Source organism: Streptomyces sp. NPDC104307, assembly GCF_055584045.1.
Map to the genome: position 1 here is coordinate 680,899 of NZ_JBVJMU010000002.1, position 57,671 is coordinate 738,569.

Below are 57,671 nucleotides of genomic sequence, written 5' to 3' on the forward strand. Positions count from 1 at the left end.
CGGTTGCCGAGCGCCTCGTCGCGCGCCGCGGCCGCCTCGTCCGGGTCGGACCAGGAGGACTGCGCCGGGTCCCCGACGATCGTCCAGGTGGCGTGCCGGCCCCGGCGGCCGACCATCCGCCACTGCATGGGCGTGAGGTCCTGCGCCTCGTCGACGATGACGTGCGCGTACTCCGTGCGCTCCGCCGCGAGCCGCTCGGCCCGCTCCCACTGGGTCTCCTCCCGCTGCGGCATCAGCTCCTCCAGACCGGTGAGGTGGTCCAGCGGGTCGGACTCCCGTTTGCGCTTGGGCCGGTTCGGGGTGCCGATCAGGTGCTGCAACTCGTCCAGCATCGCCACGTCGTGGACGGACAGCGGCCCCTGACCCGCGCTGTCGAGACGCTTCAGGGAGCGCGCGAGCCGGCGCACCTCGCCCTGGTTGAGGGTCCGCCGTGCCCAGCGGGCGAGCCGCTTCTCGTCGGACATCGCGGCGAGCACCCCGCGCGGGGTGAGCTCGGGCCACCAGGCGTTCAGGAACGCGATGAACGGCGCCTCGGTGGAGACGTCCTCGTCGAACGAGGAGCGCAGTTCGACGGCCAGCTCCGGATCGGTGTAGCGGCCCCGGCCGGACGACCTGCTCCACAGCGCGTCCAGCAGCAGTTTGCGGGCGCGCGGGCGCAGCAGGTTGACCGGTGCGGTTCCGCTGAGGACGTTGTTCCGGATGCGCCGGAGCTCGTCCTCGTTGAGCTCGACCCGGGCGCCGAAGGCCACCACCCGGAGCCGGGTGGGCGTGACGGCCTCCCGAGGGGTCTCCTGGGCGGCCTCCTCCTCGCCGAACGCCAGCTGGCCGTCGTCCCCGGCGGCCGGCCGGGTCATGGGCTGTTCCAGCGCCCCGCGGGCCGCCTTGCGCAGCACGTGCAGGATGCGGGAGGAGCCCTTGATCCGGGCGACGGCCGGTTCGTCGTAGGTGGTGGCGCCTTCGATGCCCGCCGCCTCGTCCGACAGCGAGCCGACCGCGCGGATCGCGACCTGGCCCTCCTCGCCGAGCGAGGGCAGCACCCCCTCGGTGTACGCGACCAGCAGCGGCGTCGGCGAGACGACGAGGATGCCGCCCGCGTACCGCCGCCGGTCCTGGTAGAGCAGGTAGGCGGCCCGGTGCAGGGCGACCGCGGTCTTGCCGGTGCCGGGGCCGCCGGAGACCTCGGTGACCGAGGCGGCGGGCGCCCGGATCACCATGTCCTGCTCGGCCTGGATGGAGGAGACGATGTCCCGCATGGTGTGGCTGCGGGCCTGCCCGAGCGCCGCCATCAGCGCCCCGTCCCCCACCACGGGGAGCTTCTCGCCCGCCAGGTACCCGGTCAGCTCGGGGCGCATCAGGTCGTCCTCCACGCCGAGGACCCGGCGGCCCTTGGAGCGGATGACGCGGCGGCGGACCACCCGGCCCGGTTCCTTCGGCGTGGACCGGTAGAAGGGCGCGGCGGCCGGCGCCCGCCAGTCGATGACCAGTGGCGCGTAGTCGGAGTCGAGGACCCCGATCCGGCCGATGTGCAGCGTCTCCGCGATGTCTGCGGTGCTGTCCTCCCGTACTGCGTCGTCGGCCGGCTCCACGGAGGTGAACGCGCCGTCGGGGCCGCGCTCGCCGTCCTTGCCGAGCAGCAGGTCGATCCTCCCGAAGAGGAAGTCCTCGAACTCGCTGTTCAGCCGGTTGAGGTGGATTCCGGCGCGGAACACCTGGGCGTCGCGTTCGGCGAGTGCTCCCGGTGTCCCGACCTGGCCGCGTTTGACGGCATCACTCATGAGAAATTCCGCCTCGTGGATCTTCTCCTCAAGGCGGTGGTACACACGGTCGAGATGTTCCTGCTCGACACCGATTTCCCGGTCCCGCAACGAATCGACAGCGGCATCCTGCGCGGCCACCGAGACCCCCTTCTGACGTGCATTGGGCAGCCGTCAACCCTATGCGACGCGGGGCCCGTCGCGCACCTGCCACGAGCATGTGATCTCACCGGTAGCCCCGCGCGGAGTCACGGCGCCGGGGACCGCCCGGCCGGGTCCGCGTTGCGCCGCCGGTGCCGGGCGACCCGTTCGCGGTTCCCGCACACCTCGCTGGAGCACCAGCGCCGGCGCCTGCCGCGCGAGGTGTCCAGGTAGATCCGGCGGCAGCTGTCGCCCTCGCAGCGGCGCAGGCGGCCCAGCGCCACCGGGTCGGTGAGCAGCTCCACCGCGTCGCGGGCCACGGTGGCGAGCAGGGCCCGGCAGTCGGGTTCGGTGCTGAGCCCGCGCACCAGGGCGCCGCTCCCGGTGCGCACGGCGCGCACTCCGGGCGGCGCCCCGGCGGCGAGCGCGTTGACGCGCTCCAGGGCGCCCTCGGCCCCGCGGCCGCCGAGCTGTGCGGTGAGCAGCCGGTCGACGGCGGTCCTCAGCTGGCGGAAGAGCAGCAGCCAGTGGTGGTCCACGGCGGTGAGCCGGGTGCCCTGCGGTACGGCCCCGGAGGCCATCAGCCAGTGGGCGAGCCGCTCGGGCCGGTCCAGCGGGTCCGGGGCGCCGGCGCGGCCGGCCCCGGTCGCCACCAGGTCCAGGCAGAGCCGTCCGGCATCGAACCGCCAGTCGCACGATCCCTTGCGCTTTGCCATGCGCATGTCACCGCCTTGGTCCGGCCCGACGTCCCCACCAGAGTGCCCGTCCGGCACCCATGCCGTAACCCCTGCCGCCGCGCGGACACCGTACGGGCCGTGCGGGGCGGGCGCTCAGGCTCCGGGCGCGGCCGGTGCCCCGGTGACCGGGCCGTCGTGCAGGATGCGCTGGAAGAGCCGGTGATCGCGCCAGTCGCCGTCGATGTGCATATAGCGCGGGACCGTCGCGAACTGCTCGAAGCCGCACTTGGCGAGCACCCGCTGCGAGGCCACGTTGTGCAGCAGCGTTCCCGCCTGGACCCGGTGCAGCCGCAGCTCGTCCCGCGCCAGTTCACAGATGAGCCGCACCGCGCTGGTGGCCAGGCCCCGGCCCGCGCACTCGACGTCCACCCAGTAGCCGAGCGTGGCACTGCGGAACGGCCCGAGCACGATGCCGTCGAGGTTGAATCCGCCGACCGCCCGGTCCTCCTCGTCGGCCAGCACCCAGGGCATCGCGCGCCCCGCCTCGCGGTCGGCCAGGATTCCGGCCAGCCGCTCGCGCTGCCCCTGCTCGGTGTAGAAGGCGTCGGGCCGCCGGGGTTCCCACGGGCTCATGTACGTACGGCTGCGGGTCAGCGCCGCGGCGAGGGAGGCGGCGTCGGACGCGGCGGCGGGACGGAGCCGTATCCCGGGGTCGAGCCGGTGGGTGTCATTGATCATCCCAGCACGGTAACCCGGGCCTGGACGCCCGCGTAGGGAGCTGCGCGCCTGAGCGATGGAGCGGGAGCGGCCGCGCGAATTGACTGGAGCCATGACAACCAGCCAGGCCCACCGGCCGCACCGCGCCCTGCGCCACCTCGTCCTCGGCGGCGCCGCCGTCACCACAGGACTCACCGCGGGCACGTTCTACGTCTTCTCCTGCGCGGTCATGCCCGCGCTCGGCCGCAGCGACGACCGGACCTTCATCGAGGTCATGCAGAACATCAACGACGTCATAGAGAATCCGGTGTTCTTCGCCGCGTTCTTCGGCGCGCTGGTCCTCACCGCGGTGGCCGCCTGGCAGCAGCGCCGCTCCCCCGGACCGCGCGGCTGGCTCTTCGCCGCGTTCGCGGTGTACGCCGTCGCCTTCCTGCTCACCTCCGGCGTCAGCGTCCCGCTCAACGACGAGCTCGCGCGGGCCGGCAGCCCGGCGCGCATCGCAGACCCGGCCGACGTGCGGGACCGGTTCGAGGACGCGTGGGTCGCCTGGAACGCCGTACGGGCACTCCTGTGCACCGCGGCACTGGCCCTCCTGCTGCGGGCCTCGCACCTGACGGCCCGCCACCTCCTTCAGGAGTCCGCGTACTTGGTGTCGGCGACCGGGTCCAGGGCCAGCCGGTAGCCCCGCTTGACGACCGTCTGGACGATCCTGGGCACCCCGAGCGCGGTGCGCAGCCGGGCCATCGCCGTCTCCACCGCGTGCTCGTCCGTGCCGCTGCCGGGCAGCGCGCGCAGCAGCTCCGCGCGGGCCACCACCCAGCCCGGCCTGCGGGCCAGGGTGTGCAGCAGGGCCATCCCGGCGGGCGGCACCGGGCGCAGCTCGTCGTCGACCAGGACGGCGTGGCCCCGGATCTCGACCCGGTGCCCTGCGATGGGCAACGTCCTCGCCCGGGACGGCAGTTCACGGCAGAGGGCCTGGACGAGCGGGCCGAGCCGGAAGCGCTCCGGCTGGACGGTGTCGAGCCCGTGGGCCTGCAACGGCAGGGCGGTGACCGGTCCGACGCAGGCCGGTACGACGTCGTCCCGCAGCGCGCCCAGGAGTTCGGGAAGCATGCCGCGCTCCTGCGCCCGGCGCAGCAGCGAGGCCGCGGCGGGGGCGCTGGTGAAGGTGAGCGCGTCCAGGCCGCGGGTGGTGGTGAGGTCGAGGAGCCGGTCGAGCGGGGTGATGTCCTCGGGCGGCATCCAGCGGTAGACGGGGACGCCGATGACCTCCGCGCCCGCCGCCCGCAGCGACTCGACGAAGCCGGGGAGCGGTTCGCCGTGCAGCTGCAGGGCGATGCGGCGGCCCTCGACGCCCTCCGCGAGCATCCGTTCCAGCACTTCGGCCATGGACTCGGAGGCCGGTGACCACGCCTCGGTCAGCCCGGCGGCCCGGACCGCGCCCTTGACCTTGGGGCCGCGCGCCAGCAGCTCGACACCGCGCAGCCGGTCCAGCAGTTGGTCCCCGATCCCCCAGCCGTCGGCCGCCTCGATCCAGCCCCGGAAGCCGATCGCGGTGGTGGCGATGACCACGTCGGGGACGCTGGCGATGAGCTCCTGGGTGGCGGCGAGGAGTTCGCTGTCGTCGGCGAGCGGCACGATCCGCAGGGCGGGGGCGTGCACCACGGTGGCGCCGCGCCGCCGCAGCAGCGTGGCGAGTTCCTCCGCCCGGCGCGCGGCGGTGACGCCGACCGTGAAGCCCGCGAGGGGCCCGTGCTGTTCGTCGTCGTGCATATGGTCTACCCGGCTCTCGTCCCGCTGCTGCTCGATGGTGCGGAGGACCGAGACTGTCAACGCCGCGTGACAGGCTCGGTTCACCCGTATTTCCCGCCCGTTACGTCACCCGACACCTCAGGGCCATCATCACACCTCGGCGTAGCTGAGCTGCGGCTTCGCCGGCACCGGAGCCGTGCGGCGAAGGTATACCGCCCAGGTGAGTACGGAACACACCCCGTAGAAGGCCAGGAAGGACCAGAAGGCGGCCGTCCCGGTGCCCGCGTTCTGGAAGGACTGCCGGAAGGCCAGGTTGATGCCGAGCCCGCCGAGCGCGCCGACCGCGCCGATGAGCCCCATGGCCGCTCCGGACAGCCGCCGCCCGTGCGCCGCGGCGGCCTCACCGTGCAGTCCGCGCGCGATCGCCTTGGCGTGGAAGATGCCCGGGATCATCTTGTACGTCGATCCGTTGCCGAGGCCGCTCAGTACGAAGAGCGCGGTGAAGCCGGTCAGGAAGACGGTGAGCGATTCGATGCCGGAGGCGTACACGACGACTCCGGTCGCCGCCGCCATCGCGAGGAAGTTCCCCATGGTGATGCGGGCGCCGCCGTACCGGTCGGCCAGCCGGCCGCCGACCGGCCGGATCAGGGAACCCAGCAGCGGGCCGATGAAGGTGAGCGAGGCGGCCTCCAGCGGGGTGCGGCCGAACTGGGTCTGGAGCACCAGGCCGAAGGCGAAGCTGTAACCGATGAAGGAGCCGAAGGTGCCGATGTAGAGCACCGCCATGATCCAGGTGTGCGGGTCGCGGACGGCGTCCCCGGCGGCCCCGGAGTCGTTCCGCACGGGTGCCAGATTGTCCATGAAGTACGCGGCGCAGAGCGCAGCGACGACGATCAGCGGAATGTACGCGCCGAGCACGATCCGAGGATGCGTGGCGCCCGCCGTCCCGATCACCAGCAGCCCGGCGAGCTGCACGACGGGCACCCCCACGTTGCCGCCGCCCGCGTTGAGCCCGAGCGCCCAGCCCTTCTCGCGCAGCGGGAAGAAGGCGTTGATGTTCGTCATGGAGGAGGCGAAGTTGCCGCCGCCGATGCCGGTCAGCGCGGCCACCACCAGGAACGTGGTGTACGAGGTCCCCGGCTCCATCACCACGAAGGCGGCGACGGTCGGCACCAGCAGGGTGAACGCGCTGAACACGGTCCAGTTCCGGCCGCCGAACCGGGCCACCGCGAAGGTGTACGGCACCCGCACGACCGCGCCCACCAGGGTCGCGGTCGAGATCAGGAAGAACTTCCCGGCCGGGTCCACCCCGTACTCCGGTCCCATGAACAGGACCATCACCGACCACAGGGTCCAGATCGAGAAGCCGATGTGCTCGGAGAGGACGGAGAACCACAGATTCCGGCGGGCGATCCGCTCGCCCTTCTCCCGCCAGAACGTCTCGTCCTCCGGTTCCCACTGCTCGATCCAACGGCCAGCCATCACGCGCCTCCACAGGGGGTCGGGGTGTTGTTCCCGAACGTAGGGAGCGCGCGTTTCGGCGTGGTGCCGTGAGGTGACCGGTGCGCAACCTTGCTCTCACCGGGGCGCGGGCGCCCCGGTGAGGGAGGTCCGCTTCGGCTCGCCGTTGGGCCAGAGCCGGGGCCGCCGCTTCGCCGCCACGTCCTCGACCCAGCCGACCGCGACAATCATCACCCCTGTCAGCGGCCAGATCAGGATCAGCATCAGCACGTTGTAGGAGGCGTCGATATACGTGCCGAGGTGGTCACCGACCCACGGGACGTTCCACAGCTGGTCGATGATCGGCATCGTCGCCATGAACAGCAGGTTGTGCCAGAGGTAGATCGTCACGGCCCGGTTGTTGGCCAGGGTGATCGGACTGTCCCAGCCGGCCAGCCGGCCGGGCAGTTGCTTCCACGAGGGCGCGTACTGGAGCAGGATCGCGCAGAAGCCGAGTGACCAGGTGGCCTGGGCGAGCGGGATCTCGTCGAGGTTCCAGCCCTCCTCCGTGAGGTGTCCGGACGCCCACCAGAGACCGAAGGCCATGATGACGGCGGCCGAGGAGACCGAGAGGTAGCGCGGGACCTTCTTCAGCAGCCCGTCGTTGTGGGCGAAGCCCAGGATCCAGCAGGCGCCGAACGTACCGAAGTCGACGAGCGCCTCGCCGGTCGCCCCCTCCACGGTCACCAGGCCGGTGCCGATGACGGCGGTCAGGCCGACCGGCGCGAGCATCGTCGCCCAGGGCAGCCTGCGGAACGCCTTCAGGAGCAGCGGTGAGGCCAGCACGAACCACAGGTAGGCGCGGATGTACCAGAGCGGGCCCGCCGCCTGCTCGGCCCACGACTGCTCCAGGAACCCGCTCTCGGAGCCACTCTCCCAGGGGAACGGCGGCGAGCCGACCGGCAGGATGTAGCAGCCGAGCTTCAGGAACCACCAGATGCCCTCGTCCCGCACCGGTTTGAGGCCCATCACGAACATCATCGGTACGACGAGTGCGGCGAACGCCCACATCGGCGGCAGCAGCCTGCGCAGCCGGCCGCGCAGGACGCTCCAGGCCGGCCGGGCCAGCGACCGGGCCATCAGGGAACCGGCCAGCGCGAACATCACGCCCATGGACGGGAAGAGGATGGTCAGCCAGGCCCAGCCGAAGAGGTGGAAGACGACGACGCGCACGAGCGCGACGGCCCGGAGCAGGTCGAGGTAGCGGTCCCGGCCACCCGCCTTCGCCGGGGGCGGGTGCTCGTCCTGGCCGGGGACGGCGGGCGGGTACGGCGACTGTGCCGGGAGCTGCGGGAACGGCACCGTGTGGAGCTCCCCGGGCGGCTGCTGCGGGTACGCGGAGGGGTAGCTGGGGTGGGTCATGCGACGGGCCTCCGGTCATTGCTGCTGCTGCCGCGCCGCTGGCCGGTCATCGCTCCGGGCGCCTCCACGACACCGGTCCGGCGCAGCTTCTGCCAGCGCAGCCGGCCGCCGGTGAGAGCGGTGATCCAGGACTGGAGCAGCACTACGTACATGAGCTGCCGGTAGAGGATCTGCTGGAGGGGCAGCGAGATCAGATGCGTCATGCGTTCCCGGTCGAGCCGGAAGGCGTAGGCGGCACAGACCGCCTGTACCGCGAGGACGCCGAGCCAGGCGACGATCGTCTTCTGGGTGGGCCCGAACACGATTCCGTACAGCAGGAAGACGTCGATGAGGGGGGCGAGCAGCGGGGCGACGACCATGAACAGGGCGACGAACGGCATCCCGACGCGTCCGAAGCGGCCGGACGGGCCGCGCTCGATCACCGCGCGGCGGTGCTTCCAGATGGCCTGCATCGTGCCGTACGACCACCGGTAGCGCTGCGACCAGAGCTGCTGCACGGACTCCGGCGCCTCGGTCCAGGCGCGGGCGTTCTCCGCGTACACGACGCGCCAGCCGTCCCGGTGCAGGGCCATCGTGACGTCGGTGTCCTCGGCGAGGGTGTCCTCGCTCATGCCGCCGATCCGGTCCAGCGCGTCCCGGCGGAACGCGCCGACCGCGCCGGGGATGGTGGGCATGCAGCGCAGCAGGTCGTACATCCTGCGGTCGAGGTTGAAGCCCATCACGTACTCGATGTGCTGCCAGGCCCCGATCATCGAGTCCCGGTTGCCGACCTTGGCGTTGCCCGCGACGGCCCCGACCCTCGGGTCCGCGAAGGGCTGTACGAGCTCGCGGACGGTGGACGGCTCGAAGACGGTGTCCCCGTCCATCATCACGATGATGTCGTGGCGGGCGTGCGCGATGCCGTTGTTGAGGGCCGCGGGCTTGCCCGCGTTGCGCTGGCGCACCACCCGCACGTCTCGCAGCCACATCGCCTCGACGATGTCCGCGGTGCCGTCCGTGGAACCGTCGTCGATCACGATGACTTCGACCGGATAGTCACTTGCCACCAGGGAGCGCACCGTGTTGGCGATGCACTCGCGTTCGTTGTACGCGGGCACCAGGACGGTCACCGGGCGGATCACCGGTTCGCCCCAGCTGAAGCCCCTTCTGCGGACCCGGCGCGCGTGCGCGAAGGAGAGCAGCAGCATCAGCCCGAAGCGGGAGATGACCAGCACCCCGATGACAGCGAGACCGGCCACCATCACATCGGTGATGTGGTCCGAGACGCCGACGGCGTAGACGAACGCCTTGCCCTGCCACAGTGCGAGACCCGTGACGGGGGTGTGCGCGCTGGGGGCGCCGAGGGCGTCGGTGAGGTTGGTGAACTCGTAGCCCTTGTCCTGCATCCCGGGCAGGAAGCGGTCGAGCGCGGCCACGGTCTGGGAGCGGTTGCCGCCCGAGTCGTGCATCAGGACGATGGCGCCCTTGCCGTGCTTCGGGGTGGCGTTCTCGATGATGGTGCGGACGCCGGGGCGCTTCCAGTCCTCGCTGTCGGTGTTGTTCACGACGGTGAGGTAGCCGAGGCCGCCGATGTACTGGGTGACCGGCCAGGACTTGTCGTCCATGGCGTCGGCGAACGATGAGTACGGCGGCCGGAAGAGCGAGCTGCGGATTCCGGCCGCGCCCGCCAGCACCAGTTGGTTCTGCGAGAGCTCCCAGTCGATGCGGGTGTGCGACTGGTAGGAGAGGTCGGGATGGTTGAAGGTGTGCAGCCCGACCTCGTGCCCCTCGTCGACCATGCGCTTCACCAGCGCGGGGTAGCGCGAGGCCATGGTGCCGGTGACGAAGAAGACGGCGTGCGCGTGGTGCTCCTTGAGCTTGTCGAGCACGCGCGGGGTCCACTCCGGGTCCGGGCCGTCGTCGAAGGTCAGCACGATGCGGTGATCGGGGATGCGCAGGGACTTGGCCGGTTCGCTGGCGCTGCGCGCGTCGATGACGGGTCCGCCTTCGAGGACCTGCTCGGGCACCGTGTCGGTCGCCGCCGGTGGCTGGATCCGGTGGTCGGCAAGGATTTCGCTGTGCACGTAGCCGCGCAGCATCAGCATGGCGAGCAGGGCGACCAGGAGCAGGAACGGCAGCAGGTAGCGCATGGGGAGCCGGCGCCGCCGGGTCTGCTTCTCGCGGTTGTGCCTGCCCCGTGTGACGGGGGTGGTCATTTAGTTGGCGCCTTCTTGCTCTTCCACAGGAGGGTCGGCGGACTCGGCGGGGGGCGGTGTCGTGGTGGTGTCCGACGGCTCCGTCTCCGGCTCCGCGGGCGGCGTCCCGGTGCCGGCGGCGGGCGGCGCGGATGCCGTGGTGCCGGCGGACGACGCGGTGCCGCCACCGATGGTGGTCTCCGAGCGGTCCCCGGCCGGTACGACGGCGGCGGGTGCGGAGGAGCCGGTGCCGGGGGCCGGGGAGCCGGCCGAGGCGGAGCTGCCCGGCCGTACGGGGGCGCTGCTTCCGGCCACTGGTGCGGACGGCGAGGAGCCGGCCGTCGTGCCGGGCGTCGCGGAGACGTCCGCGCTCGCGTCCGGCGCGGTCGGCACCTGGGCCTCGTCGGCGTTCCGGTGCTTCTCCTGGCCGGAGAGCGGCAGGAAAGGGGCGCTGGAGTTGCCGCCGAGGACGGTGCCGACGAGCGTCACCGCGAAGCAGACGCAGACCGCCGCGATCACCCAGCCGAACCGCCGAAACGTTTTGCTCCGGCGTCCGCTCTCGTCGACGAATACGGGGCCGTCGGAGCCTTCCAAAGCGCCGGGTTCCGGCAGCAGTTCGGAGAGCTGACGTCCCAGACCGTCAAGTTGGATGGTGACTTCGTTCGACTCATGTGTGTGCCCCGCACGGGCACCTTCACGCCAAGTTTCCACTGCTGTACGCACTTCCCCCACTCAGGATCGGGTGCGCGCAACTGACCGGTTACATGCCGCCGGACCGGGCCCCCACCCTGTCCACGCGCCCCCTGTCACGGTTCACCCGGGCGATGAACGTAGCCCAGCCCGAGGGGACCGTGACCCCACTCTCCGGTGTCGTTCACCAGGAGGGGTGTACCTGATGCACGCCTGCCTTGCGTACGCCAGAACACGCGCCCCCGCGCGCCCCCTCATGCGGGTCATGGCCTACGGGCCTCTTGGCAGACAAAAAACGAGGACCCCGTTGCCGGTGGCAACGGGGTCCTCGTTCACATGGGAATTGTGGAGATGGCGGGAATCGAACCCGCGTCCAACGGTGCGGAATCAGGGCTTCTCCGAGTGCAGTTCGCTGCGCTTTTCTCGGCCCCGGAGGTCACGCGAACAAGCCTCCGACAGGCCCAGTCACTGTTTGATTTCCTTCAGGGCCCCGTGACCGGGCCTAGAAGTTTAGATCCCTTAATGATGCCAGGATCCGGGTCGGGATCACCCCCGGGCTGACACTCCGCAGAGTCTTCGCTTAGCTGCTAATTAGGCAGCGAGGGCGAAGGCGGAGGAATCGCGCTTGGAATTGGCGATTATTGGTTGCGACATATGGTTAACGAGATCATTGCCGCTTCCTCGACTCGCTTCCCCTGCTTCGACATCCGCTGTCGAAACCGATCATCCCCATGTTGATTTTTCAAAGGTGGTACACACCCCGTGGGGTGCAGTGCCATCGTACGTGACCAACGTGCGCCGATGCCAGCGTATTCCCGGCGACCGGCCGCCGGCCGCCGTGACCGGCCCGGTCAGGCGGCCCGCTGGCGGCGGCGCGCCGCCGAGATCGCCCGGTTCGTCTCCCTGGTGTCCTGCTTCTCGCGCAGCGTCTGCCGCTTGTCGTACTCCTTCTTGCCCTTCGCCAGCGCGATCTCGACCTTGACCCGGCCGCTGCGGAAGTACAGGGCGAGCGGCACGATCGTGTGCCCGGTCTCCTGCGCCTTCGACTCCAGCTTGTCGATCTCGGCCCGGTGCATCAGCAGCTTGCGCTTGCGCTTGGCGGAGTGGTTGGTCCAGGTGCCCTGGACGTACTCGGGGACGTGGATGTTGTGCAGCCACGCCTCGCCGCCGTCGATCTGCACGAAGCCGTCCACCAGGGAGGCCCGGCCCATGCGCAGCGATTTGACCTCGGTTCCCATGAGCACGAGGCCGCACTCGTAGGTGTCGAGGATGGTGTAGTCGTGGCGCGCCTTCTTGTTCTGCGCGATGATCTTGCGCTCTGGGTCCTTTTCCTTAGCCATAGTGCGGCCATTTTCGCACTAAGACCCACCCCCGAGGCCACTCAATACCGTCTCGGCTCTCTGCTGGGCCCCCGAGCTCACCGCGAGGTCCGGTGTGATGCCACGGTCGTCGACGCTGCGGCCCGCCGGGGTGCGGTAGTGGCCCACGGTCAGCTCGGCCACCGCACCGCCCGCGAGCTTGCTCGGCATCTGGACGGAGCCCTTGCCGAAGGTGCGCGAGCCGACCGTGACCGCGCGCCCCCGGTCCTGCAGCGCGCCGGTCAGCAGCTCGGCCGCGCTCATCGTGCCGCCGTCGATGAGGACGACGACGGGGCGCTCGGTGTCGCCCCCCGCGTCCGCGTACAGGGCGCGCTGCTCCCCGTGCACGTCGTAGGTGGCGACCAGGCCGCCGTCCAGGAAGGCGGAGGCGGCGGTGACGGCCTCCGTGACCAGCCCGCCGGAGTTGCCGCGCAGGTCCAGCAGCACCCCGGCGCCCGCGGGTGCCTCCCGGACGGCGTCACGGACCTGGGTACCGGAGCCCTTGGTGAACGCGCCGACCTCGATCAGTACGGCCGCGCCCGCATCGGGCCGCTCCGGCCCGAGCCGCCGTACGGTGACCGCCTCCGTGGTGAGCCGGGCCCGGCGCAGCGTCTCGGTCCGGCTGACGGAACCCCGCTGCACCCCCAGCACCACGGCGCTCCCTTCGGCCGCGCCCTCGCGGTCACCGCGCAGCAGGGCCACCACGTCGGAGACCGGGCGCCGGTCGACCCGGCTGCCGTCGACCGTGCGGATCAGGTCGCCCGCGCGGACACCGGCCCGGTCCGCGGGGCTGCCCGGCTGGACCCGGGCGACCGCGACCAGCCCGTCGGCGGAGCGTCTGGCGGCGATCCCGACGCCCGTGTACGAGCCGTCGAGAGCCCGCTCGAACTCCTGGTACTCCCGCTCGTCGTAGACCGCGCCCCAGCGGTCCCCGCTGCGGCTGACGACCCCTTCGGCCGCCTCCGTACCGGACTTGCCGTCCGCCACCGCGTCGGCCGCGGCATCGGCCACCGCGTCGCGGTCCGCGACGGAGGCGACGGACCGGGTCTCCGCGTCCCGGGTCCGCCCGTCGCCTCGGGGCAGCGAACCGGTGGCGGCGCCGGTGGCGAGCACACTCGCGAAAACCAATGTCAGGGCGGCCCCGCGGCAGAGGCCGCGGGGCCCTGCGCGGTGCACGGGGCCGGACATGCCGCCTAGCCTAGGACAAGGCTCCGGGGCGCACGGGCTGTTGGCCGCGCGCCCCGGGAGGCGATCGTCATACCTTGAGGTACTTGCGCAGCGCGAAGAGTGCGGCAACCGCGGGCATCAGCAGGCCGATCGCCAGTACCAGCGGAAGCTTGGTGAGCACCGCGTCCCAGCCGATGAAGTCGATCAGGTTCAGCTTGTCCTGGAGCGCGAGCCCGCCGTCGATCAGGAAGTAACGCCCGGCCAGCAGCATGACGCAGGCCAGCACGCCGCCGATCAGGCCGGCGAACGCGGCCTCCATGATGAACGGCATCTGGATGTAGAAGCCGGAGGCCCCGACGAGCCGCATGATGCCCGTCTCCCGCCGTCGGCTGAACGCGGACACCCGGACGGTGTTCACGATCAGCATCAGCGCGATGACCAGCATCAGCGCCATCACGAACAGCGCGGCGACGTTCATGCCGTTCATCAGCCCGAAGAGGTTGTCCAGGATGCTTCTCTGGTCCTGGACGGACTGCACCCCGTTGCGTCCGGCGAACGCGGTGGCGACGACCTTGTACTTCGTCGGGTCGTGCAGCTTGACGCGGAAGGACTCCGGCATCTGGTCCGGCGTGATGTTGCCGGCCATCGGGGAGTCGCCGAACTCCTCCTGGTAGTGCTTGTACGCCTCGTCGGACGACTCGTAGGTCACCGTCTCGACGACGTCCATCTTCTTGAGATCGCCCTCGATCTCCTTCTTCTGCTGCGCGGTGACAGCACCCTTGGCGCACTGGACCACCGTCTCCGCGTCACCCTTGCCGCAGAGGTAGATGGAGACGTTGACCTTGTCGTACCAGTAGTCCTTCATCGTGCTGACCTGCTCGCGCATGAGCAGCGCGCCACCGAACAGGGCAAGCGAGAGGGCGACGGAGACGACGACGGCGAAGGTCATCGTGAGGTTGCGACGGAGGCCGACGCCGATCTCCGACAGGACGAACTGGGCGCGCATGGCGTCCTTTCAGTGCTGGGTGCTCAGTGCTGGTAGCCGTAGACGCCGCGCGCCTGGTCGCGTACGAGACGGCCCTGCTCAAGCTCGATGACGCGTTTGCGCATCTGGTCGACGATGTTCTGGTCGTGGGTCGCCATGATCACGGTGGTGCCGGTCCGGTTGATCCGGTCCAGCAGCTTCATGATGCCGACGGAGGTCTGCGGGTCGAGGTTGCCGGTCGGCTCGTCCGCGATCAGCATCATGGGCCGGTTCACGAAGGCCCGCGCGATCGCCACGCGCTGCTGCTCACCACCGGAGAGCTCACCGGGCATCCGCTCCTCCTTCCCGCCGAGACCGACGAGATCGAGGACCTGCGGGACCGCCTTGCGGATCTCGCCGCGCGGTTTACCGATCACTTCCTGGGCGAACGCCACGTTCTCCGCGACGGTCTTGTTGGGAAGGAGCCGGAAGTCCTGGAAGACGGTGCCCAGCTGGCGCCGCATGTGCGGCACCTTCCAGTTGGACATGCGCGCGAGGTCCTTGCCCAGGACGTGGACCATGCCCTGGCTGGCGCGCTCCTCACGGAGGATGAGTCGCATGAAGGTGGACTTGCCGGAGCCGGAGGAGCCCACCAGGAAGACGAACTCGCCCTTCTCGATATCGAGAGACACATCCCGTAGAGCGGGACGGCTCTGCTTGGGGTAGGTCTTGGAGACGTTGTCGAATCGGATCACGGATGCACCACGGTCGGCCGGGAGTAGGTGAGCGTGACCATACGCGAACCGGACTGACGCGTGCAGGCGCGCGTACCGGGATGGGTGATTTATGCCGGAACGCAGGCGAACGCGAACCGGGAGCTTTCGTTACCTGTCCGGCGGGCCGCGCCGAAATCCTCGCGAGCTGGCACAGTGGCAGGGGGAACGGTCGCGTTTCCGTGAGCGTTGTGCGGAGAGACGGCTTGTGCGGCTCCGCCGCGCGGGAGGAGGAAAGCGCATGACCTATGACCGATTGGTGTGCGCGAACTGTGCGGCGCCCGTGGCCGAGGGCCGCTGCCCCGTCTGCCGGGCAAGCCGGGCGCGGCTTGAGCAGCAGGGACAGGGCCAGGGCCCCTTCGGCGGGATGAACCCCATGATGCTGATCGCCCTGCTGGCGGTGCTGCTGTGCGCGCTGGCGCTGCTCGCGCACCAGGCGGCGTGACCGAGAGCGACCACCTCGTCAGCTGAGCTCCCCCGTCCCGGTCGAGCCGGAACGGGCGGCCGGGAGGCCCTCTGCGACCCGTTGACGCACGGCAGGGCGGCCGGTGGTCCGATTCCGTGGACACCCGCGCCGAAGGGGCCCTCAGGGGCACGGAAGGGCCGTAGACGCACTGGGACCCGGACCGCAGAGGCGGTCCGGGTCCCAGTCGTCTTACAAGTACCGCTCGTGGGCCGTCAGGCGGCCGTGCGGCCGTTCACCAGGCGCGGGAGGATCCGGAAGCCGATGCCTCCGGCAATCATCGTCGCGGCACCGACGAGCAGGAACGTGGTCTCGGCCGCACCGGTCTCGGCGAGCTCGTCCTTGCCCTTGCCCTGCTCGGCCGGCTGGTTGCCGACCGAGTCGGTGTCGGTGTTGTCGGCGCACTCGGCACCGTTCAGGTCGACGGTGCAGTCACTGCCGCTGCCGCCGTCGGTGCCGGAGCCCGAGCCGCCGGTGGTGTCGCCGCCACCGGCCGCGACACCGCCGCCCGAGGCGTTGCCGCCACCGTTGGAGTCGCCACCGCCGACAGCCGCGTCGCCACCACCAGCGGCAGCGTCACCGCCACCAGCCGCGTCGTCACCACCAGCAGCAGCGTCACCGCCACCAGCGGCATCGTCACCACCAGCAGCAGCGTCACCGCCACCAGCGGCATCGTCACCACCAGCAGCAGCATCGCCACCACCAGCCGCGTCGTCACCACCAGCAGCAGCGTCACCGCCACCAGCGGCATCGTCACCACCTGCGGCAGCATCGCCACCACCAGCCGCGTCGTCACCACCAGCAGCAGCGTCACCGCCACCAGCGGCATCGTCACCACCTGCGGCAGCATCGCCGCCACCAGCCGCGTCGTCACCACCGGCGGCGGCGTCACCGCCACCGGCCACGTCGGCGCCACCCGCGACATCCGCGCCACCCGCGACATCGGCGCCACCGGCCGCGTCGCCACCACCAGCGGCAGCGTCACCGCCGCCCGCGTCTTCCTGGCCGTCGACACCGATGTGCACACCGATCCCGACGGCCTGCGCCGCACCTGCGGCGGTGAGCGAGGCGCCTGCGGCGATGACCGCACCCGCGGCTATCCGCGCGACGCGTACTCGCGTCTTCTTCGTCATGTGCTGCTACCCCCAGTAGCTGTTCTCGTCAATGGAGCAGCCATATGCGGGGCCACGGCCCTGCGGGGTTTGCTCCGAACGCCGGCCGACGTTGTGCCGCGGCCATACCGCCCGCCCCCGATCACACCCGTCCCAGACATACGCATGCTGCTCCAGCAGCCTGTCCAGAGTTAAGGACTACGTCAAGGCCGATCCATGCAATGTGCGGCGTTTTGGAGCCAATTGACCTTCATTCGGCATCAGGACTGTGACGCACTCGCCACGCCGTCCCCCCAACTGCCGGGCCGGAACGCGAAGGAGCCCGGACGGCGGTCGCCGTCCGGGCTCAACTGCTTCACAGGCGCTGGCTACTTCTCGTTCTGCTTGCGCCAGCGGATGCCGGCCTCGACGAAACCGTCGATCTCGCCGTTGAAGACCGCCTCGGGGTTGCCCATCTCGAACTCCGTACGCAGGTCCTTGACCATCTGGTACGGGTGCAGGACGTACGAGCGCATCTGGTTGCCCCAGGAGTTGCCGCCATCGCCCTTGAGGGCGTTCATCTTCGCCTGCTCCTCCTGGCGGCGGCGCTCAAGGAGCTTCGCCTGGAGGACGTTCATCGCGGACGCCTTGTTCTGGATCTGCGAGCGCTCGTTCTGGCAGGAGACGACGATGCCGGTCGGCAGGTGGGTCAGCCGGACGGCGGAGTCCGTGGTGTTGACGCCCTGGCCGCCGGGGCCGGAGGAGCGGTACACGTCGATGCGGAGCTCGGACTCGTCGATCTCGACGTGGTCCGTCTGCTCGACGACCGGCAGCACCTCGACGCCCGCGAAGGACGTCTGGCGGCGGCCCTGGTTGTCGAAGGGCGAGATCCGGACGAGCCGGTGGGTGCCCTGCTCGACGGAGAGCGTGCCGTAGGCGTACGGCACCTCCACCGCGAAGGTGGTCGACTTGATGCCGGCCTCTTCGGCGTACGCCGTCTCGTAGACCTCGGTCTTGTAGTTGTGCCGCTCGGCCCAGCGCAGGTACATGCGCTGGAGCTTCTCCGCGAAGTCCGCCGCGTCGACGCCGCCGGCCTCGGCCCGGATGGTGACCAGGGCCTCGCGCGCGTCGTACTCGCCGGACAGGAGGGTACGGACCTCCATCTCGTCGAGCGCCTTCTTCACGGAGGTCAGCTCGGACTCGGCCTCCGCGAGCGCGTCGGCGTCGCCCTCGTCCTCGGCGAGCTCGAAGAGCACTTCGAGATCGTCGATGCGGCCGCGCAGGGCCTCCGTCTTTCGGACCTCGGCCTGCATGTGCGAAAGCTTGCTGGTGATCTTCTGCGCCGCCTCCGGGTCATCCCACAGGGACGGAGCGGCAGCCTGCTCCTCAAGGACGGCGATGTCACCCCTCAGCGCATCCAGGTCCAGGACGGCCTCGATCGACCCCATGGTCGAGGAGAGGGACTTCAGCTCTTCGGAAATATCGACGACTGCCACGGGTCCAGCGTAACGGCTGTCGGCGCGGACGTTCCTCGGGCCGCGTGATCGCGGCTCGCCGCCCCTTCTTTCTCAGGGGGTGCCGGGGGCTCTCAGGGGGTGCCGGGGGCGGAGCTGCCGGTGTCCTGGGGGGTCGCGCCCGCGTCGTCACCGCTCATCGCCAGCCAGCCGCCGACCCCGAGTCCGGCGACGAGTATCAGTGCCGCCGCGCCCAGGGTGAGACGGCGCTTGCGGATGGCCGCCGACTTGTTGCGGGCCGAGCCGGGCCGGGGCCGGCCGGGGGCGCGCGGGGCGCGGGCGGTGCCCCGGGGACCGCCGGACAGCTCGTCGGGGGCGGGGACGCGCATGCTCGTGTGGGTGTCCCGGTTGGAGTCGGGGGACGAGCCGGGGACCAGCGGCACCGCGCCCCGGCGGCGGGGCTCCTCGGCCGCCGGGGTGTACTGCTGCTCGTCGTAGCCCTGCCCGTGCGGCTGGGGCTCCGGTTCCTCGTCCGGCTCGTCCACGTCCAGCGGCGGGATGCCGGCGAGCTGCGGGAGCTGTTCGCGCAGCCGGGCCGCCAGCTCGGAGGCGCGCAGCCGGGAGGCGGGTGCCTTGGCCAGGCACTGGACCAGCAGCTGCCAGAGCTCGTCGGGGATGCCGGGGAGCGGGACGACGGTCTCGGTGACATGGCGGCGCAGTACGGCGCCGGGGTGGCCGCCGCCGAAGGGCGTGAAGCCCGCGAGGAGCTCGTACAGCACCGTCGCGAGGGCGTAGATGTCGACGGCGGCGCGCGGCGGGAGGCCCTCGACGATCTCGGGGGCCAGGTAGTCGGGCGTCCCGATGATCTTGGTGGCCTTGGTGCGGCGCGGGGTGTCGATCAGCTTGGCCACGCCGAAGTCGGTGAGCAGCGCGGGGTGGGAGTTGCCGGGTCCGAGCGGGCCCTCCATGTCGAGCAGGATGTTCTCCGGCTTGACATCGCGGTGGACCACCCCGGCGGCGTGCGCGGCGGCGAGGCCGTCCGCGACGTCCGCGACGATCGCGACGGCGGCCTCCGGGGCCAGCCTGCGCTCGCGGTCGAGCCGGGTGCGCAGATCCGTGCCGCGCACCAGGTCCATGACCAGCGCCAGGTCGTTGCCGTCCACCACGAGGTCGCGGACGGCGACGATGTGCGGATGGTCGAGGCCCAGCAGGGCGGTGCGCTCCTGGACAAACCGGCCGACGAGTTCCTGGTCGGACGCGAGGTCCTCGCGGAGCAGTTTGATGGCGACGGGCCCCTCGGGGCCGTCGCCGAGCCACACCGTGCCGGCGCTGCCGCGCCCCAGGATCTGGTGGGCGGTGTACCGGCTGCCGATATTCCGTGCCAAGACTGCTCCCTCAGCGGCTGGCGATTGGGCCCTCGCGCAACAACCCCCGGTCGACAAAGTTACGCGGCGATCGGGGGGTCGCGTGCCCTGGATGGCGCCAACCTTCACTTCTGCGTACGAATTGCCAGGGAATTGGTTCGCAGAAGTCGATATAGCTACAGAATTGACGGGGCGTCCAGCCGGACCGGCGGCGCCCCGCCCCGTCAGTTACCGCTGTCGCCGCCCAGCGCCGAGACCCAGTCGCTGATCTTGCCGGCGGCGTCACTGATCGCGTGCCAGTAGCTCTGACCCTGCCCGATCCAGTCCTTCAGCGGCGTGAGTTCCCAGATCAGCCAGCTCGCGACGACGAGAAGGACCAGCGTGAACAGGCAGCCCTTGAGGCAGCCGAGGCCGGGGATCTTCATCGGGTTGGCGCTGCGCTGCCTGGGCTCGCGGGGCGCGCGCTGAGCGGGCTGCTGGGGTTGCTGCGGCTGCTGAGGCGGCGCGTACTGCTGACGCTGCTGCTGGTACTGCTGCTGGGACTGGGGCTGGTACTGCTGCTGCGGGGGGTACTGCTGCTGCTGAGGCTGCTGCCGGTTCTGCGGCGGGTACTGCTGCTGGCGCGGCTGCTGTTGCTGCTGCTGGCGCTGGGGGCGGCGGCGCAGTGGGTCCTGGCTCGGGTCGAGGTACTGGACCTGCGTCTGGTCGTTGCGGTCGCGGGCGGCCTGGAGCTGGGACTGCCAGGGGTGCGGCCCGTCGGACCGCGGGGCGCCCTCGGGCTGCGCCGGGACGGGCGGCATGACCGCGGTCGGGTCTGCGTGGCCGCCGCCCTGGCCGGCGTTCTGCTGCATGACGCTGGTGGCCGCGTTCGGGTCGTACGAGCCGGCGTTGCTCGGCAGCACCTGCGTCGGGTCCGCCGCTCCGGGCGTCTCCGGGACGGCGGTGGGCGCCGGGTCGGGCGCCAGCAGGACGGCCACTCCGTCGGCGGCGGCGATCTGCGCCGAGTTCGCGTGCACGCCGATGCCGGCGGCGACGGTGCGCAGCGCGCGGGCCAGGTTCTCGGCACTGGGCCGCCGGTCCGGGTCCTTGCTCAGGCAGCGCTCTATGACGGTCCACAGGGGCGCGGGGACCGTGCTGGGGCGGCGGGGCTCCTCGCTGAGGTGGCGCTGCAGGACTTCGAGCGCGGTGCCCCCGGCGAACGGCGGACGGCCGGTGAGCAGCTCGTACAGCAGGATTCCGGCGCCGTAGATGTCGACGGCGGAGGTCTGCGGGCGGCCCTCGGCCGACTCGGGCGCCACATAGGCCGGCGTGCCGACGAACTCGTGGGTCCGGGTCAGCCCCGGGGAGTCCGCGAGCCGGGCGATGCCGAAGTCGGTGAGCATCGGGTGCATCTGGCCGTCGCGCTCGGAGACCAGCACGTTGGCGGGCTTCAGGTCGCGGTGGACGACGCCGTCGGCGTGGCTGGCGGCGAGCGCGTCCGCGATCTGCGCGGTGAGCAGCGAGGCGGCGACCGGGGTGAGCGGGCCGTTGTCGCGCAGGTAGTGGTGCAGGTCGGGGCCGTCGACCAGGTCCATCACCAGGGCGAGGAGGTCTCCCTCCACGACCAGGTCCCGGGTGCGCACGATGTTCTCGTGGGTGAGCCGCAGCAGCACGGAGCGCTCGCGCAGGAACCGCATCACGACGTCCGCGTCGTTGGCGAGCTCCTCCTTGAGGACCTTGATCGCGACGAGCTCGCCGGGCTGGCCGGTGACGGCCGCCTCCGCGCCCGCGGCCTCGCGCTGGCGGGCACGCCAGACGGTGCCCGTGGCGCCGCGTCCCAGCGGCTCTTCGAGCAGGTACTTGCTGCCTACCGGCCGCACGTCATGCGCTCCCTGCTGATCGTGGTGCTTGCGGTCCCCCGGATTCCCTCCAGGAGTTTCCGGCCCACTCTAGAGCCTGTCCGGGGGTGGGTGACCGGCTCCGTCCGGTTGCCGCTTTGTCCGGAATTCCTTGAGGGGGCGGGTCTCGGCGCCCCGGGGTGCACCGGTTGCGGAGGAAGACGCCCACTTCGTACGGATGGTTGCCGCACCGGGGGGCGCGCGATGTCTCCGGGCGCCGGAGCGGGCCGTATCGGCCGCGCCGGGAACGGGCCAAGCAGCACTTTTGTGCGCACAGCAGACGTTTCAAGATCACTTAGCGGTGACCCCCGGGCGTGTTGTCAGTGGCAGGTGCGAGGATGCCTCCAGCACGGAACTGTGGGGTCGCGAACCCTGCGGTACGTGACGAACCTGTACCGGACGACGCGTCCGTGCCGGGTGGGGGGAATCACAGGGCGTTTCCCCTGCCGGGCACCCCGCGCAGAAGGGACCGCTGACGGCGATGCAGATCCGGCTGACCGTCCTCGCGCCGCGCAGCGGCCAGACCCCGGCGCGCGCCTGCGATGTGCTGGTCACCGCCCCCGTGGGGACGGCGCTGGCCACCGTGGCGTCCGGCCTGGCCGCGGCCGTCTCCGGGCCCGACGGCTCCCTCGGCAGCGGAGCGGTGGTGCTGTTCGCCGGGCGGGAGCGGCTCGACGCGCAGCGCAGCGCCCTCGGTGAGCCGCCCCTGGTCGACGGGGCGGTGCTCTCGCTCCAGGTCCCGGGCGAGGACGAGTCGACGGACGAGACCGTTCCGGCGCGGCTGCACGTGGTCGCCGGGCCGGACGCGGGCGGGGTCCACCTGCTGCACGGCGGGCAGATCCGGATCGGGCGCTCGGCCGAGGCCGATGTGCCGCTCGACGACCCGGACGTCTCGCGGCTGCACTGCGCGGTGACCGTCTCGGAGGGCGGCCGGGTCTCGGTGGCCGACCTGGGCTCCACCAACGGCACCTCGCTGGACGGCGCGGAGGTCCGCGACCGGCCGGTCCTGCTGCAGCCCGGTGCGCTGCTGCGGCTGGGCGAGTCGACGCTCCGGCTGACCTCGGGGGCGCGTACGCCGACGCTGGCGACGGCGCCGGACGGCGAGGGACATCTGCGGGTGGCCGTTGCCCCGGCCGACCCCGGCCCCGGTCATGCCGCCCCCGGCGACGGCCCCGGTCACGGGGACGGCTCCGCCCACGCGTACAGCACGCCCCCCGGGCCCGGCGCCGACGACGAAGCCGCCTTCCCCGGACACGAGCGCGAGCATGAACACGGCCACGGCCACGGGTCCGGCCACGAACACAGCGCGGACGATGACGGGCGCGGACGGTCCCAGGCCCGGCCCCGGCCCGCCTCAGGGCTCCCGGGCCGCCATCCGGACGAGGAGGCTCCCCGGCGCGGCATAGGCGCCTGGGCCCGCCGGCTCGCGGGCGGCAAGGGCGATCCGGTGCACGAGAGCGCGCCCGACGAGACGCCCGCACCGGTCCCGGCCCCCGCCACCTTCACCGCGCTGCCCACCGCTCCGGAGGGCACCTGGCCCGATCCGGCCGCCGTACTGCTGACCGCCCTCGGCCCCGGCCCCCGGCTGTGGGAGCGCGACACGGCGCATCCGGAGGCGCTGGTGGTCCGGCTGGGCACCACAGAGCGGGCCGAGCTGCCGGCCGTGCCGGTGACCGTGGGGCTGCGGGAGGCGGGCTCACTGGGGCTCGCCGGACCACGGGACCGGCTGTCCGGGCTCGCCCGCTCGGCCGTCGCGCAGCTCGCCGCCCTGCACTCCCCCGCCGATCTGGAGATCGTGCTGATCAGCACGGACCGGGCGCGCGGGCTCGACGAGCGCAGGCGCGAGTGGTCCTGGCTCGGCTGGCTGCCGCATCTGCGCCCGATGCACGGCCAGGACTGCCGGCTGCTGCTCGCGTACGACCGTGAGCAGGCCGACGCCCGGACCACGGAGCTGGTGCGCCGGCTGGACGACGGGCCGCTGGGCCCCGGCTGGGCGAGCCTGGACCGCGCGACGGTCGCCGAGGCCGCCCGGCACTACGAGGGTCCGCTCACCGTGGTGATCGTGGACGGCGACCCCGGCTCCTCCGCACTGCGTGAGAGCACCGCCCGGCTGGCCTCCGCGGGCGCGGCGGCGGGCATCCACCTGATCTGCCTGGCCGAGACCCCGGCCGCCACCCCCACCTCCCCGGTCGCGGCGACGTACGAAGCGGCGTGCCACGCCTCCATAGCGTTCCGGGAGTGCGGGGCCGTGGCGATGCTCAGCGGTGACGTGGCGACGGCCCTGCGGCTGCTGCGCACGGCGGGCGGCCGGGCGGCGGGCCACGGCACGGTCGCCACGGTGGACGCGGTCTCCGCGCACTGGGCGCAACGATTCGGCCGCGCGCTGGCCCCGCTGCGCGCGGAGGGCCTGTCGGGGCTGCCGGGCCGGCCCGCCGCGGTGGCGCTCCCGCCCTCCGCCCGCCTCCTGGACGAACTGGGCCTGGCCCGCGCCACCCCGGCCTCCCTGATGGCCCGCTGGGCCTCGACGGCGGACGACCAGCCGGGCGCGACGGTGCGCGGCTCCGGAAACTGGACGGGCGCCCGCGTGGGCGCCCAGCGCACGAGCCCCGAATCAGCCCGCACGGACGGCCCCGGCTCGGGCCGCACCCCGTACCCGGACCGGTCCGGCGCGTACGAGAGCAGCACCTCGGGCCGCACCCCGTACCCGGACCGCTCCGGCACGTACGGCACCAGCACCTCCGGCCGCACGCCGTACCCCCGGACCGGGGCCGGGGAGTCGCAGAGTTCCCGCACCCTGCCCGGCTCCGACACGCGCGGCTCCGACACCCGAGGCTGGGACGGGTCCGCGGATGTGCGGGACAGCGACAGCCTGCGGTCCGCCGGTTCCGGGCGCTCCTCCGGCCGGGTCTGCGGGCCGCGTCAAGGCGACACCCCCCGGATCGCCGGCCCGGACACCGGTTCGCGCCCGGCGGCCCGTTCCGACGAGGGCGCCGCGTTCGCCGGGCGCCCCGTCGTGGTGCTCGGGGCCGGTCCCCGGGGCCCGGTGAGCGTGGATCTCGCCGACGAGGGGCCGCACCTCCTCATCGAGGGGCCCGGCGGCAGCGGGCGCACCGAGCTGCTGAGAGCCGTCGCCGCGTCGCTGGCGGCCGCCGCCCGGCCCGACCGGCTCGGCATCCTGCTGGTCGACGGCGCCGGCGGCGAGCGCGGCGAGAGCCTGCGCCCCTGCACCGAACTCCCGCACGCGTTCACGCACTTGGTGGCTTCGGATCCGGTCAGGATGCGGGAGTTCGCGCAGGCGCTGGGCGCCGAGGTGAAGCGGCGGGCCGAGCTGCTCGGCGGGCTCGACTTCACCGAGTGGCACAGCCGGTCGGACGCGGCACGGCGTACGGGCCAGCGGCCGCCCGGCATGCCCGGCGGAGGGCACGGCGACGTCGACTCCCAGATGAGCGGCACCCTGCAGCTGCGGCCGATGGCCCGGCCGCCGGAGCCGGGTCCGTCACCGCTGCCCAGGCTCGTCGTGCTGGTGGACGACTTCGACGCGCTGATCGCCCCCGCCCTCGGCAGTCCGGGCCGGCCGGCCGCCGGTTCGGTCGTCAGGGCGCTGGAGACCGTGGCCAGGGAGGGCGGCCGGCTCGGCGTCCACCTGGTCGCGACGTCCGCACGGCCGGACCGTACACAGGACACCGACCTGGCGCACGGGGCCCGGCTGCGGGTCGTGCTCGATCCGCCCGTCGTGCCGCCGTCGCCGGACGGTCCGGCGCCGGGCCGGGGCCGGCTGGGGCATCCGGACGGGCGGGTGACGCCGTTCCAGGGCGGCCGGGTCACGGGCCGCATTCCGCGTACGGCGACGCTGCGGCCCACGGTCGTACCGCTGGAGTGGGAGCGGATGGGCGACCCGCCGACCCGCCGCCCGGTGCGCGAACTGGGCAACGGGCCGACCGACCTGGCGCTGCTGGCCAGCGCGCTGGAGCGGGCCGCGCGTTCGGTCAACGCCGAGCCGCTGGCACCGCTCGCGCCCGCTCACCCCTGAGGGCGACCGGCCCTCGGTACGGCCCGGTCGTCCCCAATCTCCGTATACCGTCACTGACTTGACGTCACGAGCCCACAACGATCATCGAGTTGGGCCCGATTCCGGTATTGCGGCACCCGGGTGCCGGGCGTAGGACTGTGCGCACACGACCAAGTGAAGAATGACCGGAACCGTCGGAGTCCGGCGGTTCCGATCGGTGCACGCGCACAGGAGAGACGGGGCAGGGATGCGCACAACGCTTCGGATTCGCAGGGCCGCCATGGTCTTCACAGCCATCGGAGCACTGGCCCTCACCGGCTGCGGCGACGACGGTGACGGCGGAAAGGGCAAGGCCGACGGGGGCGGCTCCGAAGGGGGCAAGGACAGCGCGTCGAGCGTCGCCCTGCCGAAACTGGACGGCGAGAAGATCTCCGTAGCGGCGGTCTGGACCGGCCCGGAACAGGCCAACTTCGTCAAGGTCCTGAAGGAGTTCGAGAAGCGCACGGGGGCGACGGTCACCTTCGTCCCGGCGCAGGACCCGATCGTCAACTTCCTCGGTACGAAGATCGCGGGCGGCCAGCCGCCGGACGTCGCGATGATCCCGCAGGTCGGCGCGATCCAGCAGGCCGTCGCGAAGAAGTGGGCGAAGCCCGCCGGGGACGCGGCGAAGGCCCAGCTGACCAAGAACTACTCCAAGGTCTGGCAGGACCTGGGCTCCGTGGACGGCACCCAGTACGGGGTGTACTTCAAGGCCGCCAACAAGTCGCTGATCTGGTACAACGCCAAGGCGTTCGAGAACGCCGGGGCGACGGAGGCGAAGACCTGGAAGGACTTCCTGGCCACCGCGGAGACGGTGTCAGCCTCGGGTGTCACCCCGGTCTCGGTCGCCGGTGCGGACGGCTGGACGCTCACCGACTGGTTCGAGAACATCTACCTCTCCCAGGCCGGCCCGGAGAAGTACGACCAGCTGGCCCAGCACAAGATCAAGTGGACGGACCCGTCCGTCAAGGACGCGCTGACCACCCTCGGGCAGCTCTTCGGCAAGCCCTCCCTGATCGCGGGCGGCGCCGACGGCGCGCTCCAGACGGAGTTCCCGGCGTCGGTCACCCAGACCTTCACCGGCGGTGACCAGCCCAAGGGCGCGATGGTCTTCGAGGCCGACTTCGTCGGCGTCAACATCCAGCAGACCAAGGCCAAGATCGGTACGGATGCCAAGGTGTTCCCGTTCCCCGCGGTCGGCGCCGAGTCGCCCGTGGTGACCGGCGGGGACGCGGCGGTGGCGCTGAAGGACACCAAGGGCGCCCAGGCCCTGCTGACCTGGCTGGCCTCCGCCGATGCCGCGAAGATCGCGGCCGAGCAGGGCGGGTTCATCTCGCCCAACAAGTCCATGGACGTGGCCGCCTACCCCAACGAGGTGCAGCGCACGATCGCGAAGGCGCTGATCGCGGCCGGTGACGCCGTCCGGTTCGACATGTCCGACCAGGCCCCGCAGTCGTTCGGCGGGACGCCCGGCAAGGGTGAGTGGAAGAGCCTCCAGGACTTCCTCAAGAACCCGAAGGACATCGCGGGGACCCAGGCCAAACTGGAGTCCGACGCGGCCAAGGCGTACAAGAGCTGACGGGATGACGACAGCCGCAGCGGGGGGCGCCGACGAGGCGCCCTCCGCCGACACCGGATCCCGCGGCGGGACCTCGGTACCCGCCCCCAGAAGGCCCGGGGACGGGCAGCCGCCCCTCCGCCGGGTGCCCAGCCGCAAGAGCGTGACCGGTACCCGCAGGGTCATCGCGGCGCTCTTTCTGCTGCCCGCTCTGGTCCTGCTCGGCGCGCTCGTGGTCTACCCGATCGGGTACTCCGTCTACCGGTCGTTCTTCGACCAGTCGGGGACCGGATTCGCCGGGCTCGACAACTACAAGGCGCTGTTCTCCGACGACACCATCCGTACCGCGATCAAGAACAACGCGATCTGGGTCGTCCTCGCACCGACCGTCTCCACCGTGCTCGGCCTGATCTTCGCCGTGCTGACCGAACGGATCCGCTGGGGAACGGCGTTCAAGCTGATCGTCTTCATGCCGATGGCGATCTCGATGCTCGCCGCGGGCATCATCTTCCGGCTGGTGTACGACCAGGCGCCGGAGCGCGGCATCGCCAACGCCGTGGCAGTGGGCGTGCACGACACGTTCTCCGGCTCGACCGGGTTCCCCAAGGCGCATCCGCTGCCCGTCCACCCGCTCAAGGCGGCCGACGGCGGGTCCTTCGTGACCAAGGCGCCGGTCCGGGCCGGGGAACCGGTCCAGCTGCCCCTGGTCGGGGTGGCGCCCGCGAAGATGCCCGGCGACGCGAAGCCCGCGCGGACCCCCGCGAAGGCTGACGGCGGGCAGATCACCGGCACCGCCTGGCTGGACTTCACCAAGGGCGGCGGCGGAAAGCCCAACGTCATCGACCCCTCGGAGCTCGGTCTCAAGGGCATCAAGGTCGAGGCCGTCAAGGGCGGCGAGGTGGTCGCCTCTGCCACCGCGGCCGCCGACGGCACGTTCACCCTGCCCGCGGCGGCGGACGGCGCCGAACTCCGGCTCCCCGCCTCCAACTTCAGGGAGCCGTACAACGGCGTCGACTGGCTCGGGCCGAGCCTCGTGACGCCCGGCATCATCGGCAGCTACGTATGGATGTGGGCGGGCTTCGCCATGGTGCTGATCGCGGCAGGCCTGGCGGGTCTGCCGCGCGAACTCCTCGAAGCGGCCCGGGTCGACGGGGCGAACGAGTGGCAGGTGTTCCGCCGGATCACGGTGCCGATGCTCGCCCCGGTCCTCGCGGTGGTCCTGGTGACGCTGATGATCAACGTCCTGAAGGTCTTCGACCTGGTCTTCATCATCGCGCCGGGCTCCTCCCAGGACGACGCGAACGTGCTGGCGCTCCAGCTCTACCGGTCCTCGTTCGGCACGGACGCGGACCTGGGGATCGGCAGCGCCATCGCCGTGCTCCTGCTGCTGCTGGTGGTTCCGGTGATGCTCTTCAACATCAGGCGGATACGTAAGGAGGGGCGCCGATGACGGCACCCACGGCCACGGCCGCCGGGGCAGGCGGGGCCCCGGACACCGGCACGGCGAAGGCCGGGCGGTCGCTCGCCGCCCGGATCGCGGCACGGGCCGGCGGCGGCGTCATGCGGGTCGTCCTGATCCTGGTGGCCCTGTTCTGGCTGATGCCCACCATCGGGCTGTTCCTGTCCTCGCTGCGCAGTGCGGACAAGATCGCGGCCACCGGCTGGTGGAAGATCTTCACCACCCCGTCCGAGCTGACCTTCGACAACTACTCGCGGCTGCTGGACAATTCGACGATCACCGACTCGCTGTTCAGTACGGTGATGATCACCGTCCCGTCGACCGTTCTGGTCGTGGTGATCGGCTCGCTCGCCGGATACGCCTTCGCCTGGATGGAGTTCCCGGGCCGCGACTGGTGGTTCCTGGTCGTGGTGGGGCTGTTGGTGGTCCCGGTACAGGTGGCGCTGATCCCGGTCTCCAAGCTCTTCGGCACGGTCGGCATCTTCGAGACGACCTTCGGCGTGATCATCTTCCACACCGCCTTCGGACTGCCGTTCGCCATCTTCCTGTTGCGTAACTTCTTCGCGGAGATCCCGCGAGAACTGCTGGAGGCGGCACGGCTCGACGGGGCGGGCGAGATCCGGCTCTTCACCCGGGTCGTGATGCCGCTGGGCGGTCCGGCGATCGCCTCGCTCGGAATCTTCCAGTTCCTCTGGGTGTGGAACGACATGCTGGTCGCGCTGATCTTCGCGGACTCCGACTCGCCGCCGATCACGGTCGCACTCCAGCAGCAGGTACGGCAGTTCGGCAACAACATCGATGTGCTGGCGCCCGGCGCCTTCGTCTCGATGGTGATTCCGCTCGCGGTGTTCTTCGCCTTCCAGCGCCAGTTCGTCTCCGGCGTCATGGCGGGCGCGGTCAAGTAGCCACCGGCGCGAACCACGCCCTGGCGGGGCGTGCACGTCGTCAACGCGGGGCAGTCCGATAGTCACCATGGGCTGCCCCGTACGCGTGTCCGGGAGCCTCGCCTCCCCGGGGCGCGCGGACCGGGAACAGCACGCCCCGCGCGCCCCGCGATGTCCAAGGTTCACTCAAGGGTGTGCGTAGTATGACAAGTGGGGCCTTCATCAGCCGCGCGGCCGACCTCCGCGGCCGCCCCCGCGGGGCCCCACCCTTCCCCTCCCCCGCTGTCGCACGTTGCCAGTCCCCTGCCCGTTCTGCTGGGCACTCCGCAGTAATCTGTCTGCGCCCCAGTACGCACAGTCCGAGAAAGAGTCTGTATGCCCCGGCTGAGTGTCATCATCCCCGTCCGCCGCGCCCGAGGAAGCCTGCGCGAGTGCCTGGAATCGGTGCTCTCGCAGTCCTTCACGGACATCGAGGTGATCGGCGTGGAAGACGGCGCTCCGGACGGCTCCGGGCTCGTGCTGGACGAGTTCGCCGCGCTCGACAGCCGGGTCCGGGCCATCCACCTGCCTGCGGGCGTGGGAGCCCACGGCCGGCGCGACGCCGGTGCCGGGCAGGCCACCGGGGACTACCTCCTGTTCCTGGAGGGTCACTACATCTACCTGCCGAACGCGCTGCGGGAGATCGTGGACCGGCTGGACGCCACCGGCGACCCCGATGTGCTGGTCTTCGGCCACCGCAAGCGCCCGTTCCGGGGCAAGACCCGGACGACCCGGTCGCTGGAGCTGCTGAGCGGCATGCCGGCGGGCCCGCACACCCTGGCCGAGCGCAAGGACCTCCTGGACATCGCGCCCGTCTCCTGGAACCGGGCGGTCCGCCGCACCGTCGCCGAGCGCGAGAGCCTGTCCTTCGGCCCCGGCCCGCACGGTGAGCGCATGTACGCGCTCCTGACGCTCGCCGTCGCCGGCTCCGTCGCCACCCTGGGCACCGCCTGCGTCGAGCACCGCCAGCAGCGCTACCTGCCCGGCCTGGCGGATGAGGCGGAGCCCACCGCCGGCACGACGCCGCTGGAGCTGATCGACGCGTACGGGGAGCTGATGACCTCCGTCGAGGCGCGCCCGGCCCTGAGCCCCGTACGCGGACTGCTCTTCGACCGCGCCGTCCAGGAGCTGCTGTCCGCGTACCCGACGGTGACCAAGCGCCGCAGGCAGTACGTGAGCGCCGTCGCCGCGTTCCACAGCGCCCACCGCCCCGACGGCTTCACGTTCCCGGGCGGCGCGAAGGGGCTCCGGCCGCAGCTGATGAGCGGCGGGAAGTACGCCGCGCTCGGCGCCCTGGACACGGCCCTGGCCACCCGCCGCGGCCTGCGCTCGGCGCCCTCCACGGCACGGGCCAAGGCGAAGAAGTCGTTCACCGCGCGCTACTACAAGGCGCAGCGCAGGCTTCCGCTGGACCCGAAGCTCGCCGTCTACGCGGCCTACTGGAACCGCGGCGTGAGCTGCAACCCCGAGGCGATCTACCGCAAGGCCCAGGAGCTGGCCCCCGATGTGCACGGGGTCTGGGTGGTGTCGAAGAACCAGGTGGACTCGCTGCCGAAGGGCATCGACTACGTGGTGCCCGGCACCCGCCGCTACTGGTCGGTGCTGGCCCGTGCCACGTACTTCTTCAACAACGTCAACTTCGCGGACCACCTGGTCAAGCGCCCGGGTCAGATCCACGTGATGACCCACCACGGCACCCCGCTCAAGATCATGGGGATGGACCAGCAGAACTATCCGGCGGCCGCCCAGGGGCTCAACTTCGACCGGCTGCTCAAGCGGGTCGACCGCTGGGACTGGAGCGTCTCCGCCAACCCGCACTCGACCGAGGTGTGGTCCCGCGCCTACCCGAGCGCCGCGCGTTCGCTGGAGACCGGCTACCCGCGCAACGACGTCTTCGCGACGGCGACGCGGGAGCAGATCGAGACGATCCGCGAGGGCCTCGGCATCCGCCCGGGGCAGCGCGCCCTGCTGTACGCGCCCACCCACCGCGACTACGAGGCGGGCTTCACCAGCCGTCTCGACCTGGCGCGGTTCTGCGCGGCCGTGGGCCCGGACACCGTGGTGATGGTGCGCGCGCACTACTTCTACGGCGGCGCCGGCCTCCCGGAGATGCCGCAGATCATCGACGTCAGCGACCACCCCCGGATCGAGGACCTCTGCCTCGCCGCCGACGCGCTGATCACGGACTACTCGTCGGTGATGTTCGACTACGCGCACCTGAACCGCCCGATCGTGGTGCACGCCCCGGACTGGGAGACGTACCGCACAGTCCGCGGTGTCGTCTTCGACCTGCTGTCCGGCAAGCCCGGCGAGACCCCGGGCGCCGTCGCGACGACCACGGACGAGCTGGCGCGGGCGTTCACCGACGGCGGCTGGAACAGCCCGGCGAACGAGGCGCTGCTGAAGGCGTTCCGCGAGCGGTTCTGCCCGTACGACGACGGCCGCGCCGCCGAGCGCGTGGTGCGCCGCGTCATCCTGGGCGAGGAGCCCGCGCCCGGCACGGCCTGACCCGCCCCGGATCGTAAGGGCCCGCCACCGGAGCGTTCCGGTGGCGGGCCCTTCGGCATGCACGGGCGGGCTCAGCGCTGCTGGCCCGCCATGACCGTGGCGAGGCCGACGACCACGAGCGCGGAGCCGCCCCAGGTCCACACCGAGGTCCGCTCGTGCAGCACGGTCGCCCCGGCGCCCACGATCAGGAGGTAGCCGAGCGCGTTGAACGGGTACGCGATGGAGAGCGGCACCTTGGCCAGGGTGGACATCCAGGCGAGGGCGGAGACCGCGAAGATCACCAGGCCGACGACCACCCAGGGGCTGGTGGCGGCCCGCAGGGCGACGGAGCCACCGTGCTCCCCGGCGGCGGCCGCGGCGCCCTTCATCCCGTGTTTGAGCATGATCTGGCCGCCCGCCGACGAGAACACGGCGAACAGCAGCAGCATCAGACTGGGAAGGGACAAGACCTTGCTCCTGACGGCGGCGGCCGGGTTCTCGGACGCGTGGGCTGCGGTGGGCGGGGGGATGGTCGCCTCAGACGCCGACCCGGTCGGCGGGGACGTACTGTCGGTTGAGGATGTCCTGAACATCGACGTGCTCTCCAGCGATGATCGTCTCGGCCGCATGCGGGGTGAGCAGTGCGACGTGCTGATAGCCGAACAGCGTCGGCCGGATCCGGGTCAGCAGCCTCGAAAGACCGCCGAGTACCGCCGCGAGCGGGCCGCGCCCGAGCAGTGACCAGAACGGCGCCCCCGTAGAGGCGATGTCCAGGACGTCATAGCCCGCGGCGCGTACCGTGCGGCGCAGGCTGGCCCGGGTGAAGAAGCGCAGATGCGTTTCGTCGAGGATGCCCCGGCGGTCGTAGTCGAAGGCGCCGATCGCGACCCGCATCCGTGAGTACCAGTGGCTGAAGTTCGGCACGGACAGCAGCACCTGGCCGCCGGGCCTGAGCACGGTGGCGACCTCGGTGAGCACTCGTTCCGGGCGGGAGAGGTGCTCGATGACGTCTCCGGCGACGACGTAGTCGAAGTCGGTGCCGACCTCGGGCGGCAGCCCCTCCTCCAGGTTGGCGAGGTGGAAGTACGTGCACTTCTCGCGCACTCCGGGCACCTCGACGAAGTCCACCCCGGTCACCTCGTGGCCGAGTGCCTCAAGGCGCTGTGCGAACAGGCCGCCGGAGCAGCCGAGGTCCAGGACCCGGCCGGGGGGCAGCTTGCGCATCTTCTCCAGGATGACCGCGTGCGAGGAGCCGTCGCCCTCCTTGAAGGCGTACTCGACGGGCTTCGGGATCCAGGCGCAGGTGCCGAACCCCTTGACCGCCAGGCGGTATTCGAGAACGTCCTTGACGACGTCCTTGGCGTACTTCATGCCGTTGACGTAGCAGATCTCGTCGCCGTAGTACGTGGGCACGGGGATCTCCTTGATCCGCATTCCCGCGTCGAACAGCTGGACGATGATCTGGGTGTCGAAGTCGAAGGCGTCGGTGTTCCGGTCGACCGGCAGCTTCTTGAGGGCCTCGACGCTGTAGGCGCGGTATCCGGAGTGGAATTCGGTCAGCCGCGATCCGAGGAGGCCGTTCTCCAGCCGGGTGAGAATGCGGTTGCCGAGCCATTTGTAGAGCGGCATACCGCCCTTGAGTGCGTTCCCGGACTTCATCATCCGGGACCCGAACACCGCCTCGCACTCGCCGCGTTCGATGGGTGCGACCATTTCGGGGAGCAGTTCCGGGGCGTACTGTCCGTCGCCGTGCAGGAGCACGATGATGTCCAGTCCGTGTGCGGCCGCCAGTGCGTATCCGGCTTTCTGGTTTCCGCCGTATCCGAGGTTCTTGGTGTGCCGCATCACCACGGTGCGCGGCATTCCCTCCGCCTGCGACCAGCGGCAGCCTGCGGTGAAGGTCGCGTCGTGACTGGCATCGTCGAGAATGAGAATCTCGTCGACCCTGGACCGGAAATCCTCCGGAATTCGGTCGAGGGTCTTCTCCAGCGTTGTCTCCGCGTTGTACGCGACCACCAGGATGCCGATCCTGGGACTCGGGCTTTCCTTCACGGGGCGTTCTCCAGTTGCGCTCGGTGCTCGTTGCTGGGGTAGGGAACAGGTCGGTGAGGGGGCTGTGGCCCCGGTGTGCGCGGTCAGTTGACGGCGGTACCGGAACGCTGCGACGTACGGGGGCCGGCGAGCGGCGGGCAGGCGACGGGGGGTGTGTCCGGCCTAGGGCCTGTCGTCGAACTGCCGTCGTTGCCCGAAGGGCGGCCGGGCGGCGTCAGGTGCGTGCTCTCGGCGTGCCGGCCCCAGGCCCCTGTACTGGACGTACTGGGGGTCTGGGGCCGGTGCGGTGAGAGTGCGTGCATGGCGTCGCGCGGCAGACGGCAGTTTGACGACAGGCCCTAGTGGCGAGGATGTGGCGGACGCCGGTGGCCAGGCCGGCCGCGAGGACGATCCATCCGGCGGCGCCCAGCTCCAGCACCGGCTCGCTCCAGCGCACCGCGGAGCGCCCGCTGTAGCCGAGGACGGCCGTCAGCCCGGCCACACAGCTGTACGCGAGCCCTTCCCACCACCCGAGAACGAACGTTCCGGCGGCCGCCCAGGTCAGGTACTGGAGGCCGGAGGCGGTGGACAGGAGCAGCAGCAGGCCCAGCGTGACGGCGACGACCCCGGGCAGCTGCGCGGGCCGCAGCCACGCCAGCCAGACCCCGGCGGCCACGCAGACCAGCACGAAGAGGAAGTGGCCGCCGCCCTGCATGAAGGTGATGACGGACTCCGGCAGCCCGAGTACGTCGGCGAACCGGACGAGCCCCCAGAGCCGGTAGCCGCTGCCCGCGTACTCCAGGACGTTCTCCTTGAGTTGCAGCGGCACGGTCACCAGGACCGGCCCCCAGACCAGCGCGAACAGTGCGCCGAATCCGGCGGCGAAGCGGAGCAGCACCGGCCGGCCGCCGCGCAGCGCGGCGACGAACAGCGCCGGGATCACCACCACCGGGACGAACTTGACGCTGATCGAGAGCGCCGCGGCCACCCCGGCGGCCAGTGGTGACTTCCGGTCGGCCAGCAGATGGGCCGCGGCCAGCGCGAACGCGATGGCGACGGCGTCGGTATTGCCGTGATAGCCGGAGGTGGCGATCAGTACCGGGCTGAGGGCTACTCCGATACCGCACAGCACCGCCGTCTTCTGCGCGGCCCGCCGCCGGACGATCTCGAACACGAGAATCGCGCAGCAGAAATCCGCGAGGGAGGCGGGTGAACGGATGAGCGTGGCGAACGACATTCCGAGTTCGGAAAGACCGTTCAGACCGAGCAGCATCCAGCCGGCCAGGGGCGGGTGGTTGTAGACGGGCAGTCCGGGCAGCGGGTGCTCGTAGATCCGGATGGGGCCGTACACGGTGACCGCCTTGGCGAATCCCGCGAAGATGCGCACGTCGGCCGGGCCCGGCGAATTCGCCGCGATGACCATGCGAGTCAGCAGGCCGACGGCCGCGGCAATGAGCACTACGGCTCTTGCGCGTCGCACGTCCCAGGATTCGCACCGCATTCGGATACCCATGAAAACAGAACGTAGCAACCCGGCGACGCTATGCAACGCACCGATGAGCACACTATTACGGCGCACGGCTCGAATGCACCGCGCGCCGGTGCAAACACCGGAAACGCCGAATCACCCGAACGGTTCAATCAGTTCGCACGGTCCGTACGCCGAATTCCGTTCGCCGTGGCACCTCCCGGGGGTTCACCACATGCCTGTGCCCGGCCGGTACGGGTACCGGCCGGGCGCAGGGGCCGACCATGACATACGGTCGGCGGCGTTTCGCGCGGACTACAACTACAGCATCCGGTCGACCACCCGGGCGGTCGCGCGGCCGTCGTCGAGGTCGCAGAAGTCCCGCTTGAATGCCTCGTACGCTTCCGCGTGTCCCGCGATGGCCCGGACCGGGTCGCGCAGGGCCTCGATCAGCTCTTCGGAGCCCGGGATCAGCGGGCCGGGGGCACGCTCCTCGAATTCGAAGCTGAATCCGCGCAGCGTGTCGCGGTAGTGCTCCAGGTCGTAGGTGTGGAACAGCATCGGACGGCCGGTCTGGGCGAAGTCGAACATCAGTGAGGAGTAGTCGGTGACCAGCGCGTCGCTGATCAGCATCAGCTCGCCGACGTCCGGGTAGCGCGAGACGTCCCGGACGAATCCGGTGCCGCTGTCCGGGAGCCGGTCGGTGACCATGTAGTGACGGCGCACCAGCAGCACGGTGTCCGCGCCCAGTTCGCGCTCCGCGGCGGCCAGGTCGAGCTGGAGGCCCAGCGAGTAGCGTCCGCCGCCCAGCTGCTGGTCCTCGCGCCAGGTCGGTGCGTACAGCACGACCCGCTTGCCCTTGGGGATCCCGAGCCGCTCCCGTACCGCCTCCGCGACCTTCGTCCGGTCGGCGGCGTGGAAGAGGTCGTTGCGGGGATAGCCGCACTCCAGGACCTCGCCCTCGAAGCCGAACGAGCGGCGCAGGACGGGGGTGGAGAAGGTGTTCGGGGAGACCAGGAAACTCCACTGCCGGGCGCGCTGCTTGAGCGTGTCGATGTAGGCGGCGTTCGCCTGGACCGTGCCCGCGAGCTCCAGGCCGATCCGCTTGAGCGGGGTGCCGTGCCAGGTCTGGACGACGGTCTGGTCCTCGCGGCGCAGGAACCACTCGGGCAGCTGGGTGTTGGTGACGACGTACCGGCTGCGGGCCAGCGCCTCGTGCCAGGCGGCCGAGCCGTGCTCCACGGCGACGGCGCCCGCGGGGATGATGGCCTGCTGGTCGCGCACCACCCACAGGTGCTCCAACTCGGCTCCCCTGGAGACCAGTTCCTCGTAGACCGACCGGGGCGAGTCGGAGAACTGACGGCCGTCGAAGGTGCTGTACAGGGCGGCCTCGCGCAGCGGCGCGGTGCGCTGCGCGGCATAGGCGTCGCTGAGCAGCTTCTTGGCGCGCGGGCCGCGCTCGGAGGCGTCGAGCACCGGGGCGGAGACCACCAGGAGCTGGTCGCCGTAGCGCCGCGCGATGGTGTAGTCGCGGCCGGTGAGGGTGCGGGTGGCGGGCAGGGTACGGAAGGCGGCGGCGGGGATGCGCAGCGCGATGTCGCCGCTCTCGTCGGCCGCGCCCTTCTCGCGGAAGAAGAAGTACCAGTTGCCCTCGCTCAGCGGGAGCTGGCCGCCGGGTCCCTCGACGGCGTCGGGGCGCAGTTCGGCACGGAAGCGCCGGGCGTCCTCGTCTCCGGAGAACTCGACCGGGAAGGTCGTCTCCTCGCGGTGAGCGCTGTTCTGGACCACCAGCTCGACGGGGTGTGCGCGGTCCTCGGGGAACGTGCCCTCCAGGAGGAGCCGCCCGTCGTCGGTCCAGCCGGCCAGCTCGACGTGGGGCTGCACGGTCCGGTCGCTGATCAGCAGGTTCCCGCGCGAGCTCGTGACGAGGGCGAGCTCGCGGCGTGCGCCGTCCTCGCCGTCGTCGAGCGGGTAGCGACCGGGCAGCACCGGTCCGGGCACGTCGATCGGCGTCCGCCGGTCCTCGGGGCCGACGAGGTGGACGCTGTAGCCGAGGTTGTTCGGCGTGTCGTCCGCTGCGGGGCGGGCCTCCGTGAGGGCCGCGAGCGGGAGTTCGGCGGTGAAGCGGCGCCAGCCGGCAGCCGAGGACTCGGCGCCCTCGCCCACCGTGACCGGGAAGTCGCAGGCGGCGCCGGTGGCCTTGTGGGTGAGGCCGAGCCGCAGCTCGCCCCTGGCGAGGCGGTCGCGGACCATGCCGGACACCAGGACGGTGGAGGCGGTGTCGCCCGCGTGGTGAGTCTCGAACCGGGCGTCGATGCGCTCCGCGTGCAGGACCAGCTTGTCGCCGTCGAAGGCCGGGGCGATGCGGTGGTCACCGTCCGGACGGTAGACGGGCGGTGCCACGGTGGCCTCGCGGACGGAGGGGAAGGCGCGGCGCAGCAGTCCGTTCCTGGCGACGCCGATCTCCAGGTTCCAGCTGCGCTGCCTGGGCTTGCCGTCGGCGGCGATGCGGAGCTTCGCCGGGTCGATGACCGCCTCGAAGCCCGCGCGCTCGTAGTCGTGCAGGCTCTGCCGGGAGCGGGCGGTGGCCTCCGGCTCCGCTGTCCTGCGCAGCCGCAGCGGCACCACGTTGCGCCGGCCGGCCCGCAGCCAGCCGATCCGGAACTCGCCGGGGCCCGAACCCGCGGGCAGGTTGCGGACGTAGGCGTACCCCGTGAGGTGCAGCTTGCCGTCGCGCCACTGGGCGTCCCTCAGCCGGGCGGCGAGCGGGAGGTCGCGGTCGGCCACGCGCAGCACCGGGGCCGGCACCGGCTGCTTCAGTACGGGGTACGCGGCCTGCCGGCGGCGCACGCCGCGTACGGCGAAGGCACCGGGCTCGCGCTTGTCGTAGGTGAGCAGCGCGAGAAGCTCTTCCATGCGGTGCTCGCGCACCAGGTACCACATCACGCGCAGCCGCAGCGGGAGTCCGTCCAGGACCTTCGGGTCGACCTGGTCGATGAACGCGTTGCAGTGCGTCAGGAAGGCCTCGCGGTAGTCCGCGTCGCCGTCGGGGAGGACCTCCATGAAGTACCAGAGGTCGTTGGCGAAGGCGTGTGCCTCGTAGTGGTTCTTGTCGGCGGCCGGGCGGTTCTCCGCCAGGAAGGTGGAGACCCCCTGCACGTGCGCGACCCGGTCGCGGACGCCTCGGACGACGGCCCGGCTGGTGGTGATCGAGCCCGGCCGGTCCCGCCAGTGGTAGACGGGGTCCTTCACGATGTCGACGGAGCCGGCCAGGAAGTGGGCCGGCAGCACGACGGGGATGTCCTCGTAGAGCGCGCCGACCGGGAAGGCGAACTCGTGCTTGTCCCAGAAGGAGCGGCGGAAGACCTTGTTGCAGGCGATCCGGTCCCCGAGGAGATCCAGGTCGCGGGAGACGTGGGTGCGCATCCGCGTCATCGCCATCGGCTTGCGGAACATCGGCGACTGCTGGAGCTTGCCGTTGGCGCGCAGCCGCAGCACGTTGCCGGACGCGAGGTCGGAGCCGGTCTCCTCCAGCGCCCCGACGAGCAGTTCGTACGCATTCGGCGGGATGATGTCGTCACTGTCGACGAAGGCCAGGTAGCGGCTCTCCGGGTCGCAGTTGCGGACACCGGTGTTACGGGCGTGCCCCAGCCCGCCGTTCTGCTGGCTCACCAGCCGGAAGCGGTCGTCCCGCGCGGCGAACTCGGCGGCCAGTGCCGCACTGCCGTCGGTGGACCCGTCGTCGACCATCACCACCTCAAGGTCTGCCATGGTCTGCTCCGCGAGGGACCGCAGGCAGTCCGTCAGGAAGAGCTCCACGTTATAGACGGGGACAACGACACTGAGCCGTGGCGGCATGTTGAGCACGTCCGTTCATCGGGGGCCTGGCTGTCCGTATGGCTCAACCGTGAATACGGTCGGGGGTCACCGGTTACGGTCCCGAACGAGTGACTACGCCTGCCCCGCGCTCGCCCCGTGAGCAAGGCCGCTCGGGGTGTGACGGCCGTGCCTGGGGCTTTGCCCGGACGGTCCTGGAGCACGCTCCGCATGCTCCGGAAGGCACGGTGGGGCGGCCCGCCAACCACACTAGCGGATGGCCGGGGGCCCCCGAAAAACGCGCTGGGACGCCCGTACGGGACTTCGCCCGGGTGTGCGGGTACCGCCCTTGGGCCCGCGCTCAGCGGGTGAGCGCGGCCACGGCCGAAGTCGCCAGATCGTCCAGGTACCCGGCGGGCAGCTCGCCCCTGACCACCGCGAGGCGCCAGTAGAGCGGGCCGACGATCAGGTCGAGGGCGCGGTCGGGGTCGGTGTCCTCCGGCAGTTCCCCGCGCGCCACCGCGTCCCGTACGACGACGGCGGCGATGCCCTGCTGCGGGTCGAGCAGGGCGGCCTTGATGGTGGCGGAGATCTCCGGGTTCCGGGCCGCCTCGACGAGCAGGTCCGGGATGACCTGGGAGGCGAGCGGGTGGCGCAGGGCGTAGGCGGCCAGTTCGAGCACGGCGCGCACGTCCCCGTACAGCGAGCCGGTGGCCGGGGCGGGCATGCCCTGCACCGCGACGGCGGAGACCAGGTCCAGGACCAGGTGCAGCTTGGACTTCCAGCGGCGGTAGACCGCGGTCTTGCCGACGCCCGCGCGCCGGGCGATGCCCTCGATGGACATCCGGGCGAACCCGACCGCGGCCAGCTCCTCGAAGACCGCGCTGCGGATCGCGTCGGTCACGTCCTCGCGCAGCACGGCGGCTCCGGCGGGGGCACGGCGGCGGCTTCCCGGGGCGGTGGTCATGGCCCGAATCATAGTCCGTCACGACGAAACGGTTGCGTTGCGACGTCGTGGCGTCCTACCCTCGGCGTTGCGACGATACGGTTGCGTCCCGTCGCTCGTGTGTTCCTGCCCCTCGACGAAAGCGATCGTGGTGAGCCAGACAACAGCCCCGGCGGCCCCGGCGACCCCAGCAGTCCCGGCGACCCCGGTGGTCACCCCGCCGGCCGCGTCCCTTCCCGTGTACGCGCCGGGAGAGCTCGCCGCCCTCGCCGCCCGGCACGGACTGACCGTGAGCGGCGCCCGGCCTTCCCTTCCCGCGTACGTACGGGAGCTGTGGGGGCGGCGGCACTTCATCACGGCGTTCGCCACCGCCAAGCTGACCGCCCAGTACAGCCAGGCGAAGCTCGGCCAGATCTGGCAGATCATGACCCCGCTGCTCAACGCGACGGTCTACTACTTCATCTTCGGCGTCCTGATGAAGACGAAGCACGGCGTCCCCGACTACGTGCCCTTCCTGGTCACCGGCGTCTTCATCTGGACCTTCACCAGCAGCTCGATCACCGCGGGCACCCGCGCGATCAGCGGCAACATCGGGCTCGTCAGGGCCCTGCACTTCCCGCGCGCCTCACTGCCGGTCGCGCTCGCCCTGCAACAGCTCCAGCAGCTGATCTTCTCGCTGGGCGCGCTGGTGCTGATCCTGCTGGTGTTCGGCCAGTACCCGCAGCCCTCCTGGCTGCTGGCGCTGCCGGCCCTCGCCCTCCAGGCCGTCTTCAACACCGGCATCTCGATGGTCATGGCCCGGCTCGCCGCACGCACCCCGGACATCGCCCAGCTGACACCGTTCATCCTGCGCACCTGGATGTACGCCTCGGGCGTCATGTGGAGCATCGGCACGATGCTCCAGGGCGACCGGGTACCGCACGCGGTGAAGCTGGCCCTTGAGGTCAATCCGGCCGCTGTCTTCATCGACCTGATGCGGTTCGCGCTCATCGACAGCTTCGACGGCGGTCAGCTGCCCCCGCACGTGTGGCTCATCGCCACGGGCTGGGCGCTGGTCTGCGGCGTGGGCGGATTCATCTACTTCTGGCAGGCAGAGGAGAGTTACGGACGTGGCTGACAGCACTTCGCCCGGAGTACCGACGGTCGTCGTCGACGACGTCCACATCACGTACAAGGTCAACGGCGCCCGCACCGGCAAGGGCAGCGCCACCTCCGCCCTCAGCCGGCTCGCCTCACGCCGGCAGTCCCCCGGGGTGCGCGAGGTGCACGCCGTGAAGGGGGTCAGCTTCGCCGCCTACAAGGGGGAGGCGATCGGCCTGATCGGCTCCAACGGCTCGGGGAAGTCGACGCTGCTGAAGGCCATCGCCGGACTGCTGCCCGCCACCAGGGGCCGCGTCCACACCCAGGGCCAGCCCTCGCTGCTCGGGGTGAACGCGGCGCTCATGAGCGATCTGACGGGCGAGCGCAACGTCGTACTCGGCGGACTGGCGATGGGCATGACCCGCGCCGAGATCCGCGAGCGCTACGAGGAGATCGTGGAGTTCTCCGGCATCAACGAGAAGGGCGACTTCATCACCCTGCCGATGCGCACGTACTCCTCCGGCATGGGCGCCCGGCTGCGCTTCTCGATCGCCGCCGCCAAGAACCACGACGTCCTGCTGATCGACGAGGCGCTGTCCACGGGCGACGCGAAGTTCCAGCGCCGCAGCAAGGACCGGATCATCGAGCTGCGCCAGCAGGCCGGCACGGTCTTCCTGGTGAGCCACAACAACAAGTCGATCACCGAGACGTGCGACCGGGCGATCTGGCTGGAGGCGGGAACGCTGCGGATGGACGGCCCGGCGAAGGAAGTGGTCGCCGCCTACGAGAAGTTCACCAAGAAGAAGTAACCCCCGCCCCAAGCCCGTCCGAGCCCCCAGCCCGTCCCGGCCCTCTCACCCCACCCGAGCTCCCAAGCCCGTCCCGGCCCTCTCACCCCACCCGGGCTCCCAAGCCCGCCCCGGCCCCCTCACCCCACCCGGGCTCCCAAGCCCGCCCGAGCCCTCTCAAGCCCGTCCGGCGATTGAGGACATCTTTTCAGCCCGTCCGGCGCTTGAGGACACCCCAAGCCCGTCCGGCGATTGAGGACGAGGCGGCCACCGGGTCCGCCCCGGCAACCGCCTCGCCTCACCCCCGCACCGCTACACGTGCGTACGCAGCAACGTCCGCATCGTCCGCATCGCCACCGACAGGTTCGCCAGGTCGAACGCGTCCGACCCCTGGATCTCCTCCAGCGTGGAGCGCGACCGCGTCAGGATCGCCGCGTTCTTCTCCTCCCACGCCTCGAACCGCTCCTGCGGCGTCGCCGAGTCGGAACCGACGCTCAGCACGTCACCCGTGAGCGCCGCGTGCGCCGCGTACAGGTCCTCGCGGATGGAGGCACGGGCCATCGACTGCCAGCGGTCGGCCCGCGGCAGCTCGATGATCCGGTCCATCAGCTGGGTGATGGACAGCCGGTCCGCGAGGTCGTAGTACACCTCGGCGACGGACAGCGGGTCCGTCCCCGTCCGGTCCGCGATCGCCACGATGTCGAGCGCTGGGAAGGCGGACGAGAATCCGGCGACGCGCTGCGCCAGCTCGTCCGGGACACCCGCCTCCGTGAGCTCGTCCAGGATCGACCGGTACCACTCCTGGTCGGCGCCCATCAGCATCTTGGGCAGCTCGGCCCAGACCTGCTCGACCCCGGCCCGGAAGAAGTCGATCGTCCCGGCGATCTCCAGCGGCTGCGGCCGGTTGCCGAGCAGCCAGCGCGAACCGCGCTCGACGAGCCGCCGCGAGTGCAGCCTGATCCGGGTCTGCACATCGGCGTGCACCCGGTTGTCGAGCGCCTCCACGGCGTCCCACACCCGGCCGAGCCCGAAGATCTCGCGGGCCGCGACCTGCGCCCGCACGATCTCCTCGATCGAGGCGCCGGTCTCCTCCCGGAGGCGGTGCAGGAACGTCGATCCGCCGCTGTTCACCGTGTCGTTGACCAGCACCGTGGTGATGATCTCGCGCCGCAGCGCGTGCCCGTCGACCGCCTCGGGGAACTGCTCGCGCAGCTGCCGGGGGAAGTAGGCGTGCAGCAGCTTCTGCAGGTACGCGTCGTCCGGCAGGCTGGTTCCGATGAGCTCCTGCGCCGCGGTGATCTTCGTGTAGGCGAGCAGCACGGCCAGCTCGGGCTGGCTGAGCCCCTTGCCGGCGCTGAGCAGCTCGCGGATCTGCCGGTCGGCGGGCAGGAATTCGAGGGCCCGGTCGAGATGTCCGTCGCGGCCCAGCCGGCGCATGAAGCGCTGGTGGGCGTGGAGCAGCGAGGGCGCCTGGGCGACCGCGTTGGCGAGCGCCGTGTTCTGCGCGTAGTTGTTGCGCAGCACCAGGTGGCCGATCTCCTCGGTCATCTCGGCCAGCAGCTTGTTGCGCTGCTTGACGGTCATGTCGCCGTCCCGCACCAGACCGTTGAGCAGGATCTTGATGTTCACCTCGTGGTCGGAGGTGTCGACGCCGGCGCTGTTGTCGATCGCGTCGGTGTTGATCCGGCCGCCGGTACGGGCGAACTCGATCCGGCCGAGCTGGGTGGCGCCGAGGTTGCCGCCCTCACCGACGACCCTGGCCCGCAGGTCCTCGCCGTTGACGCGGATCGCGTCGTTGGCCTTGTCACCGACGTCCGCGTTCGACTCGGCGGAGGACTTGATGTACGTACCGATGCCGCCGTTCCACAGCAGGTCGACGCGCGCCTTGAGGATCGCCTGCATCAGGTCGGCGGGCGTCATCTTGGTGACTCCCGACTCGATGCCGAGGGCCTCGCGGATGTGCGCGTTGACCGGGATCGACTTGGCGCTGCGCGGGTGGATGCCACCGCCCGCGGAGATCAGCTCCTTCTTGTAGTCGGCCCAGGAGCTGCGCGGCAGGTCGAAGAGACGGCGCCGCTCCGCGTACGAGACGGCGGCGTCCGGCTTCGGGTCGATGAAGATGTGCCGGTGGTCGAAGGCCGCGACGAGCCGGATGTGCTCGGAGAGCAGCATCCCGTTGCCGAACACGTCACCCGACATGTCACCGACGCCGACGACGGTGAAGTCCTCGGTCTGGGTGTCGTGGCCGAGCTCCCGGAAGTGCCGCTCGACGGAGACCCAGGCGCCCCGGGCGGTGATGCCCATGCCCTTGTGGTCGTAGCCGGCCGAGCCGCCGGAGGCGAACGCGTCACCCAGCCAGAAGCCGTACGCGACGGCGACCTCGTTGGCGATGTCGGAGAACTTCGCGGTGCCCTTGTCGGCCGCGACGACGAGGTAGGTGTCGTCCTCGTCGTGCCGGACGACGCCCTTGGGGTGCACGACCTCGCCGGCCACCATGTTGTCGGTGATGTCGAGCAGCGCCGAGATGAAGGTGCGGTACGAGGCGATGCCCTCGGCAAGCCAGGCGTCGCGGTCGACGGCCGGGTCGGGGAGCTGCTTGGCGACGAAGCCGCCCTTGGCGCCGACCGGCACGATGACGGTGTTCTTCACCATCTGTGCCTTGACCAGTCCGAGGATCTCCGTACGGAAGTCCTCGCGCCGGTCCGACCAGCGCAGACCACCGCGGGCGACCTTGCCGAACCGCAGGTGGACGCCCTCGACCCGGGGCGAGTAGACCCAGATCTCGAACGCCGGGCGCGGGGCCGGGAGGTCCGGGATGGACTGCGGGTCGAACTTCATCGACACGTAGTTGTGCGGCTTGCCGCTGTCCGCGCGCTGGAAGAAGTTGGTGCGCAGGGTGGCCTTGATGACGGTGAGGAAGGACCGCAGGATCCGGTCCTCGTCCAGCGAGGCGACCTGGTCCAGGGCCCCGTCGAGCTCTTCGAGGAGCCCGTCGGTCAGCTCGGTGCCCGCGCTCTGGCGCTCCGGCGACATCCGGGCCTCGAAGAGCGAGACCAGCAGCCGGGTGGTGTGGACGTTGTTCTGGAGAGTGCTCTCCATGTAGTCCTGGCTGAAGGTCGATCCGGCCTGGCGCAGGTACTTCGCGTAGGCGCGCAGCACCATCGCCTGCCGCCAGTTCAGACCGGCGCTCAGCACCAGCGCGTTGAAGCCGTCGTTCTCGGCCTCGCCGGTCCACACGGCGGCGAAGGTCTCCTGGAACCGCTCCCGGGCGTCGTCGGCCAGGTAACCGCCGTTGCCGGTGGCCTGCGGCATCCGCAGCCCGAAGTCGTAGATCCAGGCGTGCGTGCGGTCCGCGCAGCGCAGCTCGTACGGGCGCTCGTCGACGACCTCGACGCCGAGGCGCTGGAGGGCCGGGAGGACGGCGGACAGGGAGACCTGCTCACCGGTCCGGTAGATCTTGAAGCGGCGCTCGCCAGGGGCGGAGCCGACCGGCTCGTACAGGCTGAGGGCGAAGTCCCGCTCGTTCTCCTTGAGGGCTTCGAGGCGGACCAGGTCGGCCACGGCGGCGCGCGCCGAGTGGTCGGCCTTGTAGCCCTCGGGGAACGAGTGCCCGTACTGGCGCAGCAGCTCGGCGGCGCGCTCCTCGCCGCACTCGGCGTTCAGCGCCTCCTGGAACCCGTCGGCCCAGGAGCGGGCGGCCTCGACGAGCCGGGCCTCGATGCGGTCGGCCTCGGCATCGGTGAGGGTGGCCAGCTCGCTGCCGGGGGCGACCCGGACGACGAAGTGCAGCCTGGAGAGGATCGATTCGGTGTTCCAGGCGGTGAAGTCGACGCTGGTGCCGTTCAACTCCTCCTTGAGGATGTCGATCAGCCGGAGGCGTACGCCGGTGGTGTACCGGTCGCGCGGCAGGTAGACGATCGCGGAGTAGTAGCGCCCGTACTCGTCCTGGCGCAGGTAGAGCCGGAGCCGGCGCCGCTCCTGGAGGTAGAGCACCGAGGTGACGATGGAGCGCAGCTGGTCGGGCGGCGTCTGGAACAGCTCGTCGCGCGGGTACGTCTCCAGGATCTGGAGCAGGTCGCGGCCGTCGTGGCTGTTGTACGAGAAGCCCGCGCCCTCCAGCACCTCCGCGACCTTGCGGCGGACGACGGGCACCCGGCGCACGGACTCGGTGTAGGCGGCGGACGAGAACAGTCCGAGGAAGCGGCGCTCACCGATGACGTTGCCCTCGGCGTCGAACTTCTTCACGCCGACGTAGTCGAGGTAGCTGGGGCGGTGCACGGTCGCCCGGCTGTTCGCCTTGGTCAGGATGAGGAGCTTGTGCTCCCGGGCCTTGGCGCGGGCGTCGGCGGGCAGCCGGTCGAAGGAGGGGCTGACCGGGTGCGCCTCGTCCTCGGTGTGGTGCGGGTCGGAGCGCAGGATGCCGAGGCCGGTGCCGGGTACGGCGGCCAGCGCGTCGGAGTCCTTCAGCTCGTACTCGCGGTAGCCCAGGAAGGTGAAGTGGTCGGCGGCGAGCCAGCGCAGCAGCTCCCTGGCCTCGTTCACCTCGTCGTCGGCGAGGTCGTCGAGCGGTTCGCCGGGCAGGTCGTCGGCGATGCGCAGCGCGGCGTCCCGCATCTTCTCCCAGTCCTCGACGGTCTCCCGTACGTCGGACAGCACGCGCAGCAGGTCGGACTGGATCTGCTGGAGGTCGGCGCGGTCGGACTCGCGGTCGATCTCGACGTGGATCCAGGACTCGACGAGCGCGTCGTGCGGGAGCTCGGCCTTGGCGTCCTTGGCCCCCTTGGCGTTCTTGCGCCCGTTCTGGGGACCGGTCGAGACGCCGGCGCCGTGGGTGAGGACCTCGATCAGCTTGCCGGCCACATCTCGGCGGACGATGACCTGCGGGTGGATCACGACGTGGATGCCGCGCCCCTGGCGGGACAGCTCATTGGTGACGGAGTCGACCAGGAACGGCATGTCGTCCGTGACGACCTCGACGACCGTGTGCGTGCACGTCCAGCCGTTCTCCTCGACGGTCGGGGTGTGCACCCGGACGTTCGCCGTGCCCTGCGGGCGGTCCTCCGCCAGCCGGTAGTGCGAGGAGGCGGCGCCGAAGACGTCGACCGGGTCCCGGCCGCCGATGTCCTCCGGAGCGGTGTGGAGGTAGTAGCGCTGGAGGTAGGCGAGCAGTACGTCCCGGCCGGAACGCTCCTGCCCGGCCCCGTCGCCGTTGTCGGCCCCGGTGGCCGCAACGTGCACCCGGGGGGTACCCCCCGGGCCATCGACACCACCGCCCGGGCTGTTGTCAGCTACCTTGGCGGCCCGTGCGAGCAGCTCGGCCTTGGCTTCGTCCAGCTTGGTCTGCATGTCCTCTGGCTCCTGTCGCGCGCCGTTGCGTGACGTAGGTGAAAAAGACGACGTACCGCCACGACACGGGGTTTCCGGTCTGAGTCGACGCTATGCCGCTATGAGAGACGCCCGGGACCTTATTGGCCATTTTTGGCAGTCGGGCCGGGCTGAGGGGATCAGTCGGGGCCCGGGTGCTGTGGCACTCCGGGCGAAGGCCGGGGGCTTCACTGCCCCCGAGGGCTATCGCGCTGATCACGGGGTCCAGGCTATCTCCCCCGCCCCGGTAACCGTCACGAGCCGGATGTGTACAAAAGAAAGCCCCAGACTTTGACACTCTGGACAGCGCATCGCGCCGGTGTGTCGCACTCTGGTAACCGGAACCGGTACCCGGAAGAGGCGTCCGGCACCGGCATCCGGCACCGGCATCCGGCACCGGCATCCGGAACAGGCATCCGGCACCGGCCGACGAACCGTGGGAGTCCCGCCATGGCACCGAAGATCCTCATCGTCACCGGCGACGCCGCCGAGTCCCTCGAAGTCCTCTACCCGTACCAGCGGCTGCGCGAGGAGGGGTACGAGGTCCACATCGCCGCCCCCACCCGCAAGACGCTCCGCTTCGTGGTGCACGACTTCGAGCCGGGTTTCGACACTTACACGGAGAAGCCCGGCTACACCTGGCCCGCCGACCTGGCCTTCGCGGACGTCGACCCGGACGACTACGTGGCCGTGGTCGTCCCGGGCGGGCGCGCTCCCGAGTACCTCCGCAACGACGCCCGGCTGCGCGAGATCCTCAAGGCCTTCTTCGACACGGACCGCCCGGTGGCCCAGATCTGCCACGGCCCGCTGATGACGGCCGCGGCGGGCGCGCTCAAGGACCGCCGGGTCACGGCCTATCCCGCGCTGGAACCGGACATGGAGTCGGCCGGAGCCGCCTTCCAGGACACCGAGGTCGTGGTGGACGGCACTCTGGTCTCGTCGCGCGCCTGGCCGGACCACTCGGCCTGGATGCGTGAGTTCCTCACCGTGCTCCGCGCGAAGGCCCCGATCGCCTGACGACGACCACGCGGGCGTCGCCGCGACTCCCCCACCACTCCTGCCGCTGCTGCTCCCGTCTGCTCCCGTCTGCTCCCGCAGGCTCCTACGCGACGAGCTGCTCGGCCAGGGCCGCCGCTTCGGCCAGGGTGTCCACGACGGGCACCCCGGCCGCCTCCAGGCTGGTCCGGCTGTGCGAACCGCCGGTGTAGAGCACCGCTCTCGCACCGACGTGGGCGGCGGCCACCGCGTCGTCCACCGCGTCACCGATGATCACCGCGTGCTCCGGAGATATCCCGCCCAACGCCGCGAAATGCCGCTCCATGTGCTGCGCCTTGCTGCCGCCGGAGCGCCCGGTACGGCCGTCGACGCGCACGAAACGGGGCTCGATGCCGTATCCCCGCACCACGGGGACCAGCTCGTCGTGCCCGTACATGCTCAGCAGGGACTGGCTCCGGCCGGCCTGCTGCCACTGCGAGAGCAGCTCCGCGGCCCCCGCCGTCAGCCCGCAGCCGCCGCGCTGCTCGGTGTAGTGGCGGTGGAAGACCAGATCCATCCGGTCCCACTCGGTCTCGGTGGGCAGCCGGCCCATCAGCCGTTCGTAGAACCGGGGTATCGGTATGCAGTACATCTCCCGGTACTGCTCCAGGGTGATCGGCGCCACGCCGACCTCCCCGAAGGCGGCGTTGGTCGCGCCGACGACCGCGAGGTTGTCGTCGAGCAGTGTGCCGTTCCAGTCCCAGACCAGATGTGTGCGGTATTTCCCCTGCGTCCCCATGCCAAGAAAAATACCCGCAGCCACCGACAACCGGCGAAGCAGTGGCCCGCCGGCCTCCCCTCAGCCGATCAGGTTGGGAATCTCCTGGATCCCGAACCACAGCAGCTCGTGGTCCTCCGCGCCGTCCACCGTGAACTGGGCGTCGTCGTCACCGAGGTCCGCCGCTCCCAGCGCGGCCGCGGCCGCCGTGACGTCCTTGTCGGCCTCGTCCGAGTCGACGTGCACCGCGGCCGCCTTCGCCAGCGCCACCGCGGAGGCGATCGTGACCTCACCGAGCGAGGAGGCGTCCAGGATGTGATCCGGGTCGGCGACCGCGTCCCCGTCCGGTACATCGACCGCGACGACGACACGGCGGCGGGCGGCGCCGGGGTCCCCGGCGATCAGCCGCAGCGAGGCGGACGCGGCCCGGTTGAGCGCCGCGTACTCCAGCTCCTCGATGTCGTCGGAGACGTACCACTCGCGCAGCCCGGGGGTCACCGCGTAGGCGGTGAGCGGGCCGGGGCCCAGTTCGCCCGCCCGGTGCGCCGCTGCGAGACCGGAGAGGGTCAGGGGGACGTACACGCGCATGGCTTGGCCGCTTTCGTAGTCGGAGACGCCCTCAGGATACGTGCGGCGTCCCCCTTTGGGGTTACCTGTACGGGCCCCGTCCCGTCCACCCGGCAACCGCCACTCACCCTGCCCGCCCCGTCCCCGCTCCCCGCTCCGTACCGGGTCCACCACTCGGATAGGTGAATTCCGGGCCCACTCTTCCGCGCCCTCGGACGCTTGCGGCCGGTCCGCCGCCCCCGTAGAAGGTCCACAGCAGAAGTTACCGCCCGGTATTTGCCGGGCCTCTGAAGCACGGGGGCGATGAGCAGTGACCATGAACAGGACCCGGCCCGCCGGACGGCACGACGCACGCAGGCCCGAGACCGTCCCCTCGCAACGCCTCCGGACACCCCGGCGCGTCCGCCCCCACCAGTGGTTCGCGGAACGTCTCCTGGCCGTCCTCAGCGGCCAGCGCCCCGTCCACTGGATGCTCGGCCACACCATCGGCGAGGCCTACGACCAGCTGGCCGAACTGGCCCCCGCCACACCACTCAGGAGCCATGGTGCCCGCCCGGTGATCCGCATGTGCCGGGGCGCCCAGCCGGCCCCCGGGGTGGTGGAGGCGTGCGCGAGCATCGCGGCGGGCGAACAGGTCCGGGCCATGGCCTTCCGCCTGGAACAGGGCCCCGACCTCCGCTGGCGCTGCGCCGCAGTAGAGCTGGGCAGCACCCCGGCCCGCCACCCCTGACGAGAGGAGTCCACCACCGACCCGCGCGCACCGGAGAAGCCCGCCACCGGCCCGTGCGGGCCCGATCGCTGACCTCACCATCAATCCATACCCACAGACCGCCACAGAGCCCTCACGGCCCCGCACAGGCCCACACACCCACCATCCGAACCCTTCACCTCCACCTCTCCTACCCGCTTCCATCCCCTCCGGCCCCCTCCCAGCCCCTCCGGCGCTTGAGGAGCGGAGCCCGGGACAGAAACCCCCTCCCAGCCCCTCCGGCGATTGAGGAGCGGGGTCCGGGGCGGAGCCCCGGTTACGGGAAGGGGCGGGGAGGGGACAAGGCCCGCCGCAGGCGCGCCCCACCGCCACCCCGCCACAACAGAACGGCCGGGGCCGGACACCCAATCGGTGCCCGGCCCCGGCCGTAGTCAGATCCAGCGATCAGCGCACGCTACTTCTTGCGGCGCCGCCCACCGCCCCCACTCTTCTGCGCCTTGCGCCGCTCAGCCCGAGTAAGCCCGTCGGACTCACCCCCGGCCCCCGCACCCGCACCCGCACCAACCGCGTCACCGTCGACATTGGAGAAGTCGCCCTCGACGACACCGCCCTCCCCGTCCACCGTGGGAGCGGAGAAGTGCAGCCGGTCGGGACGCTGCGGAGCGTCGAGCCCCTTCGCCCGGATCTCCGGACGCGCCGCCGGAACGGCGTCCTCCTTGGTCAGCGAGGTCGCCGCCGAGTCCTCCACCGGCACCTCCTCGACCTGCTGCTCGACCTGGACCTCCAGGTTGAACAGGTAGCCGACGGACTCCTCCTTGATGCCCTCCATCATGGCGTTGAACATGTCGAAGCCCTCGCGCTGGTACTCGACCAGCGGGTCCTTCTGCGCCATGGCCCGCAGGCCGATGCCCTCCTGGAGATAGTCCATCTCGTAGAGGTGCTCACGCCACTTGCGGTCCAGCACGGACAGCACCACACGCCGCTCCAGCTCGCGCATGATGTCGGAGCCGAGCGTCTTCTCACGCTCGTCGTACTGCTCGTGGATGTCGTCCTTGACGGACTCCGCGATGAACTCGGCGGTGACCCCGGCGAGATCCCCGGCGGCCTCCTCCAGCTCGACGACCGTGACCTTCACCGGGTAGAGCTGCTTGAACGCGCCCCACAGCCGGTCCAGGTCCCACTCCTCGGCGAACCCCTCCGCCGTCTCCTGGCGGATGTAGTCGTCGATCGTGTCGTCCATGAAGTGACGGATCTGGTCCTGGAGGTCCTCGCCCTCAAGCACCCGGCGCCGCTCGCCGTAGATGACCTCACGCTGCCGGTTGAGCACCTCGTCGTACTTCAGGACGTTCTTACGCGTCTCGAAGTTCTGCTGCTCGACCTGCGACTGGGCCGACGCGATCGCCCGCGTCACCATCTTGTTCTCGATCGGGACGTCGTCCGGCACATTGGCCATCGACATCACGCGCTCGACCATCTGCGCCTTGAACAGGCGCATCAGGTCGTCGCCCAGCGACAGGTAGAAGCGGGACTCGCCCGGGTCGCCCTGACGGCCGGAACGACCGCGCAGCTGGTTGTCGATACGACGCGACTCGTGCCGCTCGGTGCCCAGGACGTAGAGCCCGCCGAGGTCCTTGACCTCGTCGTGCTCGGCCTTCACCGCCTGCTCGGCCTTCTCCAGCGCCGCCGGCAGCGCGGCCGCCCACTCCTCGACGTGCTCGACCGGGTCGAGTCCGCGCTGACGCAGATCGGCCTCGGCCAGGTCGTCGGGGTTGCCGCCCAGCTTGATGTCCGTACCGCGGCCGGCCATGTTCGTCGCGACCGTGACGGCGCCCTTGCGGCCGGCCTGCGCGATGATCGGCGCCTCCCGGTCGTGCTGCTTGGCGTTGAGGACCTCGTGCTGCACACCGCGCTTGGAGAGCTGCTGCGAGAGGTACTCGGACTTCTCGACCGAGGTGGTGCCGACCAGGATCGGCTGGCCCTTCTCGTGCTTCTCCGCGATGTCGTCGACGACGGCGGCGAACTTCGCGACCTCGGTGCGGTAGATCAGGTCCGACTGGTCGGCCCGGACCATCGGCCGGTTGGTCGGGATCGGCACCACGCCGAGCTTGTAGATCTGGTGGAACTCGGCGGCCTCGGTCATCGCCGTACCGGTCATGCCGGAGAGCTTGCCGTAAAGGCGGAAGAAGTTCTGCAGGGTGATCGTGGCAAGGGTCTGGTTCTCGTCCTTGATGTCCACCCCTTCCTTCGCCTCGATCGCCTGGTGCATGCCCTCGTTGTAGCGGCGGCCGGCGAGGATACGGCCGGTGTGCTCGTCGACGATCATGACTTCGCCGTCGATGACGACGTAGTCCTTGTCCTTCTTGAAGAGTTCCTTGGCCTTGATCGCGTTGTTGAGGTACCCGACGAGGGGGGTGTTCACCGACTCGTAGAGGTTCTCGATGCCGAGCCAGTCCTCCACCTTCGCGACACCGGGCTCGTGGATCGCGACGGTCCGCTTCTTCTCGTCGACCTCGTAGTCGCCGGTCTCCTCGATGCCCTTGAGCGGGTTGCCCGCCTCGCCCTTGGTCAGCCGGGTGACCAGCTTGGCGAAGTCGCCGTACCACTTGGTGGCCTGGTCGGCGGGACCGGAGATGATCAGCGGCGTACGGGCCTCGTCGACCAGGATCGAGTCGACCTCGTCGACGATCGCGAAGTTGTGACCGCGCTGCACGAGCTCGTCCTGCGACCACGCCATGTTGTCGCGGAGGTAGTCGAAGCCGAACTCGTTGTTCGTGCCGTACGTGATGTCGTTGCCGTACTGCTCGCGGCGCTGGGCCGGAGTCATGTTGGCGATGATGCAGCCGACACTCAGTCCGAGGAACTTGTGGACCCGGCCCATCATCTCCGAGTCACGCTCGGCCAGATAGTCGTTGACCGTGATCAGGTGCACGCCCTTGCCGGAGAGCGCGTTGAGATACGCGGGCAGCGTGCCGACCAGGGTCTTGCCCTCACCGGTCTTCATCTCGGCCACATAGCCGAGGTGCAGGGCTGCGCCGCCCATCATCTGAACGTCGTAATGGCGCTGTCCGAGGACTCGCTTGGCGGCCTCACGGACGGTCGCGAATGCTTCGGGAAGCAGGTCGTCCAGGCTCTCGCCGTCCGCGTACCGTTCCTTGTACTCGTCGGTGAGCGCCCGCAGCTCGGCGTCGGAGAGGTTGACGAAGTCCTCTTCGATGGAGCTGACCTGGTCCGCGATGCGGTGCAGTTTGCGCAGGATCTTGCCTTCGCCTGCACGCATGAGCTTGTTGAAGACGGACACTGAGGCTGGTCTCCTTGCCGGTCGGGCCTGGCACTGGGTCGTGTTATGGACTCTGGCGCGGGCACGGCAGGTGGGCCCCACCGCAACGGCCATCGTAAGCGAGGACCCCGCCGCGCCGGGAGGGCTGCCACCGCCTTGAGCTCGCAGTGCCCTCCCGGATCAACGGACGAAGGGCTCCGAAGGTGCCGGGAAGGGCGAAAAGTGCTCGCCCTCCGCCCCGGCCGGTCAGCAGAATCCGTACATGGAACCGATCACCCTCACCACCGACCGTCTGCTGCTGCGCCCCTTCACCCCGGACGACGCGGCCGAGGTGTACGCCGCCTGTCAGGACCCTGACATTCAACGCTGGACGGTCGTCCCCTCGCCGTACAGCCGCACCGACGCGGAGCTCTTCACCGGCCAGTTCTCGCCCACCGGCTGGCAAAACGACTCCATGTACAACTTCGCCGTCGTACTGCGTGACGGCGGGGCGCTGACCGGTGCGCTCGGCATCAACCGCGGCAGCCAGCCGGGCACCTACGAGGTGGGTTTCTGGGCCGCCGGGGAGCATCGCGGCCGCGGCTACATGACGGAAGCGGTCCGCCGCGCCGCCCACTGGACCTTCACCTCGCTCGGCGGGGACCGGCTGGAGTGGCGGGCCGAGACGGGCAACGTCCCCTCACGGGCCGTGGCGCTGCGGGCCGGCTTCCTCATGGAGGGCGATCAGCGCTCCGGGCTGCTCAACAAGGGGGTGCGACGCGATACGTGGACCGGCGCGCTGCTCCCGTCCGACCTCGGGCTGCCGGGGACCTGCGCCTACCTTCCGGCGAGCGCCCCCGCCCGCCCGTGAGTACCGCGAGGGCCGGACCGGAGTGTCAGTGCCGCCCTCTAGGGTTCGAGGCATGACGCCCGTGCAGCCTCCCGCAGTCGAACTCTCCGCCGATCAGGCCCGCAGGATCGCCCTGCGCGCCCAGGGCTTCCTGGGCGCCCCGGACCGCCGGGCCGGGGTGCCGGGCGTGCTGCGGCATCTCGGCGCCGTCCAGCTCGACACGATCTCGGTGCTCGCGCGGTCGCACGAGCTGATCCCGTACGCGCGCCTCGGCGCGGTCGGCCGGCGCCCGGTCGAGGAGGCGTACTGGTCGGGCGGCCGCGCCTTCGAGTACTGGTCGCACGCGGCGTGCGTCCTGCCGGTCGAGGAGTGGCCGCACTTCGCCTTCCGCCGCCGCGCCTACCGCGCCCGCCCGCAGTGGCACCACGACCTGCCGGACGGCGCGTACGACACGGTCATCAAGCAGCTGCGCGCCGAGGGACCGCTGACGGCCACGGAGCTGGGCGGTGCGAACAACGGCGGGGAGTGGTGGGACTGGTCCGCCTCGAAGGTCGCCGTCGAGCGGGCCCTGATGTACGGCGAGGTGGTGTGCACGGAGCGGCGCGGCTGGAAGCGGGTCTACGACCTCGCGGAGCGCGCCCTGCCCGCCTCCGTGCTCCACGACGATCTGGACGACGCGGAGTGCGTGCGCCGGCTGGTGGCGCTCGCCGGGCAGTCGCTGGGCGTGGGCACCCGCGCGGACATCGCCGACTACCACCGGCTCAAGGCGGAGCAGTTCGACGCGGTGGTCGCGGACTCCGGACTGGTGCCGGTGGCGGTGCGGGGCTGGACGAAGCCGGCCTGGGCCGATCCGGCGGCGCTGGCCTCCGAGCCGCGCGGCCGGCACCGTACGACGCTGCTGTCGCCGTTCGACTCGCTGGTCTGGGAGCGAGCGCGCACCGAGCGGATCTTCGCCTTCACCCACCGGCTGGAGGCCTACGTCCCCAAGCCCAAGCGGGTCCACGGCTACTTCGCGATGCCCCTGCTGGCGGGCGGCAGGCTCCAGGGCCGGGTCGACCCGGCGCGCGAGGGGACGACGCTGGTCGCCCGGCAGGTGTCCCTGGCGGGACCGAAGGCCGTGCCGCCGATGGCGGAGGCGCTGGTCGAGGCGGCCTCCTGGGTCGACTGCACGGATGTCCGGCTGGAGCGGGTCGACGCACCGGAGCTGCGCGGACCGCTCACCCGGGAAATCGCTCGCCTTCTGGCATAGCTCCAGGCATTCCCAGGCCTTTACCCGGCCCGGTCACCTGATCTCAAGGATTTTCTCTCGCATGGCGTAGACCACGGCCTCCATCCGGGAGTGCAGCTGGAGCTTCTCCAGAATGTTGCGGACGTGGTTCTTCACGGTGTTCTCGGAAATGAAGAGTTCCTTCGCGATATCGCGATTGTTCATGCCCGTGGCGACCAGTTTGAGGACTTCGAGCTCACGCTCGGTGAGCCGGGGCGCCGGTACCAGCCGGCGTTCGTCGGTCCGCTGGATCATCGACTTGAACTCGGTGAGCAGTTTCGACGCCATGGACGGGCTGATCTGGGACTGCCCGTCCGCCACCGCACGGATCGCCGTGGCGACCTCGTCCGTGGAGATCTCCTTGAGGAGGTAGCCGGTGGCGCCCGCCTTGATGGCGTCGTAGAGGTCGGCCTCCTCGTCGCTGATCGTCAGCATGATGATCTTCGCGCTGGGGGCCACCTCCTTGATGGCGGTGCAGGCCTCGATGCCGCCGCGTTTGGGCATCCGTACATCCATCAGCACGATGTCGGGCAGCAGATCGGCCGCCTTGTCCACGGCTTCCGCCCCGTCCCCGGCCTCACCGACGACCTGGATGTCCTCCTCCTGCGCGAGGACGATCTCCAGCCCTCTGCGGAAGAGGGCGTGGTCGTCGACCACGAGAACCCGGATCGGTTCCTTGCCGGAACCGCCGTCATCGTCCGTTCCGGTGCGGACACCGGAAACAGCGTCGGCATCATTCGCATCGCGCACGGGCCCGAAGGTGTCCGCCATCGTTCCTCCCCCTGAAGGCCACGGCCTGAAGTTCACAGACTCTCCGCCAACGGCAGTTCACACAGCACAGATTGGCTTGGGCCGCCATGATTTCATGCCTGGACGTCAGAGCGGTGATCCAGTGGTCGCACGCCGGTGCCCCTGGGGGCGCACAAGGCGCTCCAGGGGCACCACGGAGTGGTGCTGTCAGCCGCCGAGCGCCCCACCCGCGCCGCCCGCCTCGTCGGCGGCCAGCGGGTCGGTCCTCAGGTGGATGACGCCGTAGTCGTACGCGTGCCGCCGGTAGACGACACTCGGTTCCTTCGTGTCGGAATCGACGAACAGATAGAAGTCGTGTCCGACCAACTCCATCTCGTAGAGCGCCTGGTCGAGCGACATGGGTGCCGCGACATGCGTCTTCTCGCGCATCACCAGCGGTCCTTCGCCCTGCACCTCAAGCGAGCCGATCCTGGTGGTGTGCGGGGACTTCGCTTCCTCGTCGACGACCAGTTCGCCGTCACTGTCGAACGAAGCCGCTTCCGGCACCACTTCGCCGACCTCGGCAGCCGGCGTGCGGCCCGAGCCGCGACGGCTGTAGCGCTTGTCGTGCTGCTTGCGCAGCCTGGCCTCCAGCTTGCCGGTGGCCAGATCCAGCGCTGCGTACGGGTCGCCTGCGGCCGCTTCCGCCCTGATGACCGGTCCACGCGAGTGGAGCGTGATCTCCACCCGGTCGGAACGGTCGGCCTGACGGGGATTCGGCTCCTTGGACACCTCCACGTCGAGGCTGATCACCTTGCCGTCGAACTTCTGGATCTTGTCCAGCTTCAGCTTCTCGGCCACGTGCTTGCGGAACCGCTCGGGCACCTCGGTCTTGCGGCCCTTGACGACGATGTCCACGCAGAACTCCGTTCCCGGATCGCTCCGCTCGATGGCGGAGCATCTCCCTTTTGCACCAGGCCCCGGTGGTGACCGGAGCCGCGGACTCGGTGGGTTTCCACCTCCTCCTCCCCCGGCGGTGAGGTCTGCACCCCACCGAATTTCCGGATTCTGACCTGCTGGTGGGTCACCTGCCCGAAACCTGGTGGTGCATTCGTCGAGGTCTGGCATTCACCATTCCTCACAACCGAACATAGCCTGCTCGGCCGTCTGTCGGCACCCGCTACTCGCACGTACCTCCGTTCAGGTCTCTTTACCCACTCACTACCTGCAACGATGCAAGTTCAGTTCCAGTTCCGGTTTATTTCGAAGACGGACGGAGATACTGCGACAACGG

The 57,671-nt window shown here is 70.8% G+C and carries 41 protein-coding genes and 1 other RNA gene (2 of these 42 only partly in view); 13 read left to right on the forward strand and 29 right to left on the reverse strand.

Annotation, left to right across the window (positions count from 1 at the left end):
* The 3 genes from ACZ601_RS09750 to ACZ601_RS09760 all read right to left on the reverse strand — a co-directional run.
* Positions 1 to 1,895 carry the 5' portion of a HelD family protein gene (locus ACZ601_RS09750; protein ID WP_469535132.1) on the reverse strand. It extends 496 nt beyond the left edge of the window, so 1,895 of the gene's 2,391 nt are visible here — the first part of the coding sequence; it begins with the start codon at positions 1,893 to 1,895; the stop codon falls past the left edge of the window.
* Between the two features lie 107 nt (positions 1,896 to 2,002).
* Positions 2,003 to 2,611, reverse strand: coding sequence for a CGNR zinc finger domain-containing protein (locus tag ACZ601_RS09755; protein ID WP_469535134.1), 609 nt, complete (start codon positions 2,609 to 2,611; stop codon positions 2,003 to 2,005).
* Positions 2,612 to 2,725: 114 nt separating this feature from the next.
* On the reverse strand, positions 2,726 to 3,310 hold the full coding sequence (locus tag ACZ601_RS09760) for a GNAT family N-acetyltransferase (RefSeq protein WP_469535136.1): 585 nt from the start codon (positions 3,308 to 3,310) through the stop codon (positions 2,726 to 2,728).
* A gap of 91 nt (positions 3,311 to 3,401) precedes the next feature.
* Between ACZ601_RS09760 and ACZ601_RS09765 the strand changes: the two genes are divergently transcribed.
* Positions 3,402 to 3,971, forward strand: coding sequence for an anthrone oxygenase family protein (locus ACZ601_RS09765; RefSeq protein ID WP_469535138.1), 570 nt, complete (start codon positions 3,402 to 3,404; stop codon positions 3,969 to 3,971).
* Here ACZ601_RS09765 and ACZ601_RS09770 read toward each other — a convergent pair.
* The 10 genes from ACZ601_RS09770 to ftsE all read right to left on the reverse strand — a co-directional run bounded on the left by ACZ601_RS09770 (position 3,920) and on the right by ftsE (position 15,011).
* The gene (locus ACZ601_RS09770) at positions 3,920 to 5,062 is read right to left on the reverse strand and encodes a uroporphyrinogen-III synthase (protein WP_469535303.1); all 1,143 of its coding nucleotides are present in this window, start codon (positions 5,060 to 5,062) and stop codon (positions 3,920 to 3,922) included. The genes ACZ601_RS09765 and ACZ601_RS09770 overlap by 52 nt on opposite strands.
* Before the next feature lie 129 nt (positions 5,063 to 5,191).
* The gene (locus tag ACZ601_RS09775) at positions 5,192 to 6,523 is read right to left on the reverse strand and encodes a nitrate/nitrite transporter (RefSeq protein WP_469535141.1); all 1,332 of its coding nucleotides are present in this window, start codon (positions 6,521 to 6,523) and stop codon (positions 5,192 to 5,194) included.
* A 96-nt stretch (positions 6,524 to 6,619) separates the two neighbouring features.
* A complete protein-coding gene (locus ACZ601_RS09780; RefSeq protein WP_469535144.1) occupies positions 6,620 to 7,903 on the reverse strand; it encodes an acyltransferase family protein in 1,284 nt (427 codons plus the stop codon).
* A complete protein-coding gene (locus ACZ601_RS09785) occupies positions 7,900 to 10,032 on the reverse strand; it encodes a glycosyltransferase (RefSeq protein ID WP_469535306.1) in 2,133 nt (710 codons plus the stop codon). Before ACZ601_RS09785 ends, ACZ601_RS09780 begins: the two co-directional genes overlap by 4 nt.
* Before the next feature lie 66 nt (positions 10,033 to 10,098).
* On the reverse strand, positions 10,099 to 10,671 hold the full coding sequence (locus tag ACZ601_RS09790; RefSeq protein WP_469535147.1) for a hypothetical protein: 573 nt from the start codon (positions 10,669 to 10,671) through the stop codon (positions 10,099 to 10,101).
* A gap of 439 nt (positions 10,672 to 11,110) precedes the next feature.
* Positions 11,111 to 11,498, reverse strand: a transfer-messenger RNA (tmRNA) gene (gene ssrA / locus ACZ601_RS09795).
* 120 nt (positions 11,499 to 11,618) lie between these two features.
* The gene (gene smpB, locus ACZ601_RS09800) at positions 11,619 to 12,107 is read right to left on the reverse strand and encodes an SsrA-binding protein SmpB (protein WP_311305408.1); all 489 of its coding nucleotides are present in this window, start codon (positions 12,105 to 12,107) and stop codon (positions 11,619 to 11,621) included.
* Positions 12,108 to 12,125: 18 nt separating this feature from the next.
* A complete protein-coding gene (locus tag ACZ601_RS09805) occupies positions 12,126 to 13,313 on the reverse strand; it encodes a S41 family peptidase (RefSeq protein WP_469535150.1) in 1,188 nt (395 codons plus the stop codon).
* Positions 13,314 to 13,380: 67 nt separating this feature from the next.
* Entirely contained in the window at positions 13,381 to 14,298 is a 918-nt protein-coding gene (gene ftsX, locus ACZ601_RS09810) for a permease-like cell division protein FtsX (protein WP_024489198.1), read from the reverse strand.
* 23 nt (positions 14,299 to 14,321) lie between these two features.
* Complete coding sequence (gene ftsE, locus ACZ601_RS09815; RefSeq protein ID WP_390092916.1) at positions 14,322 to 15,011, reverse strand: cell division ATP-binding protein FtsE; 690 nt, start codon at positions 15,009 to 15,011, stop codon at positions 14,322 to 14,324.
* Positions 15,012 to 15,270: 259 nt separating this feature from the next.
* Here ftsE and ACZ601_RS09820 point away from each other — a divergent pair, with 259 nt between their 5' ends.
* On the forward strand, positions 15,271 to 15,474 hold the full coding sequence (locus tag ACZ601_RS09820) for a hypothetical protein (RefSeq protein WP_469535154.1): 204 nt from the start codon (positions 15,271 to 15,273) through the stop codon (positions 15,472 to 15,474).
* Between the two features lie 433 nt (positions 15,475 to 15,907).
* On the opposite strand, the gene ACZ601_RS09825 is transcribed toward ACZ601_RS09820, so the two are convergent.
* The 4 genes from ACZ601_RS09825 to ACZ601_RS09840 form a co-directional block, all read right to left on the reverse strand.
* Complete coding sequence (locus ACZ601_RS09825; protein WP_469535157.1) at positions 15,908 to 16,477, reverse strand: hypothetical protein; 570 nt, start codon at positions 16,475 to 16,477, stop codon at positions 15,908 to 15,910.
* Between the two features lie 495 nt (positions 16,478 to 16,972).
* On the reverse strand, positions 16,973 to 18,079 hold the full coding sequence (gene prfB / locus ACZ601_RS09830; RefSeq protein WP_024489202.1) for a peptide chain release factor 2: 1,107 nt from the start codon (positions 18,077 to 18,079) through the stop codon (positions 16,973 to 16,975).
* Positions 18,080 to 18,171: 92 nt separating this feature from the next.
* Positions 18,172 to 19,422, reverse strand: a complete 1,251-nt coding sequence (locus ACZ601_RS09835; protein ID WP_469535160.1) for a serine/threonine-protein kinase — start codon at positions 19,420 to 19,422, stop codon at positions 18,172 to 18,174.
* Positions 19,423 to 19,625: 203 nt separating this feature from the next.
* A complete protein-coding gene (locus ACZ601_RS09840; protein WP_469535163.1) occupies positions 19,626 to 21,260 on the reverse strand; it encodes a serine/threonine-protein kinase in 1,635 nt (544 codons plus the stop codon).
* A gap of 499 nt (positions 21,261 to 21,759) precedes the next feature.
* Here ACZ601_RS09840 and ACZ601_RS09845 point away from each other — a divergent pair, with 499 nt between their 5' ends.
* The 5 genes from ACZ601_RS09845 (at position 21,760) to ACZ601_RS09865 (ending at position 31,774) form a co-directional block, all read left to right on the forward strand.
* Positions 21,760 to 25,308, forward strand: coding sequence for an FHA domain-containing protein (locus tag ACZ601_RS09845; RefSeq protein ID WP_469535166.1), 3,549 nt, complete (start codon positions 21,760 to 21,762; stop codon positions 25,306 to 25,308).
* A 226-nt stretch (positions 25,309 to 25,534) separates the two neighbouring features.
* Positions 25,535 to 26,905 (forward strand): ABC transporter substrate-binding protein, encoded by a 1,371-nt coding sequence (locus tag ACZ601_RS09850; protein WP_469535169.1) that lies wholly within the window; start codon positions 25,535 to 25,537, stop codon positions 26,903 to 26,905.
* A 4-nt stretch (positions 26,906 to 26,909) separates the two neighbouring features.
* A complete protein-coding gene (locus ACZ601_RS09855) occupies positions 26,910 to 28,334 on the forward strand; it encodes a carbohydrate ABC transporter permease (protein ID WP_469535172.1) in 1,425 nt (474 codons plus the stop codon).
* Positions 28,331 to 29,248, forward strand: a complete 918-nt coding sequence (locus ACZ601_RS09860) for a carbohydrate ABC transporter permease (protein WP_469535175.1) — start codon at positions 28,331 to 28,333, stop codon at positions 29,246 to 29,248. Before ACZ601_RS09855 ends, ACZ601_RS09860 begins: the two co-directional genes overlap by 4 nt.
* Before the next feature lie 354 nt (positions 29,249 to 29,602).
* A complete protein-coding gene (locus ACZ601_RS09865) occupies positions 29,603 to 31,774 on the forward strand; it encodes a bifunctional glycosyltransferase/CDP-glycerol:glycerophosphate glycerophosphotransferase (protein WP_469535178.1) in 2,172 nt (723 codons plus the stop codon).
* Between the two features lie 71 nt (positions 31,775 to 31,845).
* On the opposite strand, the gene ACZ601_RS09870 is transcribed toward ACZ601_RS09865, so the two are convergent.
* The 5 genes from ACZ601_RS09870 to ACZ601_RS09890 form a co-directional block, all read right to left on the reverse strand.
* Positions 31,846 to 32,220 carry a DMT family transporter gene (locus tag ACZ601_RS09870; protein WP_390092905.1) on the reverse strand — a complete coding sequence of 125 codons (375 nt, stop codon included), beginning with the start codon at positions 32,218 to 32,220 and terminating at the stop codon, positions 31,846 to 31,848.
* 70 nt (positions 32,221 to 32,290) lie between these two features.
* Positions 32,291 to 33,805: a methyltransferase domain-containing protein gene (locus tag ACZ601_RS09875; RefSeq protein ID WP_440575709.1), complete on the reverse strand. Its 1,515-nt coding sequence runs from the start codon at positions 33,803 to 33,805 to the stop codon at positions 32,291 to 32,293.
* A 214-nt stretch (positions 33,806 to 34,019) separates the two neighbouring features.
* Entirely contained in the window at positions 34,020 to 35,243 is a 1,224-nt protein-coding gene (locus tag ACZ601_RS09880) for a glycosyltransferase family 39 protein (RefSeq protein WP_469535182.1), read from the reverse strand.
* A gap of 330 nt (positions 35,244 to 35,573) precedes the next feature.
* Positions 35,574 to 39,119, reverse strand: a complete 3,546-nt coding sequence (locus tag ACZ601_RS09885; RefSeq protein ID WP_469535185.1) for a bifunctional glycosyltransferase/CDP-glycerol:glycerophosphate glycerophosphotransferase — start codon at positions 39,117 to 39,119, stop codon at positions 35,574 to 35,576.
* A gap of 310 nt (positions 39,120 to 39,429) precedes the next feature.
* Complete coding sequence (locus ACZ601_RS09890; RefSeq protein WP_440575712.1) at positions 39,430 to 40,047, reverse strand: TetR/AcrR family transcriptional regulator; 618 nt, start codon at positions 40,045 to 40,047, stop codon at positions 39,430 to 39,432.
* A 175-nt stretch (positions 40,048 to 40,222) separates the two neighbouring features.
* On the opposite strand from ACZ601_RS09890, the gene ACZ601_RS09895 reads away from it, so the two are divergent.
* Together ACZ601_RS09895 and ACZ601_RS09900 are read left to right on the forward strand one after the other, a co-directional pair.
* On the forward strand, positions 40,223 to 41,131 hold the full coding sequence (locus ACZ601_RS09895) for an ABC transporter permease (protein ID WP_107421855.1): 909 nt from the start codon (positions 40,223 to 40,225) through the stop codon (positions 41,129 to 41,131).
* Positions 41,124 to 41,903 (forward strand): ABC transporter ATP-binding protein, encoded by a 780-nt coding sequence (locus ACZ601_RS09900; protein WP_390092898.1) that lies wholly within the window; start codon positions 41,124 to 41,126, stop codon positions 41,901 to 41,903. The genes ACZ601_RS09895 and ACZ601_RS09900 overlap by 8 nt, the downstream gene beginning before the upstream one ends.
* Before the next feature lie 291 nt (positions 41,904 to 42,194).
* Here ACZ601_RS09900 and ACZ601_RS09905 read toward each other — a convergent pair whose 3' ends face one another.
* The gene (locus ACZ601_RS09905; protein ID WP_469535190.1) at positions 42,195 to 47,228 is read right to left on the reverse strand and encodes an NAD-glutamate dehydrogenase; all 5,034 of its coding nucleotides are present in this window, start codon (positions 47,226 to 47,228) and stop codon (positions 42,195 to 42,197) included.
* A gap of 468 nt (positions 47,229 to 47,696) precedes the next feature.
* On the opposite strand from ACZ601_RS09905, the gene ACZ601_RS09910 reads away from it, so the two are divergent.
* Positions 47,697 to 48,263 (forward strand): DJ-1/PfpI family protein, encoded by a 567-nt coding sequence (locus ACZ601_RS09910; protein ID WP_440575714.1) that lies wholly within the window; start codon positions 47,697 to 47,699, stop codon positions 48,261 to 48,263.
* 85 nt (positions 48,264 to 48,348) lie between these two features.
* Here the strand turns inward: ACZ601_RS09910 and ACZ601_RS09915 are convergent, their stop codons facing one another.
* Together ACZ601_RS09915 and ACZ601_RS09920 are read right to left on the reverse strand one after the other, a co-directional pair.
* Complete coding sequence (locus ACZ601_RS09915) at positions 48,349 to 49,020, reverse strand: HAD family hydrolase (protein WP_469535194.1); 672 nt, start codon at positions 49,018 to 49,020, stop codon at positions 48,349 to 48,351.
* Positions 49,021 to 49,080: 60 nt separating this feature from the next.
* Positions 49,081 to 49,587, reverse strand: coding sequence for a DUF6912 family protein (locus ACZ601_RS09920; protein ID WP_073738147.1), 507 nt, complete (start codon positions 49,585 to 49,587; stop codon positions 49,081 to 49,083).
* A gap of 289 nt (positions 49,588 to 49,876) precedes the next feature.
* Here ACZ601_RS09920 and ACZ601_RS09925 point away from each other — a divergent pair, with 289 nt between their 5' ends.
* The gene (locus ACZ601_RS09925) at positions 49,877 to 50,296 is read left to right on the forward strand and encodes an Rv3235 family protein (RefSeq protein WP_469535197.1); all 420 of its coding nucleotides are present in this window, start codon (positions 49,877 to 49,879) and stop codon (positions 50,294 to 50,296) included.
* 433 nt (positions 50,297 to 50,729) lie between these two features.
* Here the strand turns inward: ACZ601_RS09925 and secA are convergent, their stop codons facing one another.
* Entirely contained in the window at positions 50,730 to 53,573 is a 2,844-nt protein-coding gene (secA, locus tag ACZ601_RS09930) for a preprotein translocase subunit SecA (protein ID WP_469535200.1), read from the reverse strand.
* A 241-nt stretch (positions 53,574 to 53,814) separates the two neighbouring features.
* On the opposite strand from secA, the gene ACZ601_RS09935 reads away from it, so the two are divergent.
* Both ACZ601_RS09935 and ACZ601_RS09940 read left to right on the forward strand, forming a co-directional pair.
* Positions 53,815 to 54,402 carry a GNAT family N-acetyltransferase gene (locus ACZ601_RS09935; RefSeq protein ID WP_469535202.1) on the forward strand — a complete coding sequence of 196 codons (588 nt, stop codon included), beginning with the start codon at positions 53,815 to 53,817 and terminating at the stop codon, positions 54,400 to 54,402.
* Positions 54,403 to 54,454: 52 nt separating this feature from the next.
* The gene (locus ACZ601_RS09940; protein ID WP_469535205.1) at positions 54,455 to 55,630 is read left to right on the forward strand and encodes a winged helix-turn-helix domain-containing protein; all 1,176 of its coding nucleotides are present in this window, start codon (positions 54,455 to 54,457) and stop codon (positions 55,628 to 55,630) included.
* A 33-nt stretch (positions 55,631 to 55,663) separates the two neighbouring features.
* On the opposite strand, the gene ACZ601_RS09945 is transcribed toward ACZ601_RS09940, so the two are convergent.
* The 3 genes from ACZ601_RS09945 to ACZ601_RS09955 form a co-directional block, all read right to left on the reverse strand.
* Complete coding sequence (locus tag ACZ601_RS09945) at positions 55,664 to 56,419, reverse strand: response regulator (RefSeq protein ID WP_469535207.1); 756 nt, start codon at positions 56,417 to 56,419, stop codon at positions 55,664 to 55,666.
* 186 nt (positions 56,420 to 56,605) lie between these two features.
* Positions 56,606 to 57,295: a ribosome hibernation-promoting factor, HPF/YfiA family gene (gene hpf / locus ACZ601_RS09950; RefSeq protein ID WP_440576029.1), complete on the reverse strand. Its 690-nt coding sequence runs from the start codon at positions 57,293 to 57,295 to the stop codon at positions 56,606 to 56,608.
* A gap of 323 nt (positions 57,296 to 57,618) precedes the next feature.
* Positions 57,619 to 57,671: the end of a ComF family protein gene (locus ACZ601_RS09955; RefSeq protein WP_469535211.1), read on the reverse strand. The gene runs 676 nt beyond the window's last position; only the last 53 of its 729 coding nucleotides appear in the window; its start codon lies off the right edge, out of view; its stop codon occupies positions 57,619 to 57,621.

What these genes read in the sequence shown, in the direction of transcription:
- ACZ601_RS09915 (WP_469535194.1), bottom strand. Translation starts at nt 49,020, where the DNA reads ATGGGGACGCAGGGGAAATACCGCACACATCTGGTCTGGGACTGGAAC.
- ACZ601_RS09920 (WP_073738147.1), bottom strand. Translation starts at nt 49,587, where the DNA reads ATGCGCGTGTACGTCCCCCTGACCCTCTCCGGTCTCGCAGCGGCGCAC.
- ACZ601_RS09940 (WP_469535205.1), top strand. Translation starts at nt 54,455, where the DNA reads ATGACGCCCGTGCAGCCTCCCGCAGTCGAACTCTCCGCCGATCAGGCC.
- ACZ601_RS09755 (WP_469535134.1), bottom strand. Translation starts at nt 2,611, where the DNA reads ATGGCAAAGCGCAAGGGATCGTGCGACTGGCGGTTCGATGCCGGACGG.
- ACZ601_RS09780 (WP_469535144.1), bottom strand. Translation starts at nt 7,903, where the DNA reads ATGACCCACCCCAGCTACCCCTCCGCGTACCCGCAGCAGCCGCCCGGG.
- ACZ601_RS09905 (WP_469535190.1), bottom strand. Translation starts at nt 47,228, where the DNA reads ATGCAGACCAAGCTGGACGAAGCCAAGGCCGAGCTGCTCGCACGGGCC.
- ACZ601_RS09775 (WP_469535141.1), bottom strand. Translation starts at nt 6,523, where the DNA reads ATGGCTGGCCGTTGGATCGAGCAGTGGGAACCGGAGGACGAGACGTTC.
- ACZ601_RS09805 (WP_469535150.1), bottom strand. Translation starts at nt 13,313, where the DNA reads ATGTCCGGCCCCGTGCACCGCGCAGGGCCCCGCGGCCTCTGCCGCGGG.
- ACZ601_RS09770 (WP_469535303.1), bottom strand. Translation starts at nt 5,062, where the DNA reads ATGCACGACGACGAACAGCACGGGCCCCTCGCGGGCTTCACGGTCGGC.
- smpB (WP_311305408.1), bottom strand. Translation starts at nt 12,107, where the DNA reads ATGGCTAAGGAAAAGGACCCAGAGCGCAAGATCATCGCGCAGAACAAG.
- ACZ601_RS09890 (WP_440575712.1), bottom strand. Translation starts at nt 40,047, where the DNA reads ATGATTCGGGCCATGACCACCGCCCCGGGAAGCCGCCGCCGTGCCCCC.
- ftsX (WP_024489198.1), bottom strand. Translation starts at nt 14,298, where the DNA reads ATGCGCGCCCAGTTCGTCCTGTCGGAGATCGGCGTCGGCCTCCGTCGC.
- ACZ601_RS09860 (WP_469535175.1), top strand. Translation starts at nt 28,331, where the DNA reads ATGACGGCACCCACGGCCACGGCCGCCGGGGCAGGCGGGGCCCCGGAC.
- ACZ601_RS09935 (WP_469535202.1), top strand. Translation starts at nt 53,815, where the DNA reads ATGGAACCGATCACCCTCACCACCGACCGTCTGCTGCTGCGCCCCTTC.
- ACZ601_RS09820 (WP_469535154.1), top strand. Translation starts at nt 15,271, where the DNA reads ATGACCTATGACCGATTGGTGTGCGCGAACTGTGCGGCGCCCGTGGCC.
- ACZ601_RS09785 (WP_469535306.1), bottom strand. Translation starts at nt 10,032, where the DNA reads ATGCGCTACCTGCTGCCGTTCCTGCTCCTGGTCGCCCTGCTCGCCATG.
- ACZ601_RS09945 (WP_469535207.1), bottom strand. Translation starts at nt 56,419, where the DNA reads ATGGCGGACACCTTCGGGCCCGTGCGCGATGCGAATGATGCCGACGCT.
- ACZ601_RS09760 (WP_469535136.1), bottom strand. Translation starts at nt 3,310, where the DNA reads ATGATCAATGACACCCACCGGCTCGACCCCGGGATACGGCTCCGTCCC.
- ACZ601_RS09850 (WP_469535169.1), top strand. Translation starts at nt 25,535, where the DNA reads ATGCGCACAACGCTTCGGATTCGCAGGGCCGCCATGGTCTTCACAGCC.
- ACZ601_RS09765 (WP_469535138.1), top strand. Translation starts at nt 3,402, where the DNA reads ATGACAACCAGCCAGGCCCACCGGCCGCACCGCGCCCTGCGCCACCTC.
- ACZ601_RS09855 (WP_469535172.1), top strand. Translation starts at nt 26,910, where the DNA reads ATGACGACAGCCGCAGCGGGGGGCGCCGACGAGGCGCCCTCCGCCGAC.
- ACZ601_RS09865 (WP_469535178.1), top strand. Translation starts at nt 29,603, where the DNA reads ATGCCCCGGCTGAGTGTCATCATCCCCGTCCGCCGCGCCCGAGGAAGC.
- ACZ601_RS09910 (WP_440575714.1), top strand. Translation starts at nt 47,697, where the DNA reads ATGGCACCGAAGATCCTCATCGTCACCGGCGACGCCGCCGAGTCCCTC.
- ACZ601_RS09845 (WP_469535166.1), top strand. Translation starts at nt 21,760, where the DNA reads ATGCAGATCCGGCTGACCGTCCTCGCGCCGCGCAGCGGCCAGACCCCG.